The sequence below is a fragment of the Vineibacter terrae genome (assembly GCF_008039615.1).
Lineage (GTDB): Bacteria > Pseudomonadota > Alphaproteobacteria > Reyranellales > Reyranellaceae > Vineibacter > Vineibacter terrae.
Map to the genome: position 1 here is coordinate 1 of NZ_VDUZ01000047.1, position 57,671 is coordinate 57,671.

Sequence of the window (57,671 nt, forward strand, 5' to 3'; positions counted from 1 at the left end):
CACCGACCATTGCTCATCACTCAGCGGCCGCCTGTTCATTGCTGCAACTCACGCAAAGAACAGCTTTGAATCAAATTTCATTCCGAGTGACAAGTGAGATGTGACTCGGTTTGAAAACAGGCCCTAGCACCGACGGTTGAAGGCGAGTCGCGACTGTCATCCCGGGCGCAGCGAGGGATCTCCTGTGAGTGGCGCACCGTGCGCCCCACGCAGGAGATCCCTCGCTGCGCTCGGAATGACGGATGTATCAGCGACCTGCGATCCCAGCACCAGGCTCCGGATGACTGTGCCGCAGCAGGGGCGTGCCTTCGCAGCCGGACATGCGCGCACCAAGCAGCTCCCACGGTGGGTCGCCCCTCTGCGATTCGGCCGGTCAGGCCCCCGTCACCAGGCCAAGAAAAAAGTTCGCAACAATCGCGCCGATTCAGTCGGCTGGAGGCTCCAATTGCCCTGCCACGTCTCCTGTCAGATTTAGAACTCTTCTATTTTGGCTGTAAAATTGACCTGCCAATTGCCCCGCAAGAGCTATATCAGTGTTATGTGATAGAGTTTCAAATGTGAAATTACGTGAATCGGTTAGCATCGAGAAATCTTGAGTTGGGAGCTATACCAAATGAAAGCAAGTAACTCGAGAAGCACTTCACCACTGGCATCGCGTCTCGTACGAAATGAAAAACTGTTGGCGGAGTTGAGAGAGATTGCGGGCCGCAGTCCCCTCACCACCAGCAAGACCAACACGACCGCTCCCCAGGCCGAGACCCCTTTCGAAATCGATGGCCAGGAATACGCTGCCAGACTGGTCAGTCTTTCTCCGGAAGGAGGAAGGCTCGCGACCGATCACGAACCGCCGATCGGGTCATTGATCCGGATCGGCCGCATCACCGCCCGCGTTGTCGGTCATTTGCCAGACGGGATCGCAATCGATTTCATAGACATCGAGGATTGACGTAACGTACCGCTTCCCGACTGGCTCGGTAGTGAGCTTCATCGGTCGTCTGTGCTGAAGGTCTGGGCTCGGCCGGAGATCGCGTCCGCTCTGGCCGGCCGAACAGAGGCAATGCCTGATCTCGATACCCTGATCAGGATACCAGGTGCGTTTTTCCCTGCCAAACCGCGTCCAGAGGGATTCTGCCTCCGTCAGCCCCGGCTGGACCAACGTGCCCGTCACTGGGCGACCGTGCAGGAAGCACCTGCTGATTATTATATGCCCATACAGCAGCTTGCGTGCGGTTTCTTACGCGTATCTTTCGAAGTATCGCCTTGAGATGAACCTTCACGGTAGCTTCGGCGATGTCGTACCTGCGGGCAATGATCTTGTTCGATTCGCCCTTCATAAGGCACAGTAGAATGTCCGTTTCCCGATCGGAAAGTCTCTTGCAGCTTGAATCGGCGACCGGATCCTGAAACTTCAAAACAGTAGCCTGATCGATGCTTACAAGCTGTCTGCTTTCAAGCGATGACCCAATTTTGGGCATTGGTGGCACGACGGCCCCTCCAAGCATCACAACATCAAGCGATGCAAGTAATGCCTCGGACGATACTGTCCTTAAAATGCAGCCATCTGCCCCTGCACCTCGCAGCTGCTGAATCATCTCCAAGCGATCAATGTCGCTCACGACAACCACTCGTGCGTTGGGACTTTCTTGTTTCGCGCGCTGCACTTGCTCGGGCAAGGTGGCTTCATCCGCGCTGGCGATCAGGATGATCAAATCCAGATCGATGGTTTTCTGCACTGTCTCAATCGCTTCCGATACCCCTTTCAGTTGATAAAGTGTCGGATGAAGCACGCTCCGCAAGCCTTCTCGAAACAACGAGTTCGGCCCGATCAGGGCCGTTGATAGTCGCTGTGCCATTGCAGACCCCCCCGGTGCTCACGGCCAATATTAAGATTACCCCTAGTGCGACAACTTGCCAAGCTTGCGTTGGCCAACTAACACGAAAGGCGTATTCACCATCGACCCCGTTTGCCTTGTTGCGGCGTTCCAGAAAAGGAGATGTCGCTCCTAGCTGGGAACGCATTGTTCAAACCAGGATTTCGTGGGCGTCGACGGAAGCAATCTTGTCGGGTGTCGCTGCCGCCAACCCGGATCTCGCAACAAAGTCGTCCTGGTCGCAGGGCAAAGAACCTCAGCAATACTAATGATCGCCAAAAAGAAGCCCACCACAGTGGCGGCCGGATGGGCGACGTTTGCTGTTCACCTGAGGGCCAGCGGTCTCCGAAGCATTCGTCAACGCGGTCGACCAGCGTCATCATTTCACGACCCCTCGGGCGCGCTTCAAGCCGGATGCAAAGGTGGAGCGTCCACTCGGCGCTCACCACAGATGGAGGCGGGTCCAAGTGCATCGCCGGCACCATGGCCGCTGCAATGTTCCAAGGTGCAACGCGTGAACTCGGCGTTCCGATTAGTCTCTCCCGTGACATGGGCTTCTTCGGAAAGGCCGTCGTCGATGCCGGCAGCCCGTGGGGCTGAAGAAAGCGGTGCCGGCTGATGGATGCGCGATCGATGCAGCCGACAGCGTGCGACGTGATCCGCGCGCATTCCGTAAGCGCGCTTTGGGTTTTATACCCCCGACGAGGGATAACCGGAATCGCCGGAGGCTTGACAAGCAACGCTGCCTAGCATCCGTCAGCCTTGAAGTCATCCCGACCCCGGAGGGCCTCCAGGGCTAGGTCGCGCATGCGGACGACACCCCGGCGGCTCGCGTGCACTCGACTGGCCGGTCGCAGCACACCCCGTTCCCCGCTGCGGCCGGTTGGGCCACATGCCCAATTCCATCGCCACCGTGCGGCGCCGTCTCACCGTCGCGCTCGTCGCCACTTTGACACGATGCCCGTGCTGTGCAGCGACCATCACGCGACAAATATCGTGGGAATTTGTGACTCAGTAGTACTACCCCACTTCGCGGCCTTGAATCACTTCTCGATTCACGCGTGGATATGATGATGACCGTCCCGGAGCAAATTGCAGCAACGAGGGGGGCAAAACTTGATTAACCGTACCCAGATTGAAGCCAGCCTGACCCAACTTTCCGGCACCTACATCCTCATCGTTTCAGATCGCGACGCCGACGAGCAGGGCTGTGTCATCTCACCCATGGAAAGCCACGAGGTCAGCATCGCGCTGATCACCTTGCTGCTGGACCGCTGCGGCGGACTGGACGAGTTGCTCGACCTTGTCATCCGGGTTGACGAACTGAGCATTCAATAGCCACTCTCTTGCGGACAAAGAAAGAGCTGTCAGTCTCACCTCTCGGGTGCGGTGTCCGGGCGCCGCAATCCACAGATCCGAGGCAGTCGGGTCCGGACACTACGAAGGACGCGGCTGGCGCGGCTTCCATCACCAGTATAGCTTCCGCGGACGAAAGCGTGAGAGCCATGCCGACCAAGCTGCCCGTCACCATTCTCTCCGGCTTCCTCGGCTCCGGCAAGACGACGCTCCTCAACCATGCGCTCCGCAACCGCGAGGGGATGCGGATCGCCGTCATCGTCAACGACATGTCCGAGGTGAACATCGACGCCGAGCGCGTGCGCTCCGAGGGTCCCGAGGTGCTGCATCGCGACGAGACCTTGGTCGAGATGACCAACGGCTGCATCTGCTGCACCCTCCGTGGCGACCTCCTGACCGAGGTACGCCGCCTCGCCGCCGACGGCCGCTTCGACTACCTGCTCGTCGAGTCGACCGGCATCTCCGAGCCGCTGCCCGTTGCTGCCACCTTCGACTTCCGCGACGCCGCCGGCATCAGCCTCTCCGATGTCGCCCGGCTCGACACGATGCTGACCGTGGTCGATGCGGCCAATCTCACCCGCGACTTCGCCAGCCACGACTTCCTCCGCGACCGCGGCGAGCAGCGCGACGCCGAGGACCAGCGTACCCTGGTCGAGCTCCTCGTCGACCAGATCGAGTTCGCCGACGTCATCGTCCTCAACAAGGTGACCGCCGCAGACCCCCAGCGGCTGACCGACGCCCGCCGCATCATCCGCAGCCTCAACCCCGGCGCGCGTCTGATCGAGACCGACTTCTGCGACGTTCCGCTGACGGACGTCTTCCACACCGGCCACTTCGACTTCGAGAAGGCTCGTACCCGCCCGCTGTGGGTCCAGGAGCTGAACGGCTACAAGGACCACGTCCCAGAAGCCGAAGAATACGGCATCGAATCGTTCGTCTGGCGTGCCCGCCTGCCGTTCGACGCCCGCCGGATCCACGCCGTCCTCGCCGGCGCCATGCCGGGAGTTCTGCGCGCCAAGGGCTGGTTCTGGGTCGAAGCCGACCCCAATGTGATCTTCGAGTACAGCGTCGCCGGCGGCCTGACGGATATCCGCCCCCTCGGCCGCTGGTGGGCGGCGACCCCGCAGAAGGACTGGCCGACCGGCACCGAGGCCGTCGCCCGGATCCACGCGAACTGGCGTGCCCCGTTCGGCGACCGTCGGCAGGAGCTCGTCTTCATCGGAACCGGCATGGATCGCGCGGCGACAACGACGGCGCTTGAAGCATGTCTCGTATCGTGCCCCCGGATGCCGGTTGCCCCGGGGCGCAATCTTCAAGCCAGGTTTGCCGCCGCAGGCGACGCGAATACCGGCAGTGACCGTGAATCCCGTTGACGGGAGGCGGTTGAAATCCTCGCTTGGCCATTCCCGATCGGTCGTGCTGCACGAGAACAATGCCTTGAATGAATTTTGCGCGCGCGGACATTGTTTTCGTCCGTCACCTAAGAGGGGTTACCACGAATGGCCGCCTGACTCGGGATTTCGTAGCTGGTGGGCGTGAGGCAATATGCACTTACCCGCAGGGTGAGGGGGTGGCGACGGCAGGAGGCCTGCTTTCGCTGTGGAGTGACGTGGGGACTCTGCCCTCGCCAATTCGCGTGTGCGAGGGCGCATGAACGAGATTATCCAAGAAAATGCGATCCTCGAGGGTCGTACCGATCGCTCCTACTGGGACGTAGAGCACAGCACGCAGATCGAAGGTTTCGCCACTGACATGAGCGTCAACGCCGGCACGCGCGTTGACTTCAAGATCAATGTCAATGGCGGCGCGGGCAGCGACTACAAGGTCGAAATCTTCCGTCTCGGCTATTACGGCGGTAGCGGCGCCCGCGAGGTTGCCCAGTGGACGAACACCAACGCCACGGTTCAGCCGAACGCGCTCGTCAACGCCGCAACCGGCACGGTCGACGCCGGCAATTGGTCGGTCACCGACGGCTGGAATGTGCCGTCCGACGCCGTCTCCGGCGTCTACCTTGCCCGTCTGCAGCGCCTCGATTCGAACGGCAACCCGATCGACGGCGCCGTCAACCAGGTCCCCTTCATCGTGCGCAACGATGGCGAGCAGCACGACATCGTCCTGCAGACCTCCGACACGACCTGGCAGGCCTACAATGCCTGGGGCGGCAACAACGGCGTGGTCGGCGCCAACCTCTACGGCGACAAGAACGACAGCATCAACTGGGACCCGATCCCGGGGGCCGGCAACATCGCGCAGGACCGCGCCTACGCGGTCAGCTACAATCGCCCTTTCATCACCCGAGATAGCACAGGCCAGGCCTCGGGCCCGCAAGACTACCTGTTCGGCGCCGACTATGCGGCGATCTATTGGCTCGAGAAGGAGGGATACGACGTCTCCTACATCTCGGGCGTCGACACCGACCGGCTCGGCGCCGACTACCTCAAGAACTACAACGCGTTCATCTCGGTCGGCCATGACGAATACTGGTCGGGCGGCCAGCGCGCGAATGTCGAGGAAGCGCGCGATTCCGGCGTGAACCTGCTCTTCTGGAGCGGCAACGAAGTCTACTGGAAGACCCGCTGGGACGTCGCCTACAGCGCCGACGGCACGGCCTACCGCACGCTCGTCTGCTACAAGGAGACGCTCGCGGTCGCCGACCCCAACGCCGGCCCGCAGGACTATTACAACCTCGATCCGAGCGATACCTGGACCGGGACGTGGATGGACACCCGCTTCCACGGCAACCCGCTCGCCGGCGGCGGCAACCCGCAGGACGTGAACCCGATCACCGGCCTCAACCCGGCCTGCCACTGCGCCCAGAACCAGCTCACCGGCCAGCTGTTCGGCCCCGACGGCACCGGTCAGTTCGGCGGCGCCCTCGACGTGCCGTCGAACTACGGCAGCCTGCGCGTCTGGCGCGACACCCCCGCCGCCAACGGCGGCCAGCTCGACATTGCGCCGGGCATCATCGGCTACGAGTGGGACGTCTCAACCAACGACATCATGCGTCCCGCTGGCCTCATCAAGCTCTCCGAGACGACGCTGCCCTGGGACGGCATCCTGGTCGACCAGGGCAATACCGTCGCCCCGGGCGTGGCGACGCATACCCTGTCGCTCTATCGCACCGAGAGCGGCTCCTTGGTCTTCGGCGCCGGCACCACCTTCTGGACCTGGGCGCTCAGCAACGAGCATGACAGCTCGCCCTACGGTGCCGACATCGAGAATGTCGGCATCCAGCAGTTCGTGATCAACATGTTCGCGGACATGGGGATCCAGCCGGGGGTGGCCGACGCCTTCCTGATCTCGCAGGGGCTGAAGCGCGCCAGCGCGTCGACCGACACCACGCCCGCGGTGGCCTCGATCAACAACCTGCCCGACACGATCGAGGCGCTCTCGGCCGTGACGATCACAGGCACGGCGACGGACATTGACGGCAACCCGCTGACGACCGATGGCAAGGTGGCCGTGGTCGAGGTCTCCGTTGACGGCGGCGCCACCTGGAAGGTTGCGAGCTCCGCCGACGACTGGGCGACCTGGAGCTTCTACTGGTTTCCGACGAGCCAGGGCGCCGCAACGATCGAGGCCCGCGCAATCGACGACAGTCTGAACGTCTACAACATCACCCCGGGCAGCGAGGCCGTCACCATCACGGCCCCGACCACCTTCAGCGCCTTCAGCGGCCGCACGCCAGGCTCGCCGTCCCTGAACAACGATGGGACGACGATCGAGCTCGGCATGCGCTTCGCCGTCGACCGCGTCGGCAGCGTGACCGACCTCAGGTACTGGCGCGGCAGCGGCGACGCCAACGACACCGACGTGCGCGAGGGCCATCTCTGGCGCGCCGACGGTACCCTGCTCGGCACCGTGACCTTCACCTCGGGCCCGGGCCAGGCAGGCTGGCAGGTTGCCAGCCTGTCGTCGCCCGTCACCCTGACGGCGGGGACGCAATACATCGTCTCCTATCGTACCAACGACCATTACGTGTCGACGAACAACTACTTCGTCGATGCGAACGACGTTGCCTTCGATGGTCTCGACAACAATTCCTTCTGGGGCCAGGGCGGCGTCGTGCGCGTCGTCCAGGACGGAGTCGGTGGCACCAACGGCGTCTTCATCTACGGCAGCGGCACGCCGGTCATGCCGTCGCAGTCGTACAATAGCGCCAACTACTGGGTCGACATCACCTTCGACGCCGTCAACGCGCCGGTGAACTCGGCCCCGGTCATCACCTCGGCCGCAGCGCTGACCTCACCAGAGAACCGTCTGGCCGCCGGCACGATCACTGCGACCGACCCCGACGCCAACCCGCTCACCTACGCCATCGTCGGTGGAGCCGACGCCGCGCGCTTCACCATCAACGCCCAGACCGGCCTGCTGCGCTTCGTCAGCGCGCCCGACTACGAGACCCCGGCCGATACGGGCGCCGACAACGTCTACGACCTGACCGTCAGCGTCAGCGACGGCATCGCGCCGGCGGTGACCCAGGCGATCACTGTCACCGTGACTGACCGGGCTGAGGACGGCACGACCGGCTCGAGCGTCTTCGATACGATCGACGCGCCGACAACGATCGTGACGACCGACCCGACGGACTACGAGCTCGGCATGAGGTTCGCGGCGAACGCCGCGGGCAGCATCACCGAGCTGCGCTACTTCCGCGGCGCGGCGGACGCCGGCGACGTCGACACGCGCGTGCTGAACCTGTGGAACGGCAGCGGCACCCTGCTCGAGTCCGTCACCGTCATCTCGACGGCGGGTGAATCGGGCTGGCAGGTCGGCGCCCTCTCGACGCCGATCGCGATCACGGCCGGCGCGACCTACGTCGTGTCCTACGGCACCACGCAGAACTACGCCGCTACCGCCAACTACTTCAGCACCGCCCACAGCGGACCCGACGGCGTGCTGACCGCCGGTGTCTCCAGCGGCGTCTTCGCCGCCGGCACGACCGGCACCTTTCCGACCGGCACCTACAACGCCACGAACTACTGGGCCGATGTCACCTTCGTCCCCGCCCCCAACGTCGCGCCGGTCTTCACCTCGGCTGCAGCGCTGACCTCGCCGGAGAACCGGCTGACTGCCGGTGCGATCACCGCGACCGACGCCAACGCCAATCCGCTCACCTACGCCATCGTCGGCGGGGCCGACGCCGCGCTCTTCACCATCAACGCCCAGACCGGCCTGCTGCGCTTTGTCAGCGCGCCGAACTACGAGGCCCCGGCCGACGCAGACGCCAACAATGTCTACGACCTGACCGTCAGCGTCAGCGACGGCATCGCGCCGGCGGTGACCCAGGCGATCACCGTCTCCGTTGCCGACCGGGCCGAGGACGGCAGCGGCTCGAGCGTCTTCGGCCCGAGCGACGCGCCGACCACGACCCTGACAACCGACCCGACCGACTACGAGCTCGGCATGAGGTTCACGGCGAACGCCGCGGGCACCATCACTGAGCTGCGCTACTTCCGCGGCGCGGAGGACGCCAGCGACATCGACACGCGCGTCCTGAACCTGTGGAACGCCGCCGGCGCCCTGCTCGGGTCCGTCACCGTCACCTCTGCCGCGGGCGAATTTGACTGGCAGGTCGGCGTCCTCTCGACACCGATCGCGATCGCGGCCGGCGCGACCTACGTCGTGTCCTACGGCACCACGCAGAACTACGTCGCCACCGCGAACTACTTCAACACCGCCCACAGCGGGCCCGACGGCGTGCTGACCGCCGGTGTCGCCAGCGGCGTCTTCGCCGCCGGCACGCCCGGCACCTTCCCGACCAACACCTACAACGCCACCAACTACTGGGCCGACGTCACCTTCGTCCCTGCCCCCAACAGTGCGCCGGTCTTTACCTCGGGTGCCGCCTTCACCTCGCCCGAGAACCAGCTGATCGCCCGGACGATCACCGCGACCGACGCCAACGCCAACCCGCTTACCTACGCCATCGTCGGTGGAGCCGACGCCGCGCGCTTCACCATCGACGCCCAGACCGGCCTGCTGCGCTTCGTCACCGCGCCCGACTACGAGGCCCCGGCCGATACGGGCGCCAACAACGTCTACGACCTCACCGTCAGCGTCAGCGACGGCATCGCGCCGGCGGTGACCCAGGCGATCACCGTCACCGTCACCGACCGGGCCGAGAACGGTACCAGCTCGAACGTCTTCGGCTTGGCCGACGAGCCGACGACGACCGTGACAACCGACCCGGCCGACTACGAGCTCGGCATGAGGTTCACGGCGAACGCCGCGGGCAGCATCACCGAGCTGCGCTACTTCCGCGGCGCGGCAGACACCGGCGACATCGACACACGCGTCCTGAACCTGTGGAGCAGCAACGGCACCCTGCTCGGGTCCGTCACCGTCACCTCGACCGCGGGTGAAACGGGCTGGCAGGTTGGCGCCCTCTCGGCGCCGATCGCGATCGCGGCCGGCGCGACCTACGTCGTGTCCTACGGCACCACGCAGAACTACGCCGCTACCGCCAACTACTTCAACACCGCCCACACGGGGCCTGACGGCGTGCTGACCGCCGGTGTCGCCAGCGGCGTCTTCGCCGCCGGCACGCCCGGCGTCTTCCCGACCGCCAGCCACAACGCCACGAACTACTGGGCCGACGTCACCTTCGTTCCCGACACCGGCAACAACAGCGCGCCGGTCTTCATCTCGGGCGCCGCCTTCACCTCGCCCGAGAACCAGCTGATCGCCCGGACGATCACCGCGACCGACGCCAACGCCAACCCGCTTACCTACGCCATCGTCGGTGGAGCCGACGCCGCGCGCTTCACCATCGACGCCCAGACCGGCCTGCTGCGCTTCGTCGCCGCGCCCGACTACGAGGCCCCGGCCGATACGGGCGCCAACAACGTCTACGACCTGACCGTCAGCGTCAGCGACGGCATCGCGCCGGCGGTGACCCAGGCGATCACCGTCACCGTCACCGACCGGGCCGAGAACGGCACGACCGGCTCAAGCGTCTTCGGCTTGGCCGACGAGCCGACGACGACCGTGACAACCGACCCGGCCGACTACGAGCTCGGCATGAGGTTCACGGCGAACGCCGCGGGCAGCATCACCGAGCTGCGCTACTTCCGCGGCGCGGCAGACACCGGCGACACCGACACACGCGTGCTGAACCTCTGGAACGGCAGCGGCACCCTGCTCGGGTCCGTCACCGTCACCTCGACCGTGGGTGAGACGGGCTGGCAGGTCGGCACCCTCTCGGCGCCGATCGCGATCACGGCCGGCGCGACCTACGTCGTGTCCTACGGCACCACGCAGAACTACGCCGCCACCGCCAACTACTTCACCACCGCCCACAGCGGGCCCGATGGCGTGCTGACCGCCGGTGTCGCCAGCGGCGTCTTCGCCGCCGGCACGCCCGGCGTCTTCCCGACCGTCAGCCAGAATGCCACGAACTACTGGGCCGACGTCACGTTCGTCCCCGCCTCCGTTCCGGCGGTGCTGTCGTCGGCGACGGTGGGCCTCAGCGAAACCAACGCGGTGCTGACGACCGGCGGGACGCTGACGATCAGTGACGTCGACAGCCCGGCAACCTTCGTGGCGCAGGCCGGGACGGCGGGGAGCTACGGCACCTTCACGATCGATGCGGCGGGGGTGTGGAGCTACACGGCGAGCTCGGCCCACGACGCCTTCGTTGCCGGGACGACCTACAGCGACGCGTTCCAGGTGGCGAGCGCCGACGGCACGACGACGTCGGTGACGGTGAACATTCTGGGCACCAACGACGCGGCGGTGCTGTCGTCGGCGACGGTGGGCCTCGGCGAAACCAACGCTGTGCTGACGACCGGCGGGACGCTGGCGATCAGCGACGTCGACAGCCCGGCAACCTTCGTGGCGCAGGCCGGGACGGCAGGGAGCTACGGCACCTTCGCGATCGATGCGGCGGGGGTGTGGAGCTACACGGCGAGCTCGGCCCACGATGCGTTCGTTGCCGGGACGACCTACAGCGACGCGTTCCAGGTGGCGAGCGCCGACGGCACGACGACGTCGGTGACGGTGAACATTCTGGGCACCAACGACGCGGCCGTGCTGTCGTCGGCGACGGTGGGCCTCAGCGAAACCAACGCGGTGCTGACGACCGGCGGGACGCTGACGATCAGCGATGTCGACAGCCCGGCAACCTTCGTGGCGCAGGCCGGGACGGCAGGGAGCTACGGCACCTTCACGATCGATGCGGCGGGGGCGTGGAGCTACACGGCGAGCTCGGCCCACGACGCCTTCGTTGCCGGGACGACCTACAGCGACACCTTCCAGGTGGCGAGCGCCGACGGCACGACGACGTCGGTGACGGTGAACATTCTGGGCACCAACGACGCGGCCGTGCTGTCGTCGGCGACGGTGGGCCTCAGCGAAACCAACGCGGTGCTGACGACCGGCGGGACGCTGGCGATCAGCGACGTCGACAGCCCGGCAACCTTCGTGGCGCAGGCCGGGACGGCGGGGAGCTACGGCACCTTCGCGATCGATGTGGCGGGGGTGTGGAGCTACACGACGAGCTCGGCCCACGACGCCTTCGTTGCCGGGACGACCTACAGCGACACCTTCCAGGTGGCGAGCGCGGACGGCACGACGACGTCGGTGACGGTGAACATTCTGGGCACCAACGACGCGGCGGTTGTTTCAAGTGTGGCAATAACCGGGACGCAGATCAGCTTCGTCGCCACCGATCCCGATAACGGGACACTGGCATTGGCCAGTCCCTTTGCTGCTCTATTTGCCAACCCAACGATCACCAGCGGAGCGACAACGAATTTGACGCCCGTGTCGCAAGTGGCGGCTGTTTCGGGCACCCTCCAGGTCACGGATGGCAGCACGACCGCAGATGTGATCGGTCTCTATCTTGGAACCAGCAACGGCGACAGCTTCACGGCTGGTTCTACTTCTACCGCAATATACGGATTCGGCGGCAGCGACATCCTTACGGGCGGCACAGCGGGGGATTTCATCTTCGGCGGCACGGGTGCCGACACGATCGCGGCGGGGGCCGGCAACGACACGATCAATCTGGCCAACGGCGACTTCGCCGCGGGTGAGTCGATCGATGGCGGCGCCAACAGCGACACCATCGTCCTTACCAATGCCACGACGGTGGACTTCAGCGTTGGCACGGTGACGAACGTCGAGGCCTTGACGGGCAGCACCGGCAACGACACCGTCACGCTGTCGGCATTGCAGCTGGCCGGCCTGGGGAGCGTCGACCTTGTCAGCGGCACGGACACGCTGAACGTTGTGGCCACCGGGAACATCTCACAGCTTGCGCTGGCCGCGCTGAGCAACATCGCTACCGCAAAACTCGTCGGCACCGCAGGCACGGACTCGATCACCCTCACCGGCGCACAGCTCGATGCAATCCTGATCGGCGCGGGCACCATCAATCTCGGTTCCGGCACCGGCGACACGATCAACCTGACATCGACGTCCTCCGACCTCAACACCTTGGGCGGCGTTACGGACGCGTCGATCCAGGGGGTGGAGGCGATCTCGGCGGCGACGGCCGGGGCTGGCGTCACGATCACGCTGTCGGGTCAGACCGAAGCCTTCCTGATCACCGGCAGCAGCTTCGCGGATATCATCACAGGCGGCGCGGGTGCCGACACGATCGTGGCGGGTGGCGGCGCCGACACGATCGTGGCGGGGGCCGGCAACGACACGATCAATCTGGCCAACGGCGTCTTCGCCGCGGGTGAGTCGATCGATGGCGGCGCCAACAGCGACACCATCGTCCTTACCAATGCCACGACGGTGGACTTCAGCGTTGGCACGGTGACGAACGTCGAGGCCTTGACGGGCAGCACCGGCAACGACACCGTCACCCTGTCGGCACTGCAGCTGGCCGGCCTGGGCAGCGTCAACCTTGTCAGCGGCACGGACACGCTGAACGTTGTGGCCAACGGGAACATCTCGCAGCTTGCGCTTGCCGCGCTGAGCAGCATCGACACCGGAAACCTCGTCGGCACCGCAGGCACGGACTCGATCACCCTCACCGGCGCTCAGCTCAATACAATCCTGATCGGCTCGGGCACCATCAATCTCGGTTCCGGCACCGGCGACACGATCAACCTGACGTCGACGTCCTCCGACCTCAACGCCTTGGGCGCTACGAACGGATCGATCCAGGGGGTGGAGGCGATCTCGGCGGCGACGGCCGGGGCTGGCGTCACGATCGCGCTGTCGGGTCAGACCGAAGCCTTCCTGATCACCGGCAGCAGCAACGCCGATACCATCACAGGCGGCACGGGTACCGACACGATCGTGGCCGGTGGCGGCGCCGACACGATCGTGGGGGGTGGCGGCGCCGACACGATCAGTGTAGGTGCATCCGACGACAACGTGCGGGATGCCGTACGTTTCACTGCTGCTGGCGACTATGGCGACACGGTCAGCAATTTCGATGTCACTGGAACGAGCGCCCAGGTGGATGTGGTTCAGTTCACGGGTGCTCTAAATGCGCTGTTTGACGACGTCGGCAACAATGATATCTTCACCTTTGCTTCTGGCAACGGCATCAACAACGACAACGTGGCTGTTAACCTCAGTACTGCCGAAGCGCTTTATCTCAGTGGCGCAAATAACGAAGGCGTAGCCAACGCCAGCCTGGGATCGGCATCGGCGGTGGCAGCAGAATTCAACAACGAGTTTGCAATCACGTCCAGCAATGGGCAAGACGCACTCCTGGTCGTAAACGATACCGATGGAAACGGCTTTGCCGTCTGGCAATATGCTGAAAGCACCGGGGGCGCCGAGATTTCGGCCGCCGAGCTCACGCTGATCGGCGTCTTCCAGGCTAATGGCACCGCAACGACCTCAGAATTCCTGCTGCTGTAAGAAGAGCCTGGCGACGAATCGAAGCAGCCACTCTTCCACTTAGAACGGGGGAGAAAAGGTTGAGTCGGGGATTTCCTCGAGCTTGCAGCAACTCTCGCTTCGTGAGAGCGCCGCCCATCTCGCCAACGCCAGGCATGGTCAACCTTATGGCAAAACGCTCCAGAGGGCGAAAATTACCGGGCTGGCGTCGATATTCCGGCAAGCGGAGCCTTGATTGGCATAATGCGCAAACTCAAACCCGATGAACTCGCGCAGGCCCTGCGGTCCTGCCACCGGTATTTCACGACCGCGGGCCTGTTCAGCCTGGGCATCAACCTGCTGTACCTGGCGGCCCCGCTCTACATGTTGCAGGTCTATGACAGGGTGATCGCCAGCGCCAGCAAGACGACGCTGGTGATGCTCACCATCGCCTTGCTGATCGCCTTTGTGACCCTGGCCGGGCTCGACATGGTGCGGGCCCGGGTGCTGGGCCGGGCCGGCGTACGGCTCGACCGGCTGCTGGGCGCCCGCGTGCTGGCGGCGACCTTCGGCCAGGCCAGCCGCGGCGATGGCGTCGGCAGCCAAACGCTGCGCGACTTCGACTCGGTGCGGCTGTTCTTCTCCGGCACCGGCATCAACGCCCTGTTCGACCTGCCTTGGACGCCGGTCTACGTCGTCGTCATCTTCATGCTGCACCCGCTGCTGGGCGGCTTCGCCCTGGCCTGCGTCCTGGTGCTGGTGGTGACAACCGCGATCGCCGAGCGCCTGGCGCGCAAGCCGCTGGCCGGCTCGGTCGAGGCGGCCAACGCCAACTACCGCTTCGCCGAGATGAGCCTGCGCAACTGGGAAGTCGTGCATGCCATGGGCATGCTGCCCGGCCTGCTGCGGCGCTGGGGCCGCGACCGCAACCGCATGCTGGCGCGCCAGGGAGCGGTGGCCAATCGCCTGGCCACCAGTGGCGGCATCACACGCTTCCTGCGGCTGGCCATGCAGTCGCTGATCCTCGGCCTTGGCGCCTACCTCGTGATCGAGCGCTCGGCGACCATGGGCGCCATGTTCGCGGCCTCGATCCTGCTGGGGCGGGCCCTGCAGCCGGTTGAGCTGATCGTCGGCCAGTGGCGCACGCTGGCCTCGACCCGCACCGCCTTCGAGCGCATCCGCGCCCTGCTCGCCGCCAATCCGTGGAGCGACGACAAGCTCACCCTGCCCCGGCCGTCCGGCCGGGTCGAGGCCGAGGGTCTGGCCTATGGCATACGCGGCGCGCCGCGGCTGATCCTGACCAAGATCGACTTCACCATCGAGCCGCACGACGTTGTCGGCATCATCGGTCCCTCGGGCGCCGGGAAGTCGACACTGGCGCGGCTGCTGGTCGGCGTCGTCGCCCCCGTGACCGGCGCGATGCGGCTGGACGGCGCCGACGTCAGCAAGTGGCCGCGCGACATGGTCGGCCCGTACATCGGCTACCTGCCGCAGGACATCGAGCTGTTTGCCGACACCGTGGCCAACAACATCAGCCGCTTCCGCGACGGCGACGACATGGCGGTGATCGACGCGGCCCAGAGCGCCGGCGTGCACGACGCGATCCTGCAGTTGCCGGATGGCTACGACACGCAGATCGGCGACGGCGGCGCGGTGCTGTCGGGCGGCATGCGCCAGCGCCTCGGCCTGGCACGCGCCGTCTACGGCAGCCCGGTCCTGGTCGTGCTCGACGAGCCCAACTCTAATCTCGATGCCGAGGGCGAGGTGGCGCTGTCAGAGTGCATCAAGCAGCTCAAGATGTGGGGCACGACGGTGGTGATCATCTCGCACCGCCCGGCCAGCCTCAACGTGGTCGACAAGGTGCTGGTGCTGAAGGACGGTACCATGGCCGCATTCGGGCCGCGCGACGAGGTCCTGAAGCAGTTCACGCGGCCGGTGCAGGTGAAGGCGCCGCCTCAGGGCGCAGCCAAACCGGTCGCGGCGGCGGGTGGCGCCGTTGCGACGGCGGAGGCTTCGCCATGACAAACTTGCAGATGCCCACGCCCGCCAAGGACCGCGGGCGCATGGCGCCAGCATCCCCCGTGCCCCCCTTGGGCGGCGGCACGGAAAAGGCCCTCACCTTCATGGCGCCAGCGGCGAAATTCAAGCGCGCGGAGGCGGACGAGCTGGCCGAGGCACCGCCCACCGATTCGATGTGGCGCCCATGCCTGGCCGGTTGGCTGATGCTGCTGCTGTTCTTCGGTGGCTTGGGCTACTGGGCCTTCACGGCGCCGCTGAGCGGGGCCGTTGTCGCGACCGGCGTGGTCAAGGTCGAGGGCAACCGCAAGAGCGTGCAGCACTTCGATGGCGGCATCGTCAAGGAGCTGCGGGTCAGGGAAGGCGACAAGGTCACGGTTGGCGACATCATCGTCCTGCTCGACGACACCCAGGCACGCGCCGAATTCGAGGTGCTGTCGCAGCAGTTTCTGGTGCTGCGCGCCACCGAGGAGCGACTCAAGGCCGAGCTGAAGCGGGCCACCGCCATGAGCATGCCGGCCGACCTGGCACGCCACGCCGACAACCCTGACCTCGAGGCGATCTGGAGCGCGCAGGTCGACCAGTTCGACAGCCGGCTCGCGGCGCTGCGAGGCGCCCGCCTGGTGATCCGCGAGAAGATCGCCCAGCTGGAGTACCAGATCGTCGGCGCCGAGGCGACGCTGAAGTCGTACCAGACGCAGATCGCCTCAGTGAAGGCCGAGATGGACGACATCAAGCCGCTGGTCGACACGAAGCTGATCGCGCGACCGCGCTATCTGCAACTGGAGCGCAGTGGCATCCAGCTCGAGGGCCAGGCGGCCGATACGCTGGCCACCATCGCCAAGGCCAAGCAGGCGATCGCCGAGCAGAGCCAGCAGATCGCCCAGCTCGAGAACGACCGCATGACCGAGGTGACGCGCGACCTGCGCGATACCCAGGCCAAGCTGCTGGAGGTGATCCCCAAGCTGAGCAGCGCCAAGTCGGTGCTCAGCCGCATGGAGATCCGCACGCCCTACACCGGCCGCGTGGTCGGGCTCAATGTGTTCTCGGTCGGCGGCGTCATCGGCCGCGGCGAGAAGATCATGGACATCGTGCCGGCCGAGGACTCGCTGGTGGTCGAGGCGCAGATCGCGGTCGAGGATATCAGCGACGTCCGGCCCAACATGCGGGCCGAGATCCACCTGACGGCCTACAAGCAGCGCATCACGCCCATGGTCAACGGCGACGTGATCCAGATCTCGGCCGACCGGCTCACTGACCAGAAGACGGGCCAGCCCTACTACGTGGCGCTCCTGCGGGTCGACCAGAAGCAGCTCGCTGAGCTGCAGAACATCCAGCTCTATGCCGGCATGCCTGCGCAGGTGATAATCCCCACGGTCGAACGTACGGCCTTTGATTATCTGGTGGGGCCTCTGGTGCAGTCGTTCACGCAGGCGTTCCGGCAGCGGTAATCCACGGCACATGGGCAGGCGCCGGCCGGCACGGCAAGGCGTGCGCACCGCAGGCGCAGACTTCGCCGTTCATAGCCCTCACCCTCTGGAGCCCCTGCGATCAGCCGGAGAGACGTCCCTGCCCATCCCCGTGTCACCTGCAGGACAACCACACCCATGGGCGCCTGGCGCAGCCATGGCAGCGACCCGAGCGCTACCCCACCAATCCGGTGCAAATTTCTTGCGCGTTTGTATTACTACTAATGGAGTACTCCCGTCTGACGGGCAGAGCTATCGCGCATGGAATCAATGAGATGTCGCAAGGAGCCGGGAAAGAGGTTCCAAAGGCATCTCTTCTTCCCCGAGAAAAATGATGCTTACACGGTGAACTTACTCAGATATTTTGTGGGTAGGCATCTCTCCACCGGGGATAGAGGGGTAGATGCCTAACGGGGATGGGAGCTAAAATGGCACATAGGCTGTCCGCAGGAGTGATATCCACCGCCTTGATTGGACCGAATTCATTGTTCCGTGAAGGCCTGAAGCGAACTCTGCACCCACCATATCAAGTCAAGACAGTTTCTGAAACAATTGATTTCGTGCAGAAAATTGCCGAGCTGGATCTCGTCATTCTTGTTGCGGATGCCGACCAGGCCGATTTGCCTGCTCAGGTGCGGCGCGTGAAAGAGCAAAATGCGAGTGCACGCGTTGTCGTCATAAGTGACATCGACACGTCCGAAGTCCTATGGCCACTGCTCGTTGCGAGTGCAAACGGATATCTCCTAAAAACAATCTCGCTTGAGGCGTTGCTTGCGTCACTTGACATCGTGATGCTGGGGGGAACCGTCGTGCTCCCAACACCGAGAAACGCTTTCCCGATCGAGAGCACAGACTGCACTGGCCTCGATAAGGGTGGCGTTGAGGCCGAGATCTCAAAGCCCAGCACCGAGCCGGTGTACAAAAAGCTTACCGATCGGGAGATGGAAATCTTGCTGTGCCTTACAAAAGGCGCGTCGAACAAGCAAATTGCCCGCACGTTCTCGATTACTGAAGCCACCGTGAAGGTTCACCTAAAGGCAATACTTCGCAAGATACGTGTGAGTAATCGTACCCAAGCTGCGGTGTGGGCACATCACAATTACGTCGCACACCCTACATCCCCGCCTCAGACCGCGGCGCAGTTTGACGAAATGCTTCACTGATCGTGACGATGCGCTGTCCCGGTTCGAGGCGGCCGGTGCCGGGCGCGATCCTCGCGGACCGTCGTGCCGTCACATCGTTTCGCGTGCTGACGCTCGAGCCCCAATAGCGGCAAGCCCGCTCCCGTCCGGTGCTGCGGTTTTCTTGGCCTCATGTTCGAGGGCCAGGATCTCAATGGCAACGACGTCCTGAAAATGATCTACGACTCGAGCGGCTATCCGGCCAATCCGAATCAATGCCCAGGATCTCAATGGCAACGCCATCCTGAAAATGATCTACGACTCGAGCAGCTATCCGACCAATCCGAATCAATGATCCGACCGATGGTTTGTGACTTGTCGCAAGCCAACCGCCCTCCTGTGAAAAACCAAGCAGTCTGGCGGTGTGTTCCTGACCATTGATCTCGAACGGGATTTCGGTTGGGTTGCTCCCGCTGTCGGCTCGCGGGCCACGGCCTGTGAACTGTCTCATTTCATGCCCTTGAGCGGCTTAGTCTGTTTGTGTAGCGGACTGTAAGGGTCGCGCACGCCAAGTGCAAGCGGTCGGGTACGCATTGTTATTCGGAGGAACCATCGGCGCAAGGGATTTCTGACTCCGGATGAAGCATGATTTGGCGGGGTCGCCCTCGCCACCATCTGCGCTTTCCTGCCGGCACCACCATCGCCTGCGCCCGAGGCCGGCGAACAGGTCGGCCCAAGCGGCGACCACGTCCGTCTCGGTGAATTCGGCCTCGGCGCGCGCCCGGTTGGCGGCGCCGAGCGTGGCCCGCAGATCGCTCCGCATCGCGAGGCTGGCCAGGGCGTCGGCCGGGAGCCGTCCTCCTGGGCCATGACATAGGGACGGTTCACCGCCACGGGCAGCCCGACGCCATCAGACGATCTAATCCAAAAGAGCCAATCGTATCCGGGTCTCTCTGCATTGCGTTGCGCATACGACTCTGAGTAGATTTGACGCCCAGGGTAGAGGGCAGGAACGGTATTCGCCTGCCTTTGCGGGGAGTCGATGCGGTCATCATACGTCTTGAACTGTGTCGTCACGGTTCTTGCCCTTGCCGCGACCGGTTGCACCAGCCCCGCCGCGCCGCCGCCCGACAGCATCGCCGTGCCCACCGGGGTGGACGCGCCCCAATATGTGATCGGCCCCGGCGATGCGCTGGATGTCTTCGTCTATCTCGCCCCCGAGCTGAGCTCGACCGGCCTGCCGGTGCGCCCGGACGGACGCATCTCGCTGCCTTTGGTGCCCGATCTCGTTGCCGCCGGCCGCTCACCCACCCAGCTCGCCGCTGACATCACCACGCGGCTGCGGCAATTCGTGGTCGACCCCACTGTCACGGTGATGGTGCGCAGCTTCGTCGGCTCCCCGGCACAGCAGGTGCGCATCATCGGCGAGGCCACCCAGCCGCGCACCCTGCCCTATCGCGAGGGCATGACCGTGGTTGACGCCATCATCGAGGCGCGCGGCCTGACCCGCTATGCCGCCGGCAACCGTGCCGAGATCATCCGCCGCGACGCGCCCGGCGCGCCGCCGCGCAGACTGCGCATCCGCCTCGACGACCTGATGCGCGGCGGCGACACCAGCCAGGACGTACCGCTGCGCCCGGGCGATACCATCGTGATCCCGCAGAGCTGGTTCTGAACCATGGCCGCCGTCGACCTCGTCCGCCGCTACTCCGCCGCCGCCTGGCGGCACCGCTGGAAGGCCGTGGCGCTGATCTGGCTGGTGGCGCTGCTCGGCTGGACCGTCGTGCGCATGCTGCCGGACCGCTACATCTCCACGGCGCGCGTTTATGTTGACGCCGATGCTGTGCTCGGCGTGATGCTGCGTGGCATCGCGCTGGACAGTCTCCCCGCCGCGCAGGTGGAGGTGCTGCAGCGTACCCTGGTCAGCCGCCCCAACCTCGAAAGGCTGGTGGACCGCACCGCGCTGTCGCAACGCGTCGCCGCCGGCGACGATCGCGAGAAGACAATCCAGGCGCTGGCCCGCGACCTCCGCTTCGGCATCCAGACCAAAAACCTGTTCACCGTGGAGTATCTTCACACCGATCCGCGCGTCGCGCATGAGGTGGTGCAGCAGGTGGTGGACCTGTTCCTCGAAATGGCCAGCGGCTCCGACCGCCGCCAGATGGAGAATGCTCGCGCCTTCCTGCTGCAGCAGCTCGCCGCGTATGAGCAGCAGCTGCGCGAGGCAGAGCGTCGCCGCACGGAATTCATCGCGCGCTATCAGGATTTGCTCGCGCTGAACGGCAGCACCTCGCGGCTCGACGTCGTACGCGCGCGCATCCAGGCGATACGCGGCGAATTGTCGGATGCGATCAGCCGCCGCACCCTGCTGCTGCAGCAGATCGCCGCCCTGCCCGCCGTAGCGGCGCCTGCCACCGCCGGTACCGTCGCCTCCACGGCCGAGGCGGAGCGGCGCCTGATGATCCTGCGCCAGCGCTATACCGAGCAGCACCCGGAAGTGGCCGCAGCGCGCGCCGCACTTAGCGCTGCCCGCGCCGTGGGCGATACGGAGCGCGCTGCCGCCGGCACGCCGCGTACCGACCCGATGCGCGAGCAGCTGATGGTGCGCATCGTCGATACCGACTCCCAGATCGCCTCGCTGGAACGCCAGTTGCGCGACCTGGAAGCGCAGAGCAGCCGGCTGGAGGAGATGGCGCGCAACGCACCCGACGTACAGGCGCAATTCGCCAATCTCGATCGCGACTTCAACGTCATCCGCCGCAACTACGAGGAACTGCTGAGCCGCCGCGAGGCAGTGAACATCGCCGAGGCCGCGCGCACCGGCACCGACCGCGTGACGCTCGAAGTGATCGATCCGCCGACTGCGCCGTCCAGCCCGGCCAGTCCCAACCGCCTGATGCTGTCGGCAGGGGTGCTGCTGGCGGCGCTCGGCGCTGGCGGCGCGCTGCTCTTCCTGCTGGTGCAGCTCGACACCAGCTTCTATACGCTGCGCGAGCTGCGCGGCATCGGCCCGCCGGTGCTCGGCGCCTTCTCCGCCCCGTCGCGCGGCCGGCTGCGCCTTGCGGACGTCGCGCTTCTCATCCTCTGCCTGCTGCCGCTTCCCCTTGGATGCGTCGTTGCCGCCATCGGGCCGCTCAAACTCATGGCGAGGTTCGCTGCATGAGCCCGTCCTTTCCTCGGCGTCCCCATCTGGTCGAACGTGCCGCCGAAGCGGCCCGCGCCGCCATGGCGGGCGATACGCCCCTCGCCCGCGCGCCGCGACCGCCTCTGGCACCGGTGCAGGCGGTCCCCACGGCGGTCGAGGTGGTGGTGCCGCCGGCTCCCCGCAGCCAGTCTGCCGGTCCACCCGGCCGCGACGAGCCCGCGCCGATCACCTATGCCCTGCTGCGGCGCGCTGGCCTGGTCAGCGAGGCGGGCCCTGCGCGGGAGGAGATCGCGCTGGTCCGCGAGCAGGTGCTGCGCAGCGTCGAGGTCACGCCTCCGGCCAAGGAGCGGCAGGCACGGCTGGTGGTGATCACCAGCGCCCGCAGCGGCGAGGGCAAGTCCTTCGCCGCGCTGAACCTCGCCGCGAGCATCGCCGAGGGGACGTATCGCCCTGTCATCCTGGTAGATGCCGCGCGGGGCACCGCCTCGCTCACCACCCTGCTCGGCCTGCACAGCGCGCCGGGGTTCGACCAACTGCGCGATACGGGCCGCCTTGCCCCCGCCGGGGTGCTGCGGCGCACCGCGATCCCTGGCCTCTTCGTCCTGCCGCATGGCACGGCCGAGCCGCCCGGCGCGCAGGGCGGCGCCATGGCGGGGCTGCTTCATCTCGCCGAGCGGCTGCCGGAACATATCATCCTGCTCGACACGCCGGCCTGCCTGGAATCCAGCATCGCTGGCCTGGTCGCGGCGTCGGCCGGTCAGGTGGCGTTGGTGGTGGAGGCGGAACGCACCAAGCGAGCGGAAGTGGAAGCGGCCCTCGACATTCTCGATGCCTGCCCGACGCTGCAACTCCTGCTGAACCGCTCGGCGCTGCGGGTCAGCGACCGATTCGGAGGACGCGCTCCGGGCGCGGGCGAAGCGACGGTCGGTGCCCAAGCCTGACGCTGCCCTGCCGGCCGGCCTGGTGGCCCTGCTGCTCGCGCTGCCTGCCGCCGCGCAGACCGCCGCACCGCCGAGGGGTGCGGCGCCTGCGCCGGCCGTCAGTGGCGAAGGCCCAGCCGCGCCGGTGGCCGCGCCCGCCGTCAGCGGCGAAGGCCCAGCCGCGCCGGTGGCCGCGCCCGCCCTGCAATCGCCGGCGCTCGGCCCGCTTGGCGGCCGCGATACCCCGGTGGGCACCCGCTCCTTGGCGGGCGGCACGCTGCCGGGGTTCACGAGCATCGCGCCGGGTCTCGGTGTCGTCGGCATCAGCACCCCCTTCGACCTCGGCAACCGGCCCTATGCCATCCGGCCCTCGATCGGCATCGAGGTTCTCGCCACGAACGATGTGTCCCAGACCGACGGGCGCAGCAACGTCGTCACCACCATCGCGCCCAGCCTCGAGGCGGCGGTGGATACGTCGCGTCTGTTCGGCTCGCTGCGCTACACGCCGGCACTGCGCCTCTACGGCACCCATATCAGTCAGAACGACGTGGACCAGGTCGGCGACGGGCGGCTCCTCGCCGCGCTGGTCCCGGGCTTGTTCTATCTCGACATGCGTGGGGCGGCGAGCGTGGTGTCAGTCAGGCCCGGGGTGATCCCCGGCAGCGGGCAGTTCGTCGGCCGGCGCGACACCTCGCAGACCTACACCGCGCAGGTCACGCCATTTCTGGCGTACCGCTTCGGCAGCGCGGCCGCGCTGCAGGTCGGCTATTCCTTCCAGTATTCCCGGCAGAACGGGGCCAATTCCAGCCAAAGCAGCCTGAACGGCCTGTCCGAAGCGTACACCGCGCATCGCGGCTTCGCGGTGCTGCGCAGCGGCGAGGATCTCGGCCGGCTGGCGCTGCAAGCGCGCATCGACGGCACCAGGTTTGTCGGCAACGGCATCTATGACGACGCTCACCGCTTCGTCGCCGCGCTGGAGACACGCTACGCCATCCTGCGCAGTGTCGCCCTGCTCGGCGAGATCGGCTACGAGAACCTGAAATATGCCGGCACCAGCCCGCGCAGCATCGAGGACCCGATCTGGTCGGTCGGGCTGCGGCTGACGCCGAGCCCGGATTCTATCGTCATCGTCCGCTATGGCCGGCATAGCGGCTTCAATTCCTTCAGCCTGAATGCGGGCGTGGCCCTCGGCGCACGTACCGACCTCTTCGCCACCTACAAAGAGAGTCTTTCTACGTCACTCAGCGAGGCGCAAGACCTGCTCGCCAGCACCACCATTGATGCGCTTGGCAACCCGGTGGACAGCCAGTCCGGCGCGCCCGTCGTGCTGATCCCCCCCTTCCTCGGCCTTTCCGACACGCTCTTCCGGATGCGCATCGGCACGGTGTCGCTGCGCTATCACTGGCCGCGCGACGTCTTCACCCTGTCCGGCACCTGGCAGAAGCAGGATCCTGTCACCTCCGCCAGCACCGCCGAGTCCGCCATCTCCAGCCACGGGACCTATGCGACCTTCAGTTGGAGGCATGAATTTTCGCCGCGCACCACCGGGATGGCGACGGTGCAGTATGGCCGCGTCAGCTCCGCGCAGTTCGGCCAGGGCGACGGAAATGTCTATTCGGCAGCCGCGACGCTGGCCCACGAGCTGAGCGACAAGCTCACCGCCAGCCTGCAATTCTCCTGGACCCGCGACACCGCCCGCACCACCGCCTCGGAGACCAAGCAGCAGTTCGTCTTCCGCGCCGGCCTGCGCCGAACCTTCTGAGGCAGCGCCATGGATCACTACCTGTACGGATTTCGCGAGCCACCTTTCCAGATGACGCCGGATGTACGGCTGTTCTTCCCCAGCACGGTGCACAGCCGTGCCTATGCGCATCTGCTCTACGGCCTGTCGCAGCGTGAAGGCTTCGTCGTCGTTACCGGCGAGGTGGGCGCGGGCAAGACCACGCTGATCGAACGGCTCTGCGCGGAATTCTCCACCAAAGGCCCGACCATCGCGCGGGTGATGACAACGCAGGTCGAGGCCACGGACCTGCTCCGCCTCGTCGCCATGGCCTTCAGCGCTCCGGCCGAGGGCGGCAAGGCGGAGCTGCTGCAGGGCATCGTCGCCGCGCTGCGCCGCGGCGTCGCTGAAGGGGGCCGGCGCCAAATCCTCATCGTGGACGAGGCGCAGGCCCTTCCGGTCGCCTCGCTCGAGGAGCTGCGCATGCTCTCCAACGTCACGGAGGGCGAGCATGCGCTGCTGCAGGTGGTGTTGATGGGCCAGCCGCAGCTGCGCCACACCCTGGCGCGGCCGGATCTCGACCAGCTCCGCCAGCGCGTCCTCGCCGCCTATCACCTCGCCGCCCTGACGCGTGAGGAGACGCACCTCTACGTCCGGCACCGGATGACCTCGGTGGGCTGGACCGGCTATCCTGCCTGGGAGCAGACAGCGCTCGACCTGGTGCATGAGCATTCCGGCGGCATCCCGCGCCGGATCAACCGGCTCTGCGCGCGGGTGCTGCTGGCCGGCGCGCTGGAGCATGCCGCCGTGCTGACCGCCGATCTGGTCGGCATCACCGCCGACGAGCTGATGCAGGATCTCGGCGTGATCTGCGCCGAAGCGCCGCCGCCATGTAGCGCGCAGGACCGCGCCACGTTGCACGCCCTCACCGAGCGCCTGGGCCAGCTGGAACGCGCGGTGGGACGCCGCGGACGCATGGCGCGCCGCCTGCAGAAGCTGTGGGGGCAACTCGCCGCCCCGGGAGACCGCGCATGAGCCCACGCCGCGGCGCCATGTCCGCCGACGTGCAGGACTGGCTCCAGGTTCAGGCCTTCGCCGGCATCATCCCGCCGCGGCCTGGTCTACATCATCTTCTGTAGGGAATGGCTCAAACGCCATCCATCTGTGCTTTACAGAACTCAGGCTAACGCCGAACTGCAATCAGTGACTTCGTCAAACCTGCAAAGCGCTCCGAAACGATTTCGCTCGCGGGAAAATAATACTTCATATGGGTGCGGCTGAGCAACTCGGTCCACAGGACGGCATCCAGGGGATCGTCGAGATTGCCGCCCATGGACTTCGTGTAGCTCAACGGCCAGCGTGCTGCCACGTGCTGTCGCAGGGCGATGGGCAGGAACTGGAGCCCCGGAAACACGAAGTGCGGCTCGATTGGAAAGTATCGGTACGGGGTCTGGATCCAGTGCCTGGATCCCAGCGTCTTCACCGTCTCTGCGAACGCCAGGCACCGATCGTGCCCGCCGACGTGCTCGATCGTGGAATTCGAGAACACCAGATCGTAGTCGTTTTGCAGACCCAACTCCGCGGCCTTGCAAGCGTCGCCAGTGACAACCTCGACCCAGTCGGTCGCAGGCGAATTCGATGTGGCGAGATTGACCACGGTCAACGACCTGGGTCGGATCGGCGAGGCTGACCAGAACTGAGGCGTTCCTCCGAGATCCACGACCTTCAGCCGTTCAAGGTCCGGAAAGGTTCTCAGGAAGAGGTTCCATCTCCGCGCACGTGCCCGTCCCGCCAGTGATGATGACGACGTGCCTGCGACCAGATTCCGCACGAGTTGAGCGACACGCGCGCGGCTCGCGACAGCGGACGATTGGTCGATGGATGACGCGTTGTCAGAGTGCATTGAGATGCTCCTGTTCGCAGAATCCCCGCGGGGGCCTAGAAGCGCTGAGAGACCCGAGAATCCGGCGGGCGTTCTTGTCCTCGACGAGGCGGGACTTTGTGAGACGATCGAGGGCGCGGATACCGGCGGCGAAGTCGTCGATGGCGGGGAGGTGCTCGAGATAGTGGCGATCGTGCTTGAAAAAACTGACATCGTTGGTCGTGGTCTCGATGCGCAGGATGCAGCCGATCTTGTCGTACATCTTGATCGAGGCACTGGCGAAGCGATGCTCGATGCAGGTGCGTTCGATGCGCACTCCCAATAGCCGATCAGCGTAGCGTTCTGCCAGCGGCACGGTCATCGCTACCTCGACAGCTTCCGCATACCTCTTTCGTATTACTCCCTTTCTGGTTCCGGCTCTGCTGGCTCAGGACTGTTGACGATGCCAACCGGGCCGGCCGACCTCGCCTTTCAGTCCTGCCAAGACCCCCTTGATCACGGCGATGAAGTTGCCCGGCGCACGGCGGATCAGGAAACGCACAGCATACAGAAGCGAAACGGCAATGCGGGCGGGCAAGCCCCATGGAAAAAATCTGCGAACAAAATGCACGCCGTTGCGGTGCTGCAGATAGACCGTGAGTTTCGGGATCGCTGCGGCAGTTCTCGCCGACCCCGTCGTCGTGCCGCGCCCGTGGGACACGATGGACGCGCTCGCGTAGCCGAGACCGAACCGCTTGGCGCGCATTCCCCAGTCGAGATCCTCGAAGAACAGGAAATAGCGCTCGTCCATCAGGCCGATGGCCTCGACACAGGCGCGCGTGACGTACATGGATGCCCCCGAGGGGCTGTCCATCGCGTCTTCGATTGAAAGGAGGTCATGGGGTGCGCCGAGGTGGTCGCCAAGTCCGATCGGCACACTTCGTGGTGCAAGCCGCTGCCAGCGCAATCCGCCGCGAAACCGGACGTGCTCCGGCCGGTCTTCATCCACGATCGTGCTTCCGACCATTCCCTTGCCGCCAGCTTCCGCTCGCTCAACCAGCGCTGTAAGAGCGTGCGCCTCTGGCTTGGTATCCGGGTTAAGAATCCAGACACCTCTCCAGCCGGAGAGCTTCAAAAGGGGGGCGAGCCACGCATTGATGCCTCCGGCGTACCCAAGGTTCTCGGCGGCGCATCCGATCCACACGCGTGACGGCCGAGCTGTGAGCTGAAGTTGCTCGATGTCGGTGAGGCGGCTGGTGCCGATATCGAATGGACCGGGCTCATCATTTGCAGCGACGCACAAGCCACGGTCGATCAGGTCTCGCGCCAACCTCTCGTATGCCGTCTGGCCTCCATTCTCACAGATGAAAACGTCGAAGCCAGGCGCGATGGCTGCTTTCGAGAGCCCGGTGAGACAGTTGAGAATGTCCGCCGGGTTGCGAAAGCCGACGATCAGAACCGCGACATCGGCGATACGATCAGCAGTCAACCTTCATTCTCCGGAAGCGGCCATCCATCGATAGCACTGTCAGGCCGGCACGGCGCCCCAGGCAACACATCCCTACGGGTTGAGGTATTAAATACATTTTTGCTTGATAAGTCATTTTATACTATATCAAATTTAGGCAAATTATGGCAAATCAAATCATCGACGTCCGTCGATCCCGGTATCGACTTGAACGGTCATGAACATTACGGAATCCGCCTGTGATCTCTGCTTGAACGTGCCGGATCTCGCCGCGGTCCGTGGTTCCGCGGACATTTCGGCCTGCGTGGCGTCGCAGGGCTAGTGCGGGTGGCGTTGCTGGACCTGTCCGCCGATGGGATCTAACGCTCTCCTTGGTATTATGTTCGGCGTGCTGGCGTTCGCCCTGCCGCGTCGCCGCGCGTTTGGCGCAGTACTTGCCACGGCGACCTACACGACCTACGGAGACGCGCTCGATCTCGGCGGTCTGTCCTTCTACAGCATTCGCATCGTCATCGTGTTCACCCTGATCAGGGTGATTGTGAGGAGCGAACTGAAAGGCGTCCGGTTCCAGGCGTTCGATGCCCTTTTCGCGGCTTGGCTGATCGTGACGTGTCTTCTGTACGTCACGCTTGACGGAAGCTACGTCAACTTCACCGAGCGGCTGGGCTACCTCGGAGATGTCGGTGGGCTCTACATCATCGTCCGCGCGCTCGTCCGCAACCCAGACGATCTGGCGGGAACCGTCGCGATCCTCGCGCTCCTGCTGATTCCGCTCGCGGTGCTCATGGGGTTCGAACGGATAACCGGCCGCAACCTGTTCGCCGTGCTCGGAGGTGTTTCGGAGTGGTCGCAAGTGCGCAACGGGACCGTGCGCTGCCAAGGGCCGTTCAATCATTCGATCCTCGCAGGAACGTTCGGGGCGGCGGCCTTTCCCCTGATGGTGGGGCTGTCGGTCTTCCGGCCCCGCAGCAGGGCTCTGGCAGTAGTTGGCGCATTGTCCGCAGCCTTCGTTGTCTACACGTCCGGCTCGAGCGGACCCTTCAGCGCCCTGATCGTCGCCAGCATCGGCCTGGGCATGTGGTGGATCCGGACGCAGATACGCGTCGTGCGCTGGGCCATGCTTGGCGGCCTGGTCGTGATCGCGATCGTTATGAAGGCGCCCGTGTGGTATCTGATCAGCCGGCTCAGCGACCTGATCGGCGGCGATGGCTGGTACCGTTCGAAATTGATCGATAGTGCAGTCAACCACTTCAGCGAGTGGTGGCTGATCGGCACCGGGTACACGGCGCACTGGATGGAAACGGGAATCCCCTCGAGTCCCTATTCGGCCGACATCGTCAACGAGTTCGTCAACCAGGGTATTCGCGGTGGCCTGCTCTGCCTCGTGCTTTTTATCGCGACCCTGTCAAGAAGCTTCGCGGCGATGGGAACCGCCGCGAAGGCAACATCGACACCGCTGGGCCAGCGCTACTTCTTTTGGACGGTAGGCTGCTCGCTGGCCGCCCATGTTGCCTCCTTCTTTTCCGTCACCTACTTCGACCAGACGATCTCTGCATACTACCTGGTCATCGGCAGCACGGTAGTGGCGGCGGCGGTGTGCGACGGCCAAGGGCGGGAGACGCCGGTTCGGCAGCCGACCCGACTCGCACCGCCATACCGGGGATGGCGCAGGGCTGCGCCCCCGGCTGCTGGAATACCGGCCGAACGTTGAAGCTCTGAAGGGAGACGGCCCAGCGCGCGATCTGGCGGGTCGCCCCCAATACAGCCGCCACATGCCCTGGTCGGGAGGCTACAGGAAGAAGTCGCTTGCCGTCAGCGCGAAAGCTCCTTTCAGCTGGATCTGGAAATCGGCAACGGCGTCGCCGTTGACATCGCCCGAGACGATCGTGTCGGCGCCGAAGGCCTGCTGGCGGAGCTCGCCGGCGACCCCGTGGAAGGCAGCACCGCCGATGAAAGCAAAAGCCTGGTTGCCGGCCGCCGCAGTGTTGGCGTCGATCGTGGCGAGATCGATTCTGTCGGTGCCCCGCTCGAACCCTACGATCTGATCGCGAGTGGCGTCGGTCGTGCCGCTCTCATTGAACGCATGGAAGTCGAAAAGGTCGGCGCCCGCGCCGCCGATCAGGACGTCCCTCCCGCGGCCACCCAGCAACGTGTCGTTGCCGGCGCCGCCATTGAGCGTATCGTCGCCGTCGCCGCCATTGAGCGTATCGTTGCCGCCACCGCCATTGAGCGTGTCGTTGCCGCCACGGCCATTGAGCGTGTCGTTGCCGCCACGGCCATTGAGCGTGTCGTTACCGGCACCGCCGACCAGGTAGTTGGCGCGCTCATTCCCCGTCAGGGTGCGGCCAGCCGCGTCGTCCACGCGGATGCTCACCGTCGCGGTGTCGCTGCCGCCGTGGCCGTCGTCCACCGTGTAGGTGAAACTGTCCGCGCCGACATAGCCGGCATCTCGTGTGTACGTGAAGGTGCCGTTGCCGTTGTCTGCCAGCGTGCCATGCGTCGGCTGTGTGACGCCCTGGATCGTCAGCGCGTCAAAATCGGCATCCGTGTCGTTGGCCAGAAGCGCTGCCGCGCTGATCACCAGCGGCTGGTCCCCGGTCGCCTGCAGCGGCCCATCGTCGATCGCAACCGGTGCGTCGTTGACCGGGTTTACAGCGATGCTCACCCTCGCCGTGTCGCTGCCGCCGTGGCCGTCGCTGACCGTATAGGTGAAGCTGTCGGCCCCGTTGTAGTTCCGGACCGGCGTGTAGGTGAAGGTGCCGTTGCCGTTGTCTGCCAGCGCGCCATGCGCCGGCTGCGTGACGCCCTGGATCGTCAGCGCGTCAAGATCGGCATCCGTATCGTTGGCCAGCAGCGCCGCCGCGCTGATCACCAGCGGCTGGTCCCCGGTCGCCTGCAGCGGCCCATCGTCGATCGCAACCGGTGCGTCGTTGACCGGGTTCACAGTAATGCTCACCCTCGCCGTGTCGCTGCCGCCGTGGCCGTCGCTGACCGTATAGGTGAAGCTGTCGGCGCCGTTGTAGTTCGGAACCGGCGTGTAGGTGAAGGTGCCGTTGCCGTTGTAAACGACGGCACCATGGGCGCCCTGGCTGAAGCCGATGATGCTGGCCGCCGTCAGGGTGCTGTCCGCGTCGCTGTCGTTGGCCAGCACGTTGCCCGTGGTGATCGCCTTGTCCTCGCTGCCCGACGCACTGTCATCGCCGGCCACCGGCGCGGCGTTGGATGTCGACGCCGGCACAGTGATGTCGGCGAACCGCAGCATCTCGATGCCCTGGAGCGTGTCGGTCCCCTCGTCGCCGTTGGCCGGATTGAGGTCCCGGATTGTCAGCCCGCCGCCCACCGCCAGGATTTCGTAATCGGCGCGGTTGCCGGCATAGACTGCGGTATCGTTGCCGGCGCCGCCATTGAGCGTGTCGTTACCGGCGCCACCATTGAGCGTGTCGTTGCCGCCGCCGCCATTGAGCGTGTCCGCGCCGAGACCGCCATTGAGCGTATTGCTGCCCGAGTTGCCGGTGAGCACGTTGGCCAGCGAGTTCCCCGTGCCGTTGATGTTGCCGTTGCCCGTCAGCGTCAGGTTCTCGATGTAGTTCGCCAGGCTATAGCTCACCGAGCTCAGCACCGTGTCCGTGCCCTGGCCGTTCTCCTCGACCACGACGTCGCCGGCATTGTCGACGACGTAGGTGTCGTCGCCCGCCCCACCTGCCATATGGTCGGCGTTGGCTCCGCCATCGAGTATATTGTTGCCTGCGTTGCCGGTGAGCACGTTGGCCAGCGAGTTCCCCGTGCCGTTGATGTTGTCGCTGCCTGTCAGCGTCAGGTTCTCAATGCCGGCGGGCAACGTGTAGCTGACGTCTGACTGGACAGTGCCGGTGTCGACGGGCCCGGCATCGCTGCCAGCAACGAGCTGGCCGGTACTCATGTCGATGTTGTTGGTATAGGTCGCCTGCACGGTACCTTTAGTGCCTATGTAAAGGGCGCCATATGCACCGCTGCTGGCATTATTAAATCCATTTACCGAAGCGTAGAAATTGTCCTGGACATGCATATTCGTGGCGGTGCCTGGAGGATCCACGTAGAAGCCCGTCAGATAGGACGCCCCTCCCGGCAAGTTTGCTATCACCGTGTTGTTTGCGACAGTACTATTATAGAAATTCCCACCTGCATCATTGTAGAAGGCGATGCCCGTTCCTATCCCAATCGGAAAACCTTCTGCGTTTCGAGCATCTCCCGAATAGATGGTATTATACGCAATGAGCGCTGAAGCGTTCGGATCGTTGGTGCCTTCGACAGCAATCGCACAGGCGTGCGCTCCATCCTGCCACGCGAAGCCCGACATGACATTATACATCACCGTCATGGGCTCAGGGGCATAGATCGCGGCTGGCGCATTCTTGAGCACGGAATACTCAACCGTGAGCGGGCACCATACTTTTATCAGCGAGAAGTCCGGATCCGACGCCATTCCACCGCCATCGAACGAACAGTACCTCACGACGAGGTTCGCCGTCGCGTCGACAGTGCTTCGAATGTTGATGCCCGTCGTCGCGGCACAGTCGACGATCGTAGCGGTTCCTTTCGCAGTCGCGGTTACCAGCACCGTGTAGTTCGTCAGATTGTAGCCGCTCAGCGTGACGTCGGTGCCGTTGATGTAGATGACGTGGTTTCCCAGCGTGGTTCCGGCTGGCAGGTTGTCGGCGGTCGGGACTCTCAGCGTGATTCCGGGGTGAACGCCAACGGCATAGTCGACTCCAGCGACTTCCCACGCTGGGCGAACCGCATAACCGTCCAGCAAATGCGGCACTTGCGGCGTGCCGCCCGGCGCACCCGTAGATCCATCGCCCGCCATCTCAATCTCCGTTTGTTGCGTCTTGCGTTCAACACTCCTCGGTCGTTGAAGTCCCGCACGCCGGCGTTGCTCCCGACCTCAACTACTTCTCATCCGGTCAACCGTCTGACCGGCGCTCGGGTCTCTGCTAGCACGATTCTTGTCGCCGGGGGAAGTCAAGCCCGGATTTCGCAACCATCCGCATGAAGGTGGCCGTTGGGTACGCTTTAGGCCGATACGGCGCAGCGCGCAGATCAGGACATGAGCCATGGCGGCGAACCACAGGCACAGCTGGTTGGCGCGCATAGTGGTGCTCGATGTGCGGTCGGCGAAGAGGTCGCCCTGGCTTTTTCTTGATGCGGTTCTCCACGTCGCCGCGGGCGCAGTAGACCTTCTCGTACAGTGCAGCGGGACATCCGTGGCGTCCAGGTCCAGCACGATCTGAGACGGCGCGCTGCCATGCGCCGCCAGGAACAGATCGACAAACAGCCCGTCGATCGCCGCCGGATCGTGGCTGATCTTGTGGTACTTCGTCGCCACCGGCCGGCTCAGCTCAAGACGGTTCAACGTGCTCTTGCTCCGGCTCGTCCACGCCCATGCGTCCGGCGTACTCGTTGGAGAGATGGTGGACCGTGAGGTCGCCGAGACGGGAGATCGGGATCAGCTTGGTGAAGCCGCCTTGGGTGTAGAGGTCCGTCGCCGTAATGCAGAGAAGGTCGTGCTCCTCGCGCGGTTCGGCCAGGAAGCCGCCCGAGCCGTCAGTCAAAGGCGGCATTCGGATTAACCCTTCGGAGGATGAGTAATGGTCAAATTGCTGCTTGCTGGATCTAAGAAAGCTTGGACATCATTAGACAGGGCTGAAGGACATACTCATCCGGGATGGGCAAAATCAGGTGACCAGGCTCCGATACGGCGGTGACAAGCACCGGATCATGGATATGTTCGCGGCCCTGTCACCGGGGCTAGCGCTCGCGCTCATTGTGGTCCTGGCGCCTGTGTCCTCTCCCGCCGCGAGCGGCTGTCCCGCTTACCCGGAATTTCCGGATTCCAATTGCACGGGCTGGAAACATACGGGCGTCACGCTCACTGCGGTGCCATCTCAGGTTTCCAGCGGCGCGGGCTGGCACGTTGGCACGGTTGGCGGTCAACAGATTTTTTACATCACCAAAGACAATGCAGTTGTCGATAGCCTGGACATCAATCTTTGCGTCAAGGTGTTCGCCAACAATGTCACGATACAACGTTCACGCATTCGCTGCTCGGACTATTACGCGATTCGAATGGCTGATCCGCCAACGAGATATCGAGGACTCAAACTGATCGATGTCGAGCTTGACGGACTGGGACGGGCCGGCGCTCAAACTGTCGCTGTTGAAGAATCGGCCGACGGCCATTTTCTCCGCGTTCATGTCCACGGCATGGGCAGCAGCGGGCCTCGCATCGGATCGGGCACCGTCATTGAAGACTCTTATATTCATGGCTTTCACTGCAATCCAGGTGATCACACGGCCGGCATGTCTTCCAACGGCGGCGGCGGCGGCATTGTTGTTCGACACAACAACATTGACATCGACCACCGGCCCGGTTGTGCAACGGCAGCATGGGAGATCGCCCTGGATTTTGGAACCTACAATGGCATCTTGATAGAGAAGAACCTGTTCAACGGTGGCGCCTACTGTGCCTACGCCGCCCTCAAGGTGCCCAGGAGCGCTTACCCGCCGGCTACCAATGTGCGATTTGTCGACAACGTTTTTGGGAGAAAATATTCGCCCAAATGTGGACTTTACGGTCCGATTGCCCAATGGGCCAACTCGCCGGGCTCTGTCTGGCGCAACAACACCTGGGGTCCTGGCGCCAGGGCGACATCGGACCACAAAATTGGGGATCCCGTGATTCCCTAGTGTAGTGTCCTACAAATAGCTGGTGATGCCACAGAGGGATGTTTTCCGGCATGTGCGGCACCGCGTGCGAAAAAGCGAAGCAAACGCCTATCCAGTCGATAACGAGACAGTACTCCAGCGATTATGCAATCTCGAGGAGCGCACGCTTTGAGAATGGGATTGCACGGCCATAGTGAGAGAAGCGATGACTTCCATACTCGAGCACGAAGGCCAATTCCGCATCGCTGTCGATGAGCAGCCCCCGAGGCCGGAATCGACTCGGTTTAAGCTCGGGCCGATAGTCGTGGATGTATTCCGCGGGGCCAAGGCTGTCGAGGCCTGCGACAAGTCTGGCCGGCCGGTCGGATTGTTCATCGGAACGCTGATCGATACAGATCGGCAGCGGGTCATCGACGATCGAGTGGTGTTTGACGCCGACCTATCTGATGTCAGAGACATTGACCGGTTTCTTGAACTGCAGATCTACAGGTTTGCCGGCAGGTTTCTGTTCATCCTTGATATGCTAGGCCAGCGGCGCATCTATCTCGATGCAAACGGCAGCAAATCACTTGTGTACGATGCAGCCGAGCGAGCTGCAGCGGCGACGACGTCCCTTTTGCTCTCTCCAGAAGATTATCGGGAAAGATTCCAGGCGGACCTCTACCATGCGTGCGGCGTGGACAGAGACGGCTGGTTTACGGCCGGACTGACGGCTCACCGCGGCGTTCGACGGCTTTTGTGCAACCATTATCTGGATCTCGATAGCTGGAAAGCCGTACGGCACTGGCCAACCGGACAATTTGAGGAATCCGCCAATCCCGAGGAGGAAATTGCGACGATCACCGAGCAGGTCAAGCGCACGATACGAGCGCTGACGAACAGCGGAAGTGTTTCTGTTGCCCTGACAGCCGGGAATGAGACTCGCCTGCTTCTCGCATGTTGCCGCGATTTGTTGCCAAAAGTCACGTTCGTAACCGTGGCAGCTCCCGGTGCAGCTCTCGAGGTGGTCAGAGCCAGAGAGTTGGCATCGCAATTCGGGTTAAATCACCACGTATTGCCTTACGTAAGGGCGAACCCATCGCAGGCCGAGCTTTGGGAGCGACGCACGAGCCATTGCGTTACGGGCACCAATAAAACAATGCACCCGAGTGTGGCACCCCTGGATGGAAAGGTCTTTCTGGGAGGGCTTGGTGGAGAGATCGGGAGGGGTTTTCTTTGGTTGGGGTCGGAACGCTCCGATGCCATTGCCGCGGTAGACATTATCGATCGGCTTAAATTGCCGAGACATCTGGATGTGCTGGCTGCGGTGAAGGATTGGTTTGATCCGCTCGCCCACCATGACGCTCTGGGCAAGCTGGATTTAGCCTATTTGGAGTTGCGAATGAGCTGCTGGGGGTTCGCGGATTCGTACGTTCTACCAAAGCAACTGGAAATTCATCCTCTTGTGTCTCGTCGAATATATTCCGCAATGCTTTCGCTGCCGGCCGAGATGCGGAGAAATAACGGAATGACCACGGCGTGCATCAAGCGGGAATGGCCTGAACTGCTCTCCCTTCCGATCAACAGGTATGGTGATCTACGAGACAAGCTGTCTCCCATTGGCAGAGCTGTCGCTAATCCACGCAGCGCAATGCGAAAGATGCGTCAGCTGGGCTTGGTGGCTTTAAGCCGGGGACTGGCTCGCCTACCGAAATTTTGATTCGGAAGACCTGCAGGGAACGAGTCTGCCCGACTACGCCACCGACCGCCGCTCCACCGGCCTCGCGCTGCCCCCGGCTTTCCGCGCGACGGTAATGATGTCCGTGGCCATGGACATGCCGACGCGGCTGCTCGGGACGTGACGCAGGATGCCGGCGCGCCGGTGGGCTATTCCCACGGTGTGCGCCGTCACGAAGCCCGCCCCCTCGCACCACCTTCGAACCTTGCCGGCGGACACAGGATGCGCACCCGTGCGCTCGTAGCCGCCCTGTCGCCCGAGCCTTCCACGGCGAAGGCAATTCCAGATCTCCGGGATGCTGCGCATGTTGGGGCTTTGGATGATGACCGTCGCGCCGGCGGACAGGACATCGCCAAACAGCGACAGAACCCCGACCGGCTCTGGCACGAGGTGCAGCACGTTCAGGTACAGCACGCAGTCGAACTGTCGTCCTTCCAGACACGCACGCGTGGAGCAAAAGTCACCGTGGATCATCTCCACGCCGCTGTCCGCGGCCATGGCCGAGACGACCGGGTCGAGCGGGATCGCGGTAACCTGCAGGCCTTTTCCGGCCAGCGCCATCTCGGTCGCGCCCCAGCCGCAGCCGATCGAAAGGATCGTGCGTGCCGAATCCGGAATGAGCACCATGACCTCGCTGCTCGGCGGCTCGTAATGGTCCTTCGAAAATGCCGCACGCCGCAGCCGGGTTCGCAGCCGGGTTTCGGTCTCGAAGAGCTGGGCTGCGCGGTCTTCGCTGCCGGCCATTTGCCTCAGGGCCGCAATCTGGCGCCGCATCTCCGGCTCATCCACGCCCATGCGTCCGGCGTACTTGTTGGAGAGGTGGTGGACCGTGAAGTCCCCCAAACGAGAGATCGGGATCAGCTTGGTGAAGCCGCATTGGGTGTAAGGGTCTGTCGCCGCGGTGCAGAGAAGGTCGTACCTCTCCGCGTGCGGTTCGACCAGGAAGCCGCCCGAGCTGATCGCTTTCGCAAGCTGCTCCCGCGTGAGCACATAGCAGGCCGCATGTTCGTTGGTGAACCTGGCGAGGAGATGTTCTCCACGGGACATGAGCGACTGTGGCTCCCAATGGAAGTGCCAGTGGACGTCGGGAAAGCTCACGCGTCCGTCCGGCCGCTTCTCGATCCGAAGAAAGCCCGCCAGTTCGTCATCGTCGAGGTCCGCGGTCACGTCGAGAAAAGCACGCAGATGCGCTTCGGTGATCAGGATGTCGTCTTCCGAGTAGACGAAGAGATCGTATTTGTCGGCGCGCTCGGCAAAGAGTGTCTTGTGGGCGAACGGCAGCGACCAAGGGTTCTTGCTCGGCAGCCCGACCCGCATCTCGACGCCCGGTCCGAGGTCCTTGTCGATGTTGGACAGGACGACGATGTCGACGTCGAATGGCATCGTGCGATATTCGTCGAGGAGCTGCGCGAGATAGCGGTCGTTGCCGCGGCCGTAGCTGGCAATCGCGACCAATACCCGCGTGCGTGCGTCCTGACGGTGATCCCGGTCAGGCCCGGCGTATGTCCGGTTGAGCGCCACCTGGTTCGTCAATTGCTGATCCCCCGCTCCGCCCGGCGCCGGGCGGCCGAGCCTTCGCGCCGGGGCATCATGCCCACGGCGAGCACCTTTGCGACGACGGCAAGCCCGTTGCTGTCGTCGGTCACACCCGTCCCACGCCAGCGCCGGTATTTGCTCCGCAGCTTCATGGCCACGAGGCCGGCGCCAGACCGGGCAGCGTCCGCCATCGTCGCGACCGGCGCGACCCGCTGCTCGATCGCGGCGAGGTATTCCGCCTCCTGCAGCCGGGCGGCCTGCCGCAGGCTGAACCGGTCGAGCACCAGCTGCCGCGCGAAGCATCCCAGGGCCTGCCGCAGCTCCGGCGCTTCGAGCAGGCGCATAAGCGCGGCGCGGAGCCCGTCTGCGCCATGTCCGAGGGAGCCGGCCCCGAGACCGTACCAGCCCTGCCTCAGGAACGTCGGCGCGGTCTCCGGCGTAAGCAGTTCGCTGAAGCCGCGTTCGCCCACCACGATCAGCGGCTTCGCGAAGGCCATGCCGCGCAACGCCGAGCCGCCCTGCCCGATCGTGATGTCGGCCCCGGCATAGGCCGGCCGCGGATCGTCGAGCGCGCCCGCGAGCACGACGACCTGACGTCCGACTGTCGCATTGGTCTGCGCTGCGCGCTCGGCGACGGCGTTTCGCGCCGGCCCGTCGCCCACGATGACGAGCCGCAGCTTGTAGCCGGCACGCGCGAGCTCGCCTGCCGCGTCACAGGCCGTCAGCAAGCCTTCCAGCTTCAAGTCCGGCACCAGCCGGCAGACCATCATGGCCACGACTTCACCGGCGCCGATCCCGTGCCGGGCGCGGAATTCCCCGCCCCCGATCGAGGGATGGTCCGCCTCCGTGTCGACGGGCGGCTCCAGCAGCGTGACCCGGCGGTGACCGGCCGCGAGCGCCGCCTCGCGAATCCGCTCGGTCCCGACGATCAGCGGCACGGTGCGGGGAACGAACGGCGCCACCGACATCGACATGATGGTCCCGACCACCGCGATGCCGCGCCGGGACCTGAGGCCGTAGAAGGCTTCGAGGATGGGCGGCCACTCGTAGCCGTGCACTACCTCGACGCCCCGGTCCCGGACCAGTCGCGCCAGCGTTCCCATGACGCCGGGCGACGGCCTGCGGCGGTGAGCGGAGATCTCGATATGCTCCAGGCCCATGGCCCGCACCCGTTCCACGAGCGGCCCCGGTTCCGACAGGACAATCACCTCGTGCCCGCGATCGCGGACCGCCGCGGCCAGCTGGATGGCGTTGAGCTGCGAGCCGCCGAGCTCCATGGTGTGCGGATAGACGAGGATTCTCATGCGAAGGATCGGGTGCGTGGCAATCGGGTTCAAGAATTTTCTATTTGAGGCTTTCTCTCAGGAAGTGGGCATGGCGATAACAGGGTACGATGACGTCGACCGAGCTCATCTTATCTTCCCTTCTTCGATCCTTCGCGAAAGCTCGCAACAGCATCCCTATGCAGGATACCAATGCGAAATTCGCAGCCGCTCCAGAATTCTTTGCACCTTCGGCGGCAATCGATCCTCGGCCAGCGATGTCAGGAGGCGATGCAGCGAATACATTCCACTTGAAACCGTAATGCCGATCCCGGTCACTTCGGCCCAGGGTGACGGAAGAAAATGACACCCCGCGAATACGAGACCGACGCAAAGAACGAAAAACAGTCCGATGCGCGTGCTCTCCCGGGACCATGAGAATCCGGTCAGCCGCAGGACAATCGGATAGATGATGAGTCCGTGGAAAAGGTAGGAGCCGAAGAATGCCATCCCCGCGCCATTCAGCCCGAACCAGCCGACGAACAGCCACGTGAGCACGACGTTCACTGCGGCCCAGGCGAAGTCCACGGCGAGGAAAAGCCGGCGGCGACCCTTGGCGACGACGATGAACCCCATGGGCCAGGTGATCACGCGCATTGCCACGCCGAGGCAGATCCAGCGCAGCGTCTCGATCGCGCCGACGAACTCGGACGTGTAGAACAGGGCAATGACGAGCGGCGCACACACGATCGTCGCGCAAACGCCCGGCGCCGCGAGCAGCATGCCGATCTGGCTTTGCTCGTCTGTCAGCCGATTGCATTGTGAATTGTCTTCGGCGACACTGACCAGCCGCGGATAGAAATCGGCACCCATGGCCTGCACGACGAAATTGACGTAGAGACCACCCAGTGTCCAGGCGGCCGCATACAGACCGGCCGCCTCCAGCCCGACCTGCCGCGCCAGCATCATTCGAACGGCATAGCCGGCACCGATCATCAGGAAGCCGCTCGCCATGAACGCGAGACCGAACTTCAGGAGCTCGGCCGCCTCCCCTCGAGCCTCCGAGAACGTCATTGACGGCGGATCGACCAGGATCTTGCGGCTGTACCACCACGATACGAGAAGCGACATCGCAGCCACGCAGACCAGGAAGGGCGCGACGCCCTGTTCCCGCAGGTGCCAGGCGATGGGAATGCCGACGAGCGCGCCGAGCAGCGCGCCGAGCACGCCCATCCGGGCGAGATCCCCGATACGCCGGGTGCCCTGGATCAGCGCGCCCTGCCCCCCGGCGAGGAGCTGAAAGAGGACTGCGAGAGACAGCAGGGCGATCGCCCAGGCGTGGTCGTCGTTTCCGAACGTCATGAGCGAGGCCTGGCGGCTGAACAACGCCAGGAAAGCCGCCCCCAGCAGCCCGAGCACGATCACTGTGCGGCGCAGGACGGCCGCTGTGCGAGCGACGCGGCGTTCGTCGCCGGTGCCCGCGGCCTCGGCAATCTGGCGCACGCCGCTGCTGTTGATCCCCATGCCGGCAACGGACACGACGAGCTCCACGATGGAGCTGTAGAGCCCCAGCAAGCCAAATCCGGCGGACCCGAGCAGGATCGCCATGATCTTGGTGCGCACGATGCCGATCAGAATGACGACGACCGAAGAGCCGCCGATCAGGGCCGACGATTTGAGGATCTGCGAGTACGATCTCTGCATCGACTACTCGCCTTGTCTCTCGCGTATCGCAAGGTTGGCGGTGCCGAGGTTGGCGACGCCGATGACGCAGGCGGACTTGTGGGTCGCGAAATTGCGAACGCGGTTCGGCCCCCAGCAGCCGCGGCCGATAACGCCGATGCCGACCGGTGCGTTGCTCATGTGATGCTCACAACTCTCGCGCTGTCAAAAAATCCGCAACCACTTCCCGGGATCATGCTTTTTGCTCGAGCATGATCTGATCCGAAAGTCCGTCCCCACTTTTCCGGATCATGCTCTTTGCTGGAGCATGATCCTTCCGGAGAGCCGGTGCCCGATTTTCCGGGATCATGCTGGGCATGTCCTGCCAGATCCCGCGCGTGTCGATCACGTCCAGATGGCGGCGGCCGGCGAGCGGGATCATCTTGAACTCGTCGTGATCGACCAGGACGATCGCGACCTGGCACGCCATCAGCGCCTCGTCGATGGGCAGCATCTCGGCGCCCAGATTGCTCAAGGCTCTCGGGAGCTCGCGGATGTTCGGCTCGACCACCTTGATGCGCGATCCGAACCGTTCGGCGAGGTGCATCGCGATCTCGACGGCCGGGCTTTCGCGCAGATCGTCGACGTTCGCCTTGAAGGCGAGGCCACAGCAGGCGACGCTCGCACCCGGGCGCTGGTTGATCAGGGCGATGGCCCGCTCGGCGATCACCTTGGTCTTGTTGTTGTTGACGTCGCGGCTGGTCCGCATCACGCGGGCGAGATCGGGCACCGCATCGATGATGAACCAGGGATCGACGGCGATGCAGTGGCCGCCGACACCTGGCCCCGGCTTCAGGATGTTCACCCGGGGATGCCGGTTGGCGATGTCGATCACCTCCCACGGGCTGATGCCGTAGTGATCGCAGATCAGCGACAGCTCGTTGGCGAAGGCGATGTTGGTGTCGCGGTAGGCATTCTCGGTGAGCTTGACCAGCTCGGCCGTCCGCGAGGTGGTCGCCACGCAGGTGCCGCGGACGAACGTCTTGTAGAACGCCTGTGCGCGCCGCGTGCACTCGGCGGTGATTCCGCCGATGCAGCGGTCGTTGCTCACCAGCTCGGTCAGGATGCGGCCGGGCAGCACCCGCTCCGGGCAGTAGGCGACGAAAATGCCGGGCTTGCCATTGCTGGCGCCGACCCTCAGATCGGGGCGCTGCGCGAGAATCCGCTCCGCGATCATTTCGGTGGTGCCGACCGGGCTGGTCGACTCGAGGATGACCAGGTTTCCGGGAACGAGCAGGCCGGCGATGCTGTCCACCGCGGCCATGACGCAACCGAGGTCCGGCCGGTTCTCGTCGTCGATCGGGGTCGGCACTGCGATCATGAAGATGTCGGCCGGTTCCGGCTCGTTGGTCGCGGTCAGGAAGCCGTTGGAGACGACCTTCTGCACAAGGCCGTCGAGATCGGGCTCCGAGATGTGGATCGCGCCCGAGGCGACGGTGCGGGCGACGCGCCGGTTGGTGTCGACACCGACGACCCTGATGCCACGGCTGGCGATCACGGCGGCGGTGGGAAGGCCGATATAGCCAAGGCCGATGACGGCAACCTTGCTGATCTCATGCATCGAGAAGCACCTTCACAATTCGTTCGCGGGCATGGCCGTCGCCGAAGGGGTTGTGGGCCCTCGACATCGCCGAATAATGATCGTCGTCGTCGAGGAGACGGAAGGTCTCCGCGACGATCCTGTCGCGGTCGGCGCCGACCAGGCGCGCCGTTCCCGCCTCGACACCCTCGGGGCGCTCGGTGGTCTCGCGCATCACCAGGACCGGCTTGCCGAACGTCGGCGCCTCCTCCTGGACGCCGCCGGAATCGGTCAGCACGACATAGGCCAGCGACAGCAGGCCGACGAAATCGGTGTAGTCCTGCGGGGTGATCAGCTCGACGCGCGGGTGGCCCGACAGGCGCTCGGAGAGAACGTCGGCGACATTGGGATTGGGGTGCAACGGAAGCACGATGGCGACGTCCTGGCGCTTGACGATGGTCTGCAGCGCGTCGGCGATGCCGAGAATGCCGGCACCGAAGTTCTCGCGGCGATGGCAGGTCACGAGGACGATGCGCCGATTGCCGTGGGCGGCGCGGATGCTGTCCCAGCGCGACGCGAGCCGGGGGTCCGAATCGACGATGGACCGGGCGGCGAGCAGAGCGTCGACCACGGTATTGCCGGTGACGTGGATGCGCTCCTCGGGCACGTTCTCGCGGCGCAGCGCCTCGGCGGCCCGGGCGGTCGGTGCGAAATGCTGGTCGGCAATGGTGCCGATGATCTTGCGGTTCACTTCCTCCGGCCACGGCGCGTAGATGTCGCCGCTGCGCAGGCCGGCCTCGACGTGGGACACCGGGATGCGGCGGTAGTAGGCAGCCAGCGCGCCGGTCATGGCGGTGGTGGTGTCGCCCTGGACGATCACCCGGCTGGGGCGGACCTGGTCGAGGACCTCGCCGACGTTCTGGAGCAGACGGGCGGTGAGCTGGTCCAGCGTCTGGTTGGCCCGCATGACGTCGAGGTCGATGTCGGGAACGATGTTGGTCAGACGGAGCACCTGGTCCAACATGTGGCGGTGCTGGGCGGTGGCGCACACCGTCACCGCCGCCGAGGTCTGGGCCTTCAGCTGGTTGATCACCGGAAACAGCTTTATGGCTTCGGGGCGCGTGCCTACCATCACGAGGAAATTCTTCTGCACGGTCAGCCCCTTGTCCCGGTGGAGTCGATGCTGGAATTCATCTGCGGCCCACCGGGCGCGCAGGCGCCGCACGCAGGCGGTGGCGGACAAGCTCGCGGCCGAGGATCGCGGCGAACAGCACGTTGGTTCTGGCGTAGCGCCACCACATGCGGCGCGGTTCCTGGTAGATGCGGTAGAGCCACTCGAGCCCCAGCGCCTGCATGCGCAGCGGCGCCCGCTGCACGCGGCCGGACAGCACGTCAAAGGAGCCGCCTACGCCCATGATGAAGGGCACGTTCAGCTCGTCGCGGTGGGCGGCGAGAAACCGCTCCTTGCGCGGGGTCGGCATGCCGATGAACAGGCAATCGGCGCCGCTGTCGCGGATTTCGCGGACGACATCCGCCTCCTGATCGGGCTTGAAGTAGCCGTCCCTGAAGCCGGCAAAGCGGAGCCCCGGATGACGGGCGAGCGCCTGCGCCACCGCGAGCTGCAGCAGCTCGCCGGTCGCGCCGAGAAAATAGGGCCTGAAGCCGTCTTCCGCGCACACCGCGAGCAGCCGGGCCAGGAGATCGACCCCGGGCACGCGCTCCTTCACCGGCAGGCCGAGCAGGCGCGCGCCCCAGACGATGCCCATGCCGTCGATGCTCACCACGTCGCTGCTGGAGACGTCGGCTGCGAGCACCCTGTCGGAACGGGCATTGACCAGCTTAGCGACGTTCAGGGCCACGTGCTGCAGGCGCGTGCGGTCGCGCATCGAGCCGCGGGCGAGCTCCACGGTCTCGGCCATCGTCAGAATATTGATGGGGCAGCCAAGAAAGCTCTCGCCTCTGCCGGCATCCACGAGGTCGTTGCCCGCACCGGCGTCGACGGTGTCATTGCCATCGCCGCACAGGATCGTGGCGTTGCCGCCGGGCGCCGTGATGGCTTTGTCGCGCGGCGTGCCGACCACGCGGTCGACGCCGCTCGTCCCCGTCTGGCTGGTGCCGCCACCCGGGGCGTCCGCGCCGGGTATGCCGGCCGCCGGCGACGGTACCGACGGAACGGGCGAGAATTGCGCGGCGGGCGGCAGGGAGATCGTCATGGTCCGGGCACACACGATCCTTGCGAACGTTGTAGTCGAGTTTTAAAGCGGAAATGTGCGCGAAGCGTCATCTGCTATTTGGTATAGCCCTGGGCTCCTTACGGTGAGGGGGTACGCCTTTGTTGGTATGTGCTGCGCCGGTCCAGTCTGTCCTGAACGCCTTCGAGACGGTCTGACAGCACCGTCCCGGGCCCTTCCCTGCCGGATCTCCTGTCGACGGTGATCGCTGCGAGCGAGCGCGAGCCCTTCCATTTGGGATGACGCTCGGCGAGCCCGCGGCATCGAGCGGATGTGGAAGTCCCGCCGTGCTCTCGTAGTGGCGTGGGTACCTCGAAAGGCACGTCCATACCACCTTCCGATCTCTCGACGGGACAGCAGGACGATGTTTCTCTCGGTCATCGTTCTCGACGATCTTTCCGGGATCAAGACGCAACATGGATTGGGTGGCTCCCGTCGCCGTGCCGGAACGGGAAATCCCGTGCTCCAGGCGCAAGTGGCCGATCAGCTACGGGTCCGTGGGGATCGTCACGATCTTTGCCGACGCGGTCATCATCCTGTCGGCGGGCATCCTTGCCGGAATTGCCTATCATGCCTGGGTGACCGGAGCGCCCGGCGATGTCGTCCAGTACAGCGAGGTCGCGGCTGTGGTGGCCGCGCTTTTCATTTCGCTGATGCGCGGCTGTGGCATGTACCGGCCGAACGAACTGTTCATCCTGCGACGCCAGATCAGGACCGTCTGCCGTTGTTGGGGCGCGGTGTTCCTGCTCCTCGCGGCGGCAGTCTTCGCTCTGAAGATCGGCCAGGAGCTGTCGCGAGGCACCAGCCTGCTCTTTGCGGCGATCGGCCTTTGCGCGTTGATCGCGCACCGGATCTGGTGGCGGAACCTCCTGACGCGAGGAATGGACGGACAGCGCTTCTCCGGCCACAAGATTGTCCTGATCACCGACTCGCAATCGCAGGACGAATCCAGTCTGCCGAAGGCGCTGACAAGCCTGGGATTCCGCCTGGAGCATCATTTCAAGCTGCCACCTCCGCAGCCGGGCAGCCGCGCACGCGCGGAAACGATCGCGCAGGCGATCGCCAGGGTGCGCGGATCGGAAGTGGAGCAGATCGTGGTAGGCGCGGATCTGAGCCACTGGCCCCAGCTTTGCGACCTGATCGCGCAGCTCCGCATCTTGCCGTTGCCGGTCAACGTCATCCCCGTGGGGGCCATCTCGGAAATCCTCAGGCAGCCCAGCCACGAAGTCGGCAATGCCGTCAGCATCGAGGTTCAGCGCGCTCCGTTGACCCCGTTCGAATTCACGGCGAAGAGGACTCTCGACGTCGTCATGGCCGGCGTCGGGCTGGTCGTTCTGTCACCCCTGCTTCTCCTGGTGGCGATCGCTATCAAGCTCGATTCGCCAGGACCGGTGTTCTTCCGGCAGCGGCGCTGCGGCTTCAACGGCCGCACGTTCCAGATCATGAAATTCCGCACGATGCGGGTCCAGGAGGATGGGGAGACGGTCCGTCAGGCGCAGCGCCACGACAGCCGGGTGACCCGTCTGGGCCGGTGGCTGCGCCGATCGAGCATCGACGAGCTGCCCCAGCTCTTCAACGTGCTCGGCGGCAGCATGTCGCTGGTCGGGCCGCGCCCGCACGCCCTGATCCATGACACCGAGTTCGACAAGGTCGTCAGCAACTATGCCTTTCGCCATCGGGTGAAGCCCGGCGTCACCGGCTGGGCGCAGGTGCATGGATGCCGCGGACCGACGCCGACACCGAGGGACATCGAGCGCCGTGTGGAATATGATCTGTGGTACGTCGACAACTGGAGCTTCGGTCTCGACTTCTCGATTCTGATCCAGACTGTCGTCGAGGTGCTGCGGAGCCGAAACGCCTGCTGACGCAGCCGAACGTTTCCGGACCGCGCCTGCCGCTAGAGCATGGTTCTCCTGGAAGGACCGGTATCTGCCGGCCACATCCCGCCACGCGCCGTTCGACGAGGCCGGAGGATTCTCAAGGTGAAATCAGGCAAGCCTTCGGTGTCGGTCATCATTCCGCACCTGAACCAGCCCGAAATGCTGGACACATGCCTCGCCAGCCTCGAAGCGCAGAGCCTCGACCGGGGGCTGTTCGAGATTCTGGTGGTGGACAACGGCTCGGCCACGCTTCCCGAGGACATCGCCGCCCGCCATCCGGGCGTCCAGCTCTTCTGTGAACATCAGCCCGGTCCAGGTCCGGCGCGCAATCTCGGGATCAGCCAGGCGTCGGCTCCCGTCCTCGCCTTCATCGATGCGGACTGCCGGGCACATCCCGACTGGCTGCGCACGGGGTTGGAGACCTTGCAGGCGTTGCCCGAGGGGGTCGTGCTCGGCGGCGACGTGCAGATCTGGCGAGACGACCAGGCGCGGTTCACGGCCATCGAGGCCTACGAGGGCGTGTTTGCCTACAGGTTCAAGCTCTACATCGAGCAGCACGGCTTTTCCGGCACCGGCAACCTGATGGCGCGCCGGGCCGATTTCGACCGGGTCGGGCTGTTTGCCGGCATTCAGCTCGCCGAGGACATGGAATGGGGCCAGCGCGCCTGTCGCGCCGGCCTGAGGTTCCAGTACGTGCCCGGGATGATCGTCTATCATCCGGCGCGCCGCTCGCTCCAGGAGCTGTGCGTGAAGTGGGATCGCCAGATCCAGCACTACATCAACATGGCGCGGGGCAAGCCGGCCTGGAAGACCCGGTGGGCCCTGCGCGCGCTGGCGGTGCTCGCCTCGCCGGCGGTCGACTTTGCGAAGGTCCTGGGCAGCGACCGCATCTTCGGCCTGCCGGCACGACTGAAGGCGATCATGGTGCTGATCGCTATCCGTGCCCACCGCGCAAGGATGATGCTCGCCCTGCTGTCGCATAATGGGAAGGTGGCCTGGAATCGCGAGACGAGCGTTTGACGGCCGTGCGCCTTACGGCGCGCGGCGCAGTTCGTCCACGGCCGGCGCGGCGAACGCCGGATCGTGGGTCAGCTGCTTGAGGTCGGTGCGACGGCCGAACGACCACAGGATCCAACCGAGCTCGTAGCTCCGGCATTCCAGTCGGACGTCGAGGCCAGCTGGATCGATCAGACCTGCCTGCCGATTCAGGTGGGCGTTGGCGAGCGCGCGCAGCATACGCAGCTTCGCGGTGCGCAGCTCGCCCTTGCGGACCTGCGAACGGATCGACAGCTGCAGGTCGGGCACCAGCATCGGTCGGCGCAGCTGGTTTTCGCCGAGCACCCACTTAAAGCCCCTGATCAGCGCGTCGCGCGCCTCCTTGACGCCGTGCTGCTCCGCATGCTCGAGGAACGCCGGCGCCATGCCGTACTGGTGCACGGAATAGACCTCGTAATAGTCGAGGACCGTGCCGCGCTGGGCATCGAAGAACCACGGCCACTCGCCCTGCGGCCCCTGCAGCGCGATCAGCTTCCGGGTCGAGCCGTCGGCCATGGCGATGGCATCGGGCTTGCCGGTGAACTCGCCATAGAGGTAGCAGGCGAGCGTCAGATAGGTCTGGGTGGCGAACGAGGCGAAGCGGCGCCGAAATCCGTGCGGTTGGTCGAAGAACAGGCCGGACGGCGCGTGGTAGTGCTCGCGAAGAAATGCAAACAGTGGATCGATGAACGGCACCCACCGCCTGTCCCCGGCTCGCGCCTGGGCGATGACGCCCGCCAGCAGCATGCCGAGATCCTGGGCGCGGAAGCCGTGCCAGTTGTCGGCTTTTGACAAAAGGCTTTCGACGCGCTGGGCGACCGCCTGCGGAACATCCAGCCCCAGCTCCGCGGCGCTCCACAGCGCCATGCCGTAGGCGTATTTGGTCGCCGGAAGCCGCAGCAGGTCGACGGCATTCTGCGCGTAGATCTCAGCAGCAACGATGCCGGCGGGCCACTCGGGCAGACGCGACATGCCGAGCAGCACGTTGAGCGTGTAGAAAGCATCGCTGTGCGGGACCGACTCGTTCGGCCGGGTGCGGCCATCGAGATGGTAGATGTGCGACCACCGTCCGTGCCCGGGCATCCAGCACTTTTCGAGCCCGTTTAGCGCGTAGGTCACCAGCGGCGACAGGAGCTGCGGCTTCTGCCTGAGGAAATTCACGACGTTCATCGGCCGGTCGATGGAAGGATTGAGGTCGTCTGCAATCGCTTTTCTTGAATGTTATCGTTCGTGCATGGCGTCGTCGAGGCCGCGCGGCAGTGGATATGGGAGTACCTCTGTCGCCACATTGCGAGAGGCCCAGGGAACATGGATATTCCGGCCGATGCCGCTCCGGAACGTCCAGCTTGGTACCGACACCGTCCTCACCCATCCCGACCTCGTGAATCTGTACGGGTGTTCGATCGGTGACGGAACGAAGATCGGCCCCTTCGTCGAGATCCAGAAAAACTGCCATGTCGGCGTCCGCTGCAAGATCTCCTCCCACACCTTCATCTGCGAGGGCGTGACGATCGAGGACGAGGTCTTCATCGGCCATGGCGTGATGTTCACCAACGAGCTCTTCCCCCGCGCCTGCACGCCGGAAGGAGGACTCAAGACCGAGGTCGACTGGTCGGTCGTGCCAACGCGCATCCGCCGCGGCGCCTCGATCGGTTCGAATGCCACCATCATCTGCGGCACCACGGTCGGGCGCTTCGCGCTGATCGGCGCGGGGGCGGTGGTGACGCGCGACGTGCCCGACTACGCGATCGTCGCCGGCGTGCCGGCCAAGGTGGTCGGCGATGCACGCGATCGCGAAAATCTCCCCTCCTTGGCAACAGCGGAAATGGCGGCGCCATGATCGGTATCGGTGTCATCGGCTACGGCTATTGGGGGCCCAACCTCGCGCGCTGCGTCGCCGAGACGGAAGGCTGCCGCCTCGCCGGCATCGCCGATTTCTCGGCCGGGGCGCTGGCGCGCGCCGGCAAGCGCTATCCGGGCCTTGCGCTGCATCAGGATCCGCGCGCGCTGATCGACGACTGCGCCGTCGATGCCGTGCTGATCGCCACCCCGGTCGCGACGCATCACGAGCTGGCCGTTGCCGCGCTGCGCGCCGGCAAGCATGTCATCGTCGAGAAGCCGATGACCGCCTCCTCCGACGATGCGCGCCGGCTGATCGACGAGGCGGCGCGGCGCAACCTCACCCTGATGGTGGACCACACCTTCGTCTATACCAGCGCGGTCCAGAAGATCGGTGAGATCATCCGCTCCGGCGATCTCGGCGACGTCTATTACTATGACAGCACGCGGGTGAATCTCGGCCTGTTCCAGCACGATGTGAACGTGATCTGGGACCTCGCGGTGCACGACCTCTCGGTGCTCGACTACCTGCTGCAGGAAAAGCCCGCTGCGGTTTCGGCCAGCGGCGCCGGACACATCCGCGGGCGGCAGGAGAACATGGCCCATCTCAGCCTGTTCTATCCCTCGGGCACCGTCGCCTATCTCAACGTCAACTGGCTCGCGCCGGTGAAAGTGCGCCAGACGCTGATTGGCGGCAGCCGCAAGATGATCGTCTGGAACGACCTCGAGCCCAGCGAGAAGGTCAAGGTCTATGACCGGGGCGTGACCCTCGGCGATGGCCCCGAGCAGGTCACCGCGCGCATCTCCTACCGCAGCGGCGACATGTGGGCGCCGCAGCTCTCGGTGAAGGAGGCGCTGCTCACCGAGATGGAGCATTTCGTCGACTGCGTGACCCGGGGGCGGGAGCCGATCACCTCCGGTCGCTGCGGCCTGGCCGTCGTCGAGACGCTCGAAGCCGCCATGCTCTCGCTGCGCCAGCGCGGCCAGCCCATCGACATTTCTCCCAGAAGGATGGCCTCATGATTCCGCTGCTCGACCTTCGAGCCCAGTATGCCGGCATCAAGGCGGAACTCGACGCCGCGGTGCTCGAGACGCTGGCGAGCGGCGCCTATGTCTCCGGCCCGAAGGTCGATGCCTTCGAGAAGTCCTTCGCCGCCTACACCGGCGCCAGGCAAGCCGTGGCGCTGAATTCCGGCACCTCCGCGCTGCATCTCGCGCTGCTTGCGCTCGGCATCGGCCCGGGCGACGAGGTGATCGCGCCCGCCATGACCTTCGTCGCAACGGTCGCAGCCATCCGCTATGCCGGCGCGACGCCAGTGCTGGTCGATGCCGACCCGCTCACCTGGAACATCGACCCGGCGGGCATCGCGCGCGCAATCACGCCGCGCACAAGGGCAATCATCCCCGTCCACCTGCATGGCCGCATGGCCGACATGGACGCCATCATGGCGATCGCCGCGCAGCGTGGCCTGCCGGTCATCGAGGACGCCGCCCAGGCGCATGGCGCAACCTGGCAGGGCAAGGGCGCGGGCACGATCGGCGCGATCGGCTGCTTCAGCTTCTACCCGGGCAAGAACCTTGGCGCCTGCGGCGAAGGCGGCGGCGCCGTCACCAACGATCCCGCCCTCGCCGCCCGGATGCACAAGCTGCGCGACTGGGGCCAGGAAGGCCGCTACAACCATGTCGAGCACGCCTTCAACTACCGCATGGACGGCATCCAGGGCGCGATCCTGTCGGTGAAGCTGGCGCATCTGCCGCGCTGGACGGAACGCCGGCGCGAGGTCGCGGCCCTCTACGACACGCTGCTCGCCGAGCTTCCCGTGCAGCTGCCAGCGAAGCCCACGGCGTTGGAACACGTCTACCACGTCTATGCGCTGCGCCATCCGGACCGCGACCGGCTCGCGCATGGCCTCATGGAAGCCGGCGTCGCAACGGGCCTGCACTATCCACGCCCGGTGCATCTGCAGCCGGCCTATGCCGATCTCGGCAAAGGCCCCGGCAGCTTCCCGGTGGCCGAGGCCCTGGCCGCCGAATTCCTCTCCTTGCCCATCTTCCCGGAGCTCACCCCCGAGCAGCAGCGCCACATTGCCGGCGCGCTGCGCGATCTCCTGGCCCCTGCGTCGGTGACCAGTCATGCCGCGTGAAACCCGCGGAACCCTCGACCCGCAGGGCATGCTTGCCGGCACCACCTGCCTCGTCACCGGCGGCGCCGGCTTCGTCGGCTCGCATATCGTCGAGCTGCTGCTGGACGCCGGCGCTGCGGAGGTGCGCGTCATCGACAACATGGTGCGCGGGCGGCGCGACAACCTCGCGCGCGCGCTTGCCAGCAACCGCGTGCGTCTGATCGAAGGCGACATCCGCGACACGGCGGCGATGAAATCGCTCGTCGCCGGCTGCGATACGGTCTTCCACCAGGCCGCGCTGCGCATCACGCAATGCGCCCAGGAACCGCGTGCCGCCTTCGAGGTGATGGTGGCTGCGACCTATGACCTCGTGGAGCTGTGCCTCGCCGCGAACATCCGCAAGCTGGTCGCCGCCTCTACCGCCTCGGTCTATGGCATGGCGGACCAGTTCCCGACCACCGAGGCGCAGCACCCCTACAACAACCGTACCCTCTACGGCGCGGCCAAGGCCTTCAACGAGGGGCTCTACCGCTCCTTCAACGACATGCATGGGCTGGACTATGTCGCGCTGCGCTACTTCAACGTCTATGGCCCGCGCATGGACATCCACGGTCGCTACACCGAGGTGCTGGTGCGCTGGATGGAACGCCTCGCGCGCGGCGAGCCGCCGATCATCTTCGGCGACGGCCTGCAGACCATGGACATGATCCATGTACGCGACGTAGCGCGCGCGAACATCCTCTCGGCTGTCGCGCCGGCGAGCGACGTCGCGCTGAATGTCGGCAGCGGGGTGGAGACCTCGCTGCTCGACCTCGCCCACCTTCTTTGCCGCGTCATGGGCCAACCGCAGCTCACGCCGCTGCACCAGGAGGCGCGCGCGGTGAATCCCGTGCCGAAGCGCCTCGCCGACGTCTCGAAGGCCCGCGCGCTGATCGGATTCGAGGCGACGCACCCGCTCGAGGACGGCATCGCCGAGCTGGTCGCCTGGTGGCGTTCCCAGACCGCGCTCGCCGGGGCCGCCGCATGATCCCGATCACCAAGCCCCTGGTCGGCGAGGAGGAAGCCCTCGCTGCCGCCGAGGTCGTGCGCTCCGGCTGGCTCACGCAAGGCCCGCGCGTCGCGCGCTTCGAGGAAGCGTTCGCCGCCATCACCGGCGCGTCCCATGCCTGCGCTGTGTCCAACTGCACCACGGCGCTGCATCTCGCGCTGCTCGGCGTCGGCGTCGGCTCCGGCGACGAGGTCATCACCGTCAGCCACACCTTCATTGCCTGCGCCAACGCCATCCGCCAATGCGGCGCGACGCCGGTCTTCATCGACATCGAGCCGGTCGGCTACGGCATGGATGCCGCGCTGATCGCCGCGGCCGTCACCCCGAAGACGCGCGCGATCCTCTGCGTGCACCAGATCGGCATGCCCTGCGACATGGATGCGATCATGGCGGTCGCGCGCGCCCATGGACTGAGGGTGGTCGAGGACGCGGCCTGCGCCCTGGGTTCCGAGATGCAGTTCGACGGATCCTGGCGGCGGGTCGGCGATCCCGCCGGGGACGTGGCGTGCTTCTCGCTGCATCCGCGCAAGGTCGTCACGGTCGGCGATGGTGGCGTGCTGACGACACACGACGCCGCGCTCGACGCGCGCTTCCGCCTGCTGCGCCAGCACGGCATGACGGTGCCGGACACGGTGCGCCACGGCAGTCCGCAGGTGATCTTCGAATCCTACGAGGCCGAGGCCTTCAATTATCGTCTGACCGACATCCAGGCGGCGGTCGGCATCGAGCAGCTCAAGCGCCTGCCAGAGATCGTGGCGCGCCGGCGCGCTCTCGCGGAACGCTACCGCGAGCGGCTGGCCAGCGAGGTGAAGGACGTGGCCGCGCCCGCCGAACCGAACCGCGCCCACACCAACTGGCAGTCCTTCGCCGTGCGCCTGTCCGACGGTATGGACCAGCGCGTCGTGATGCAAGCGATGCTTGACCGCGGTATCGCGACGCGCCGCGGCATCATGTGCATCCATCGCGAGAAGCCTTATGCCGAGATGGCACGCTTCCCCTTGCCGGTCTCGGAAGACGTGCAGGACCGCACCATCCTGCTGCCGCTTTATCCGCAGATGACGGAAGAAGAGCAGGACCAGGTGATCGCCTCGCTGCGGGAAGCGGTGTGGCATTGAACCGCGTGCGCGTCGTCATTCTCGGCGCGTCGGGCAATGCCCTCGACATCATCGACATCATCGATGCGCTCGGTGCGCCTTTGGAGGCCGCCGGTGTCCTGGATGACGGGCGCGAGAAAGGCAGCGAATTCGGCGGATTGCCCATCCTCGGACCGCTGGCGGAAGCTGCTGCGCTGGCGGATGTCGTCTTCGTCAACGGCATCGCCAGCGAACGCAGCCATCGCCGCAAGCTCGCGATCATCGCCGGCACAGGCCTCGATGCCGCGCGCTTCGTCACGCTGATCCATCCCCTCGCCGCGGTGTCGCGCCGTGCCACGATCGGCCATGGCAGCTGCATCGGGCCAGGCTGCGCCGTCTCGGGACGGGTGGAGATCGGCGTGCATGCCTGGCTCGGCAGCCTTGCGGTGATTGGCCATGACTGCGTGCTGGGTGCCGGCGCCACCGTCGCACCTGCCGCGACGCTGGCTGGCGGCGTGACGCTCGGCGCTCAGGCTTACGTCGGTTCCGGCGCGGTGCTGCGCCCCGGCGTCACAGTGGGAGAAGGCGCGCTGATCGGCATGGGCGCCGTGGTGCTGCGCGATGTGCCGGCCGGTGAGGTCGTGGTCGGCAATCCGGCCCGGCTGCTTGCGCGGTAGCCGCCCGACACGCTCTCTCCATTCCCTCTCTGCGTTGAAATCCATCGTCTGCCGATCGGGCTACCTCCGCCGCGAAGTGGCACCATCTGGTGCCGCTCGCTAGACTTCCTGCCCGACAGGAAAACAGAATGTGCGGCCTCATCGGAATCATCGGCAGGGCGCCGGTCACACCTCTGCTGGTCGAGGCGCTGAAGCGACTCGAATATCGCGGCTATGATTCGGCGGGCGTGGCGACCCTGATCAACGGCCACATCGAGCGCCGACGCGCCGAGGGCAAGCTTTTCAATCTGGAGACCAAGCTGGCTGCCGAGCCGCTCGCCGGCGCCATCGGCATCGGCCACACGCGCTGGGCCACGCACGGCAAGCCCTCGGAACGCAACGCCCACCCCATCGTCACCGGTCGCGTCGCCGTGGTGCACAATGGCATCATCGAGAACTTCCAGCAGCTCAAGGACGAGCTGCTGGCCGAAGGCCGCACCTTCGACAGCGACACCGACACCGAGGTGGTGGCGCAGCTCCTCACCGTGTATCTGGAACGCCAGCTCTCGCCCGAGGAGGCGATGGGCAAGGCGATGCAGCGGCTGCGCGGCGCCTTCGCGCTCGTTGCTCTGTTCAGTGGCCGCCATGACATCCTGCTGGGGGCGCGGCGCGGCAGCTCGCTGGCGGTCGGCCACGGCGACATGGCCATGTACCTCGGCACGGATGCGCTGGCGCTGGCACCTTTCACCAGGCGCGTAACCTACCTCGAGGATGACGACTGGGTGGTGCTGAACGCACAGGAAGCCAGGATTTTCCAGGGCCACAGCGAGGTGAGGCGCGCGATCCGCGAAAGCGGCATCACCGGCTCCATGATGGGCAAGGGCAATCACCGCCACTTCATGCTCAAGGAGATCCATGAGCAGCCGGCTGTGATCGGCGATACCCTGCACACCTATCTCAGTCCGGCCACGCGCTCGGTCACTCTGCCGGCCTTGCCGTTCGACTGGGCCAAAGTCACGCGCCTTACCATCACGGCCTGCGGCACCGCCTACTTTGCCGGCATGATGGCCAAGTACTGGTTCGAGAAGCTGGCGCGCCTGCCGGTCGAGGTCGAGGTCGCCTCGGAGCTGCGCTATCGCGAGCCGCCGCTGCCGGAGGGCGGCGTGTGCATCGCCATCTCCCAGTCGGGCGAGACGGTCGACACGCTCGCGGCGCTGCGCTACGCCAAGACGCAGCACCAGACCATCCTGTCGGTGGTCAATGTGCCCGAGAGCGCCATCGCCCGCGAATCCCACGCCGTGCTTCCGACGATCGCCGGTCCTGAGATCGGCGTGGCCTCGACCAAGGCCTTCACGACCCAGCTGATGGTCCTCTTGACGATGGCCGTCGCCGCCGGTCGCGCGCGTCGCACGCTCTGCAGCGCCGACGAAGAGCGCCTGACCCGGGCCATGATCGAGGTGCCGTCGCAGGTCAACGAAGTGCTGAATATGGACCTGGCCTATAAGAACATCGCCGAGGGGATCCTGGCCAAGGCGCGCGACGTGCTCTATCTGGGCCGTGGGCTCTCCTTCCCGATCGCGCTTGAGGGCGCGCTGAAGCTGAAGGAGATCTCGTACATCCACGCCGAAGGCTATGCCGGCGGTGAGATGAAGCACGGGCCGATCGCGCTGATCGACGAAGCCGTCCCCGTCGTGGTGGTGGCGCCGGCCGACGCCATCTTCGACAAGATCGCCTCCAATTTCGAGCAGGTCAGGGCGCGCGGCGGCAAGCTGGTGCTGCTGAGCGACGAGGCGGGCAATGACCGGCTGGCCCACCATGCCGCGGCAGCCGCGAAGCTGCCGACCGTCGATCCGATGGTCGCGCCGATCCTCTACAGTGTCTCGGTGCAGCTGCTCGCCTACTACACAGCGGTGGCCAAAGGCACCGACGTGGATCAGCCCCGCAATCTCGCCAAGAGCGTGACGGTTGAGTAGCGATTGGAGCGGCGCTCCGACCGAATGGACTCAGTCGCTCAGGACGCCGCCACGGGCGCAGCGACACTCCCACGCCCAGCTGTGACCTCCTCCGCTGTGGAGCCGAAGCCAGCGCGCTTGGCGTTGGCCTGCCCGGTGAAGGCGGCAGGTCTTTCGATGTTCATACGCGTACATCATCCTCTCATGTCGCCGGGCCACAGGCCGTGGCATTCGGGTGCCCCTCCATTGCGCCACTTCACGTCACCTTCAACCGGCCGCAAGGTGAAAGCCTCGGGGGAAGGGCGAGGGGCAGGTCCGGGGCCATGCGCGGATGGCTGGAGGTTCGATGGGAACTCATGGGGGCCATCACCCTGGGCGCGTGCACCGCTGTGCTGGTCTGGGGGGCCGCGCACGAAGACGAATGGCTCGGCTTCGTCTATCCCGACCACCATGTCCTGGCCAAGCACCACTATGTCGGTGCGTACACGTCCCTCGATCAGTGCCGCGCGGCAGCGCAGGCGGTGATCAGCGTGCTGCCTCAACCCTCCGCGGCGGACTACGAATGCGCCTTGAATTGCCTCGTTCAGGCTCGACCGGATGACCCGACGACATGCGCCCGGACGGAGCGCTAGGCGCGACTAACTGGTGTGCGCTCCAACAATGAGCCGCAGTCACGCATGAGTGGGATACGCGTCTCAAGCAAATCAGACCTTGCAGTCGAACACCGCGCCAATCCGCTGTTTGACACGCCGCGCCGTCCCCGGCTTGGTCGTCAGATCGGTTCGAGCACCTTCAGAACGTGTGCTGACGCAATTTCATCTACCCTGAGTTCACCCATCACCGGAAACGCATGAGTCTCCAGGTGGTGCATAGACCCGAGACCGGGCCAGCGTCTTTTATTCTCGATCTTGTAACGAAATATGAAGCTGCGTCCTAAGTTCTCATTGGTCTGAACGTAAAGACCGCCACCATCCGCATGCATGTCTTAGGTAGGCCTGGAGTTCTCGAACGGTCAAAGGCCGAGCACGCTTGGGCATCCGCCGTGTCTTCCAGCGATAGTCCATGGCCCGAGAACCTGCGTCTCAGGTTTATTGAGCTTGAAACCCACCATCAAACGGTAACTGCCGGTTGGACAACGGCAAGCGCCAGGCGACGCCGAGCCCCTCTCAGAACGATCCAGGGCCGATTCCAGCGGCATTCCTGAAAAAGCCGGTGGTCACCGGCGTTCATTGGCGGACATGCCTGGAAAGAAGAGTGGCGGAGGGGAAGGGATTCGAACCCTCGATACAGGTTTAAGCCCGTATAACGGTTTAGCAATCCTAAGCCCCTCCGCCGAACCAACGCAAAAAATGCAGATAATCACGACAAACCAAGCACTTAGGCAGATCGCACAACGCGCATGAAGCGAACACGATGACGGTTTCGGTAGGGACAGGAGTCGGCACAGCGGGACCAATAGACATAGGCCTGAGGACTTGACTTATTGTGTATTTTTATACACATTTGTTGTTGACCCCGTTGAGTGTATTGTGTAAAAAAATACACACAACAGACGGGGCGAGCGATGAAGAGCCTGAGCAGCCGCGAAGTGATCAAGATGCTGGAGGCCGACGGTTGGGTACACGTGCGGACCAAGGG

40 protein-coding genes and 1 pseudogene (1 of these 41 running past the window's edge) are annotated in these 57,671 nt (G+C 65.0%); 26 read left to right on the forward strand and 15 right to left on the reverse strand.

The window, feature by feature from the left end; translation table 11 throughout:
• Positions 1-613 precede the first annotated feature (613 nt).
• Entirely contained in the window at positions 614-946 is a 333-nt protein-coding gene (locus FHP25_RS31145; protein WP_147850896.1) for a hypothetical protein, read from the forward strand.
• Positions 947-1,079: 133 nt separating this feature from the next.
• Here FHP25_RS31145 and FHP25_RS31150 read toward each other — a convergent pair whose 3' ends face one another.
• The gene (locus FHP25_RS31150; RefSeq protein WP_147850897.1) at positions 1,080-1,853 is read right to left on the reverse strand and encodes a LuxR C-terminal-related transcriptional regulator; all 774 of its coding nucleotides are present in this window, start codon (positions 1,851-1,853) and stop codon (positions 1,080-1,082) included.
• Positions 1,854-2,987: 1,134 nt separating this feature from the next.
• On the opposite strand from FHP25_RS31150, the gene FHP25_RS31155 reads away from it, so the two are divergent.
• The 11 genes from FHP25_RS31155 (at position 2,988) to FHP25_RS31210 (ending at position 25,441) form a co-directional block, all read left to right on the forward strand.
• Positions 2,988-3,209 carry a hypothetical protein gene (locus tag FHP25_RS31155; protein WP_147850898.1) on the forward strand — a complete coding sequence of 74 codons (222 nt, stop codon included), beginning with the start codon at positions 2,988-2,990 and terminating at the stop codon, positions 3,207-3,209.
• 167 nt (positions 3,210-3,376) lie between these two features.
• Complete coding sequence (locus tag FHP25_RS31160; protein ID WP_147850899.1) at positions 3,377-4,600, forward strand: GTP-binding protein; 1,224 nt, start codon at positions 3,377-3,379, stop codon at positions 4,598-4,600.
• A gap of 277 nt (positions 4,601-4,877) precedes the next feature.
• Positions 4,878-14,057, forward strand: a complete 9,180-nt coding sequence (locus FHP25_RS31165) for a DUF4082 domain-containing protein (RefSeq protein ID WP_147850900.1) — start codon at positions 4,878-4,880, stop codon at positions 14,055-14,057.
• A gap of 222 nt (positions 14,058-14,279) precedes the next feature.
• Positions 14,280-16,037, forward strand: coding sequence for a type I secretion system permease/ATPase (locus FHP25_RS31170; RefSeq protein WP_147850901.1), 1,758 nt, complete (start codon positions 14,280-14,282; stop codon positions 16,035-16,037).
• A complete protein-coding gene (locus FHP25_RS31175) occupies positions 16,034-17,482 on the forward strand; it encodes an HlyD family type I secretion periplasmic adaptor subunit (RefSeq protein ID WP_218578736.1) in 1,449 nt (482 codons plus the stop codon). Before FHP25_RS31170 ends, FHP25_RS31175 begins: the two co-directional genes overlap by 4 nt.
• Before the next feature lie 446 nt (positions 17,483-17,928).
• Entirely contained in the window at positions 17,929-18,663 is a 735-nt protein-coding gene (locus FHP25_RS31180; protein WP_178133915.1) for a LuxR C-terminal-related transcriptional regulator, read from the forward strand.
• Between the two features lie 1,000 nt (positions 18,664-19,663).
• Positions 19,664-20,296, forward strand: coding sequence for an XrtA/PEP-CTERM system exopolysaccharide export protein (locus FHP25_RS31190; RefSeq protein WP_147850904.1), 633 nt, complete (start codon positions 19,664-19,666; stop codon positions 20,294-20,296).
• Positions 20,297-20,299: 3 nt separating this feature from the next.
• Positions 20,300-21,784 (forward strand): XrtA system polysaccharide chain length determinant, encoded by a 1,485-nt coding sequence (locus FHP25_RS31195; RefSeq protein WP_147850905.1) that lies wholly within the window; start codon positions 20,300-20,302, stop codon positions 21,782-21,784.
• Complete coding sequence (locus FHP25_RS31200) at positions 21,781-22,707, forward strand: P-loop NTPase family protein (RefSeq protein ID WP_178133916.1); 927 nt, start codon at positions 21,781-21,783, stop codon at positions 22,705-22,707. Before FHP25_RS31195 ends, FHP25_RS31200 begins: the two co-directional genes overlap by 4 nt.
• Positions 22,694-24,448: a porin family protein gene (locus FHP25_RS31205; RefSeq protein ID WP_178133917.1), complete on the forward strand. Its 1,755-nt coding sequence runs from the start codon at positions 22,694-22,696 to the stop codon at positions 24,446-24,448. The genes FHP25_RS31200 and FHP25_RS31205 overlap by 14 nt, the downstream gene beginning before the upstream one ends.
• A 9-nt stretch (positions 24,449-24,457) precedes the next feature.
• Positions 24,458-25,441: an AAA family ATPase gene (locus FHP25_RS31210; RefSeq protein WP_147850908.1), complete on the forward strand. Its 984-nt coding sequence runs from the start codon at positions 24,458-24,460 to the stop codon at positions 25,439-25,441.
• Positions 25,442-25,589: 148 nt separating this feature from the next.
• On the opposite strand, the gene FHP25_RS31215 is transcribed toward FHP25_RS31210, so the two are convergent.
• From FHP25_RS31215 to FHP25_RS31225, 3 genes are all read right to left on the reverse strand, one after another.
• The gene (locus tag FHP25_RS31215; protein WP_218578737.1) at positions 25,590-26,309 is read right to left on the reverse strand and encodes a class I SAM-dependent methyltransferase; all 720 of its coding nucleotides are present in this window, start codon (positions 26,307-26,309) and stop codon (positions 25,590-25,592) included.
• The gene (locus FHP25_RS31220; RefSeq protein ID WP_147850909.1) at positions 26,299-26,649 is read right to left on the reverse strand and encodes a hypothetical protein; all 351 of its coding nucleotides are present in this window, start codon (positions 26,647-26,649) and stop codon (positions 26,299-26,301) included. Before FHP25_RS31220 ends, FHP25_RS31215 begins: the two co-directional genes overlap by 11 nt.
• A 66-nt stretch (positions 26,650-26,715) precedes the next feature.
• Positions 26,716-27,756: a glycosyltransferase family 2 protein gene (locus FHP25_RS31225; RefSeq protein WP_218578738.1), complete on the reverse strand. Its 1,041-nt coding sequence runs from the start codon at positions 27,754-27,756 to the stop codon at positions 26,716-26,718.
• A gap of 358 nt (positions 27,757-28,114) precedes the next feature.
• Here FHP25_RS31225 and FHP25_RS31230 point away from each other — a divergent pair, with 358 nt between their 5' ends.
• Positions 28,115-29,446 (forward strand): O-antigen ligase family protein, encoded by a 1,332-nt coding sequence (locus FHP25_RS31230; protein ID WP_147850910.1) that lies wholly within the window; start codon positions 28,115-28,117, stop codon positions 29,444-29,446.
• Positions 29,447-29,524: 78 nt separating this feature from the next.
• Here FHP25_RS31230 and FHP25_RS42310 read toward each other — a convergent pair whose 3' ends face one another.
• The 3 genes and pseudogenes from FHP25_RS42310 to FHP25_RS31245 form a co-directional block, all read right to left on the reverse strand.
• Positions 29,525-32,581: a cadherin-like domain-containing protein gene (locus FHP25_RS42310; protein WP_147850911.1), complete on the reverse strand. Its 3,057-nt coding sequence runs from the start codon at positions 32,579-32,581 to the stop codon at positions 29,525-29,527.
• A 168-nt stretch (positions 32,582-32,749) separates the two neighbouring features.
• A pseudogene (locus FHP25_RS42740) lies at positions 32,750-32,963 on the reverse strand (transposase); the annotation flags it as partial.
• A 150-nt stretch (positions 32,964-33,113) separates the two neighbouring features.
• Positions 33,114-33,335: a hypothetical protein gene (locus FHP25_RS31245; RefSeq protein WP_178133918.1), complete on the reverse strand. Its 222-nt coding sequence runs from the start codon at positions 33,333-33,335 to the stop codon at positions 33,114-33,116.
• 157 nt (positions 33,336-33,492) lie between these two features.
• Between FHP25_RS31245 and FHP25_RS31250 the strand changes: the two genes are divergently transcribed.
• Positions 33,493-34,461, forward strand: a complete 969-nt coding sequence (locus FHP25_RS31250; RefSeq protein WP_147850913.1) for a hypothetical protein — start codon at positions 33,493-33,495, stop codon at positions 34,459-34,461.
• A gap of 184 nt (positions 34,462-34,645) precedes the next feature.
• Complete coding sequence (locus tag FHP25_RS31255) at positions 34,646-36,139, forward strand: hypothetical protein (RefSeq protein ID WP_218578739.1); 1,494 nt, start codon at positions 34,646-34,648, stop codon at positions 36,137-36,139.
• A 33-nt stretch (positions 36,140-36,172) separates the two neighbouring features.
• On the opposite strand, the gene FHP25_RS31260 is transcribed toward FHP25_RS31255, so the two are convergent.
• The 7 genes from FHP25_RS31260 to FHP25_RS31285 form a co-directional block, all read right to left on the reverse strand.
• Complete coding sequence (locus tag FHP25_RS31260) at positions 36,173-37,690, reverse strand: class I SAM-dependent methyltransferase (protein WP_218578740.1); 1,518 nt, start codon at positions 37,688-37,690, stop codon at positions 36,173-36,175.
• On the reverse strand, positions 37,687-38,997 hold the full coding sequence (locus FHP25_RS31265) for a glycosyltransferase family 4 protein (RefSeq protein ID WP_147850914.1): 1,311 nt from the start codon (positions 38,995-38,997) through the stop codon (positions 37,687-37,689). The genes FHP25_RS31260 and FHP25_RS31265 overlap by 4 nt, the downstream gene beginning before the upstream one ends.
• A gap of 156 nt (positions 38,998-39,153) precedes the next feature.
• Complete coding sequence (locus tag FHP25_RS31270) at positions 39,154-40,659, reverse strand: O-antigen translocase (protein WP_147850915.1); 1,506 nt, start codon at positions 40,657-40,659, stop codon at positions 39,154-39,156.
• Positions 40,660-40,662: 3 nt separating this feature from the next.
• Entirely contained in the window at positions 40,663-40,818 is a 156-nt protein-coding gene (locus FHP25_RS41015) for a hypothetical protein (protein WP_178133919.1), read from the reverse strand.
• 52 nt (positions 40,819-40,870) lie between these two features.
• Positions 40,871-42,238, reverse strand: coding sequence for a UDP-N-acetyl-D-mannosamine dehydrogenase (wecC, locus tag FHP25_RS31275; RefSeq protein ID WP_147850916.1), 1,368 nt, complete (start codon positions 42,236-42,238; stop codon positions 40,871-40,873).
• Positions 42,231-43,349, reverse strand: a complete 1,119-nt coding sequence (gene wecB / locus FHP25_RS31280) for a non-hydrolyzing UDP-N-acetylglucosamine 2-epimerase (RefSeq protein WP_331461711.1) — start codon at positions 43,347-43,349, stop codon at positions 42,231-42,233. Before wecB ends, wecC begins: the two co-directional genes overlap by 8 nt.
• A 37-nt stretch (positions 43,350-43,386) precedes the next feature.
• Positions 43,387-44,409, reverse strand: coding sequence for a WecB/TagA/CpsF family glycosyltransferase (locus FHP25_RS31285; RefSeq protein ID WP_218578741.1), 1,023 nt, complete (start codon positions 44,407-44,409; stop codon positions 43,387-43,389).
• 434 nt (positions 44,410-44,843) lie between these two features.
• Here FHP25_RS31285 and FHP25_RS31290 point away from each other — a divergent pair, with 434 nt between their 5' ends.
• Together FHP25_RS31290 and FHP25_RS31295 are read left to right on the forward strand one after the other, a co-directional pair.
• Positions 44,844-46,292 carry an undecaprenyl-phosphate glucose phosphotransferase gene (locus FHP25_RS31290; protein WP_147850917.1) on the forward strand — a complete coding sequence of 483 codons (1,449 nt, stop codon included), beginning with the start codon at positions 44,844-44,846 and terminating at the stop codon, positions 46,290-46,292.
• 117 nt (positions 46,293-46,409) lie between these two features.
• Positions 46,410-47,327, forward strand: a complete 918-nt coding sequence (locus FHP25_RS31295; protein WP_178133920.1) for a glycosyltransferase — start codon at positions 46,410-46,412, stop codon at positions 47,325-47,327.
• 12 nt (positions 47,328-47,339) lie between these two features.
• Here FHP25_RS31295 and FHP25_RS31300 read toward each other — a convergent pair whose 3' ends face one another.
• Positions 47,340-48,512, reverse strand: coding sequence for a hypothetical protein (locus FHP25_RS31300; RefSeq protein ID WP_218578742.1), 1,173 nt, complete (start codon positions 48,510-48,512; stop codon positions 47,340-47,342).
• A gap of 154 nt (positions 48,513-48,666) precedes the next feature.
• Here FHP25_RS31300 and FHP25_RS31305 point away from each other — a divergent pair, with 154 nt between their 5' ends.
• The 9 genes from FHP25_RS31305 to FHP25_RS31345 form a co-directional block, all read left to right on the forward strand.
• Positions 48,667-49,182: an acyltransferase gene (locus tag FHP25_RS31305; protein WP_147850919.1), complete on the forward strand. Its 516-nt coding sequence runs from the start codon at positions 48,667-48,669 to the stop codon at positions 49,180-49,182.
• Positions 49,179-50,204 (forward strand): Gfo/Idh/MocA family protein, encoded by a 1,026-nt coding sequence (locus FHP25_RS31310; protein WP_147850920.1) that lies wholly within the window; start codon positions 49,179-49,181, stop codon positions 50,202-50,204. The genes FHP25_RS31305 and FHP25_RS31310 overlap by 4 nt, the downstream gene beginning before the upstream one ends.
• Complete coding sequence (locus tag FHP25_RS31315; RefSeq protein WP_147850921.1) at positions 50,201-51,325, forward strand: DegT/DnrJ/EryC1/StrS family aminotransferase; 1,125 nt, start codon at positions 50,201-50,203, stop codon at positions 51,323-51,325. Before FHP25_RS31310 ends, FHP25_RS31315 begins: the two co-directional genes overlap by 4 nt.
• Positions 51,315-52,331, forward strand: coding sequence for an NAD-dependent epimerase/dehydratase family protein (locus FHP25_RS31320; protein ID WP_147850922.1), 1,017 nt, complete (start codon positions 51,315-51,317; stop codon positions 52,329-52,331). The genes FHP25_RS31315 and FHP25_RS31320 overlap by 11 nt, the downstream gene beginning before the upstream one ends.
• The gene (locus FHP25_RS31325; RefSeq protein WP_147850923.1) at positions 52,328-53,467 is read left to right on the forward strand and encodes a DegT/DnrJ/EryC1/StrS family aminotransferase; all 1,140 of its coding nucleotides are present in this window, start codon (positions 52,328-52,330) and stop codon (positions 53,465-53,467) included. The genes FHP25_RS31320 and FHP25_RS31325 overlap by 4 nt, the downstream gene beginning before the upstream one ends.
• Entirely contained in the window at positions 53,458-54,102 is a 645-nt protein-coding gene (locus FHP25_RS31330) for a NeuD/PglB/VioB family sugar acetyltransferase (RefSeq protein WP_147850924.1), read from the forward strand. The genes FHP25_RS31325 and FHP25_RS31330 overlap by 10 nt, the downstream gene beginning before the upstream one ends.
• 128 nt (positions 54,103-54,230) lie before the next feature.
• On the forward strand, positions 54,231-56,054 hold the full coding sequence (glmS, locus tag FHP25_RS31335; protein WP_147850925.1) for a glutamine--fructose-6-phosphate transaminase (isomerizing): 1,824 nt from the start codon (positions 54,231-54,233) through the stop codon (positions 56,052-56,054).
• A gap of 335 nt (positions 56,055-56,389) precedes the next feature.
• Positions 56,390-56,665, forward strand: coding sequence for a hypothetical protein (locus FHP25_RS31340; RefSeq protein WP_147850926.1), 276 nt, complete (start codon positions 56,390-56,392; stop codon positions 56,663-56,665).
• Between the two features lie 932 nt (positions 56,666-57,597).
• On the forward strand, positions 57,598-57,671 hold the start of the coding sequence (locus FHP25_RS31345) for a type II toxin-antitoxin system HicA family toxin (protein WP_147850927.1). The gene runs 133 nt beyond the window's last position; only the first 74 of its 207 coding nucleotides appear in the window; it begins with the start codon at positions 57,598-57,600; its stop codon lies beyond the right edge, outside the window.

What these genes read in the sequence shown, in the direction of transcription:
- FHP25_RS31150 (WP_147850897.1), bottom strand. Translation starts at nt 1,853, where the DNA reads ATGGCACAGCGACTATCAACGGCCCTGATCGGGCCGAACTCGTTGTTT.
- FHP25_RS31145 (WP_147850896.1), top strand. Translation starts at nt 614, where the DNA reads ATGAAAGCAAGTAACTCGAGAAGCACTTCACCACTGGCATCGCGTCTC.
- FHP25_RS31200 (WP_178133916.1), top strand. Translation starts at nt 21,781, where the DNA reads ATGAGCCCGTCCTTTCCTCGGCGTCCCCATCTGGTCGAACGTGCCGCC.
- FHP25_RS31160 (WP_147850899.1), top strand. Translation starts at nt 3,377, where the DNA reads ATGCCGACCAAGCTGCCCGTCACCATTCTCTCCGGCTTCCTCGGCTCC.
- FHP25_RS31165 (WP_147850900.1), top strand. Translation starts at nt 4,878, where the DNA reads ATGAACGAGATTATCCAAGAAAATGCGATCCTCGAGGGTCGTACCGAT.
- FHP25_RS31285 (WP_218578741.1), bottom strand. Translation starts at nt 44,409, where the DNA reads ATGACGATCTCCCTGCCGCCCGCCGCGCAATTCTCGCCCGTTCCGTCG.
- FHP25_RS31255 (WP_218578739.1), top strand. Translation starts at nt 34,646, where the DNA reads ATGACTTCCATACTCGAGCACGAAGGCCAATTCCGCATCGCTGTCGAT.
- FHP25_RS31220 (WP_147850909.1), bottom strand. Translation starts at nt 26,649, where the DNA reads ATGACCGTGCCGCTGGCAGAACGCTACGCTGATCGGCTATTGGGAGTG.
- FHP25_RS31325 (WP_147850923.1), top strand. Translation starts at nt 52,328, where the DNA reads ATGATCCCGATCACCAAGCCCCTGGTCGGCGAGGAGGAAGCCCTCGCT.
- FHP25_RS31175 (WP_218578736.1), top strand. Translation starts at nt 16,034, where the DNA reads ATGACAAACTTGCAGATGCCCACGCCCGCCAAGGACCGCGGGCGCATG.
- FHP25_RS31245 (WP_178133918.1), bottom strand. Translation starts at nt 33,335, where the DNA reads ATGCCGCCTTTGACTGACGGCTCGGGCGGCTTCCTGGCCGAACCGCGC.
- FHP25_RS31320 (WP_147850922.1), top strand. Translation starts at nt 51,315, where the DNA reads ATGCCGCGTGAAACCCGCGGAACCCTCGACCCGCAGGGCATGCTTGCC.
- FHP25_RS31195 (WP_147850905.1), top strand. Translation starts at nt 20,300, where the DNA reads ATGGCCGCCGTCGACCTCGTCCGCCGCTACTCCGCCGCCGCCTGGCGG.
- wecC (WP_147850916.1), bottom strand. Translation starts at nt 42,238, where the DNA reads ATGCATGAGATCAGCAAGGTTGCCGTCATCGGCCTTGGCTATATCGGC.
- FHP25_RS31190 (WP_147850904.1), top strand. Translation starts at nt 19,664, where the DNA reads ATGCGGTCATCATACGTCTTGAACTGTGTCGTCACGGTTCTTGCCCTT.
- FHP25_RS31170 (WP_147850901.1), top strand. Translation starts at nt 14,280, where the DNA reads ATGCGCAAACTCAAACCCGATGAACTCGCGCAGGCCCTGCGGTCCTGC.
- glmS (WP_147850925.1), top strand. Translation starts at nt 54,231, where the DNA reads ATGTGCGGCCTCATCGGAATCATCGGCAGGGCGCCGGTCACACCTCTG.
- FHP25_RS31310 (WP_147850920.1), top strand. Translation starts at nt 49,179, where the DNA reads ATGATCGGTATCGGTGTCATCGGCTACGGCTATTGGGGGCCCAACCTC.
- FHP25_RS31215 (WP_218578737.1), bottom strand. Translation starts at nt 26,309, where the DNA reads ATGCACTCTGACAACGCGTCATCCATCGACCAATCGTCCGCTGTCGCG.
- FHP25_RS42310 (WP_147850911.1), bottom strand. Translation starts at nt 32,581, where the DNA reads ATGGCGGGCGATGGATCTACGGGTGCGCCGGGCGGCACGCCGCAAGTG.
- FHP25_RS31210 (WP_147850908.1), top strand. Translation starts at nt 24,458, where the DNA reads ATGGATCACTACCTGTACGGATTTCGCGAGCCACCTTTCCAGATGACG.
- FHP25_RS31265 (WP_147850914.1), bottom strand. Translation starts at nt 38,997, where the DNA reads ATGAGAATCCTCGTCTATCCGCACACCATGGAGCTCGGCGGCTCGCAG.
- FHP25_RS31290 (WP_147850917.1), top strand. Translation starts at nt 44,844, where the DNA reads ATGGATTGGGTGGCTCCCGTCGCCGTGCCGGAACGGGAAATCCCGTGC.
- FHP25_RS31250 (WP_147850913.1), top strand. Translation starts at nt 33,493, where the DNA reads ATGGATATGTTCGCGGCCCTGTCACCGGGGCTAGCGCTCGCGCTCATT.
- FHP25_RS31180 (WP_178133915.1), top strand. Translation starts at nt 17,929, where the DNA reads ATGGCACATAGGCTGTCCGCAGGAGTGATATCCACCGCCTTGATTGGA.
- FHP25_RS31315 (WP_147850921.1), top strand. Translation starts at nt 50,201, where the DNA reads ATGATTCCGCTGCTCGACCTTCGAGCCCAGTATGCCGGCATCAAGGCG.
- FHP25_RS41015 (WP_178133919.1), bottom strand. Translation starts at nt 40,818, where the DNA reads ATGAGCAACGCACCGGTCGGCATCGGCGTTATCGGCCGCGGCTGCTGG.
- FHP25_RS31300 (WP_218578742.1), bottom strand. Translation starts at nt 48,512, where the DNA reads ATGAACGTCGTGAATTTCCTCAGGCAGAAGCCGCAGCTCCTGTCGCCG.
- FHP25_RS31305 (WP_147850919.1), top strand. Translation starts at nt 48,667, where the DNA reads ATGCCGCTCCGGAACGTCCAGCTTGGTACCGACACCGTCCTCACCCAT.
- FHP25_RS31230 (WP_147850910.1), top strand. Translation starts at nt 28,115, where the DNA reads ATGTTCGGCGTGCTGGCGTTCGCCCTGCCGCGTCGCCGCGCGTTTGGC.
- FHP25_RS31270 (WP_147850915.1), bottom strand. Translation starts at nt 40,659, where the DNA reads ATGCAGAGATCGTACTCGCAGATCCTCAAATCGTCGGCCCTGATCGGC.
- FHP25_RS31340 (WP_147850926.1), top strand. Translation starts at nt 56,390, where the DNA reads ATGGGGGCCATCACCCTGGGCGCGTGCACCGCTGTGCTGGTCTGGGGG.